At 68.5% G+C, this 55662-nt stretch carries 61 protein-coding genes and 1 pseudogene (2 of these 62 running past the window's edge); 31 read left to right on the forward strand and 31 right to left on the reverse strand.

Annotated features, from left to right (window positions below):
* On the forward strand, positions 1-788 hold the end of the coding sequence (locus QJS31_RS02655) for a serine/threonine-protein kinase (protein ID WP_306355864.1). The gene continues 1234 nt to the left of window position 1, outside the view; only the last 788 of its 2022 coding nucleotides appear in the window; the start codon falls outside the window, past its left edge; it ends in the stop codon at positions 786-788.
* Here the strand turns inward: QJS31_RS02655 and QJS31_RS02660 are convergent.
* Entirely contained in the window at positions 770-2725 is a 1956-nt protein-coding gene (locus QJS31_RS02660; RefSeq protein WP_282779457.1) for a cell wall metabolism sensor histidine kinase WalK, read from the reverse strand. The genes QJS31_RS02655 and QJS31_RS02660 overlap by 19 nt on opposite strands.
* Positions 2712-3404 (reverse strand): response regulator transcription factor, encoded by a 693-nt coding sequence (locus tag QJS31_RS02665; protein WP_282779455.1) that lies wholly within the window; start codon positions 3402-3404, stop codon positions 2712-2714. The genes QJS31_RS02660 and QJS31_RS02665 overlap by 14 nt, the downstream gene beginning before the upstream one ends.
* Positions 3405-3526: 122 nt before the next feature.
* Between QJS31_RS02665 and QJS31_RS02670 the strand changes: the two genes are divergently transcribed.
* Complete coding sequence (locus QJS31_RS02670; protein WP_306355865.1) at positions 3527-3883, forward strand: hypothetical protein; 357 nt, start codon at positions 3527-3529, stop codon at positions 3881-3883.
* Positions 3884-3938: 55 nt separating this feature from the next.
* Here the strand turns inward: QJS31_RS02670 and prcB are convergent, their stop codons facing one another.
* Both prcB and QJS31_RS02680 read right to left on the reverse strand, forming a co-directional pair.
* Positions 3939-4766 (reverse strand): proteasome subunit beta, encoded by an 828-nt coding sequence (prcB, locus tag QJS31_RS02675; protein ID WP_306355866.1) that lies wholly within the window; start codon positions 4764-4766, stop codon positions 3939-3941.
* A gap of 103 nt (positions 4767-4869) precedes the next feature.
* On the reverse strand, positions 4870-5838 hold the full coding sequence (locus QJS31_RS02680; protein WP_282778158.1) for a hypothetical protein: 969 nt from the start codon (positions 5836-5838) through the stop codon (positions 4870-4872).
* A gap of 249 nt (positions 5839-6087) precedes the next feature.
* Here QJS31_RS02680 and mptB point away from each other — a divergent pair, with 249 nt between their 5' ends.
* From mptB to QJS31_RS02695, 3 genes are read left to right on the forward strand one after another with little or no spacing between them, the layout of a single operon-like run.
* Positions 6088-7770 (forward strand): polyprenol phosphomannose-dependent alpha 1,6 mannosyltransferase MptB, encoded by a 1683-nt coding sequence (gene mptB, locus QJS31_RS02685; protein WP_282778160.1) that lies wholly within the window; start codon positions 6088-6090, stop codon positions 7768-7770.
* Positions 7764-8702: an ABC transporter ATP-binding protein gene (locus QJS31_RS02690; protein WP_372341527.1), complete on the forward strand. Its 939-nt coding sequence runs from the start codon at positions 7764-7766 to the stop codon at positions 8700-8702. The genes mptB and QJS31_RS02690 overlap by 7 nt, the downstream gene beginning before the upstream one ends.
* Positions 8699-9481 (forward strand): ABC transporter permease, encoded by a 783-nt coding sequence (locus QJS31_RS02695; protein WP_306355868.1) that lies wholly within the window; start codon positions 8699-8701, stop codon positions 9479-9481. Before QJS31_RS02690 ends, QJS31_RS02695 begins: the two co-directional genes overlap by 4 nt.
* A gap of 55 nt (positions 9482-9536) precedes the next feature.
* Here the strand turns inward: QJS31_RS02695 and QJS31_RS02700 are convergent, their stop codons facing one another.
* On the reverse strand, positions 9537-9953 hold the full coding sequence (locus tag QJS31_RS02700) for a VOC family protein (protein ID WP_306355869.1): 417 nt from the start codon (positions 9951-9953) through the stop codon (positions 9537-9539).
* A gap of 91 nt (positions 9954-10044) precedes the next feature.
* On the opposite strand from QJS31_RS02700, the gene QJS31_RS02705 reads away from it, so the two are divergent.
* Both QJS31_RS02705 and QJS31_RS02710 read left to right on the forward strand, forming a co-directional pair.
* Entirely contained in the window at positions 10045-10998 is a 954-nt protein-coding gene (locus QJS31_RS02705; protein WP_282778167.1) for a YafY family protein, read from the forward strand.
* Positions 10999-11056: 58 nt separating this feature from the next.
* Positions 11057-12031 carry a heme A synthase gene (locus QJS31_RS02710; RefSeq protein ID WP_306355870.1) on the forward strand — a complete coding sequence of 325 codons (975 nt, stop codon included), beginning with the start codon at positions 11057-11059 and terminating at the stop codon, positions 12029-12031.
* 3 nt (positions 12032-12034) lie between these two features.
* Here QJS31_RS02710 and QJS31_RS02715 read toward each other — a convergent pair whose 3' ends face one another.
* Both QJS31_RS02715 and QJS31_RS02720 read right to left on the reverse strand, forming a co-directional pair.
* Entirely contained in the window at positions 12035-12247 is a 213-nt protein-coding gene (locus tag QJS31_RS02715; protein ID WP_282778171.1) for a DUF397 domain-containing protein, read from the reverse strand.
* Positions 12244-13134, reverse strand: coding sequence for a helix-turn-helix transcriptional regulator (locus QJS31_RS02720; protein ID WP_282778173.1), 891 nt, complete (start codon positions 13132-13134; stop codon positions 12244-12246). Before QJS31_RS02720 ends, QJS31_RS02715 begins: the two co-directional genes overlap by 4 nt.
* Before the next feature lie 162 nt (positions 13135-13296).
* Between QJS31_RS02720 and QJS31_RS02725 the strand changes: the two genes are divergently transcribed.
* Positions 13297-13590 carry a hypothetical protein gene (locus tag QJS31_RS02725; protein ID WP_306355871.1) on the forward strand — a complete coding sequence of 98 codons (294 nt, stop codon included), beginning with the start codon at positions 13297-13299 and terminating at the stop codon, positions 13588-13590.
* Between the two features lie 933 nt (positions 13591-14523).
* Positions 14524-14958 carry an SMI1/KNR4 family protein gene (locus QJS31_RS02730; RefSeq protein WP_282778176.1) on the forward strand — a complete coding sequence of 145 codons (435 nt, stop codon included), beginning with the start codon at positions 14524-14526 and terminating at the stop codon, positions 14956-14958.
* A 388-nt stretch (positions 14959-15346) separates the two neighbouring features.
* Here the strand turns inward: QJS31_RS02730 and QJS31_RS02735 are convergent, their stop codons facing one another.
* Complete coding sequence (locus tag QJS31_RS02735; protein ID WP_282778178.1) at positions 15347-15754, reverse strand: PPOX class F420-dependent oxidoreductase; 408 nt, start codon at positions 15752-15754, stop codon at positions 15347-15349.
* Between the two features lie 109 nt (positions 15755-15863).
* On the opposite strand from QJS31_RS02735, the gene QJS31_RS02740 reads away from it, so the two are divergent.
* On the forward strand, positions 15864-16442 hold the full coding sequence (locus QJS31_RS02740; RefSeq protein WP_282778180.1) for a dihydrofolate reductase family protein: 579 nt from the start codon (positions 15864-15866) through the stop codon (positions 16440-16442).
* Between the two features lie 30 nt (positions 16443-16472).
* Here QJS31_RS02740 and QJS31_RS02745 read toward each other — a convergent pair whose 3' ends face one another.
* Positions 16473-17156 carry a hypothetical protein gene (locus QJS31_RS02745; protein ID WP_306355872.1) on the reverse strand — a complete coding sequence of 228 codons (684 nt, stop codon included), beginning with the start codon at positions 17154-17156 and terminating at the stop codon, positions 16473-16475.
* Between the two features lie 204 nt (positions 17157-17360).
* Here QJS31_RS02745 and QJS31_RS02750 point away from each other — a divergent pair, with 204 nt between their 5' ends.
* Positions 17361-18359: a methyltransferase gene (locus tag QJS31_RS02750; RefSeq protein ID WP_282778183.1), complete on the forward strand. Its 999-nt coding sequence runs from the start codon at positions 17361-17363 to the stop codon at positions 18357-18359.
* Between the two features lie 202 nt (positions 18360-18561).
* Positions 18562-19008, forward strand: coding sequence for a hypothetical protein (locus QJS31_RS02755; RefSeq protein WP_282778185.1), 447 nt, complete (start codon positions 18562-18564; stop codon positions 19006-19008).
* Positions 19009-19138: 130 nt separating this feature from the next.
* Here QJS31_RS02755 and QJS31_RS02760 read toward each other — a convergent pair whose 3' ends face one another.
* Positions 19139-19711, reverse strand: coding sequence for a GNAT family N-acetyltransferase (locus QJS31_RS02760; RefSeq protein WP_282778187.1), 573 nt, complete (start codon positions 19709-19711; stop codon positions 19139-19141).
* 176 nt (positions 19712-19887) lie between these two features.
* Between QJS31_RS02760 and QJS31_RS02765 the strand changes: the two genes are divergently transcribed.
* The 5 genes from QJS31_RS02765 (at position 19888) to QJS31_RS02785 (ending at position 24304) form a co-directional block, all read left to right on the forward strand.
* Entirely contained in the window at positions 19888-20631 is a 744-nt protein-coding gene (locus QJS31_RS02765) for a DUF222 domain-containing protein (protein WP_306355873.1), read from the forward strand.
* Positions 20618-21682 carry an HNH endonuclease signature motif containing protein gene (locus QJS31_RS02770; protein WP_306355874.1) on the forward strand — a complete coding sequence of 355 codons (1065 nt, stop codon included), beginning with the start codon at positions 20618-20620 and terminating at the stop codon, positions 21680-21682. The genes QJS31_RS02765 and QJS31_RS02770 overlap by 14 nt, the downstream gene beginning before the upstream one ends.
* Positions 21683-22084: 402 nt before the next feature.
* Entirely contained in the window at positions 22085-22612 is a 528-nt protein-coding gene (locus QJS31_RS02775) for a DUF1990 family protein (RefSeq protein ID WP_282785753.1), read from the forward strand.
* Between the two features lie 202 nt (positions 22613-22814).
* Complete coding sequence (locus QJS31_RS02780; protein ID WP_282785752.1) at positions 22815-23987, forward strand: hypothetical protein; 1173 nt, start codon at positions 22815-22817, stop codon at positions 23985-23987.
* Positions 23984-24304, forward strand: coding sequence for a hypothetical protein (locus QJS31_RS02785; RefSeq protein WP_282785751.1), 321 nt, complete (start codon positions 23984-23986; stop codon positions 24302-24304). The genes QJS31_RS02780 and QJS31_RS02785 overlap by 4 nt, the downstream gene beginning before the upstream one ends.
* Before the next feature lie 3 nt (positions 24305-24307).
* On the opposite strand, the gene QJS31_RS02790 is transcribed toward QJS31_RS02785, so the two are convergent.
* The 4 genes from QJS31_RS02790 to QJS31_RS02805 form a co-directional block, all read right to left on the reverse strand.
* The gene (locus QJS31_RS02790) at positions 24308-24865 is read right to left on the reverse strand and encodes a putative immunity protein (protein ID WP_282785750.1); all 558 of its coding nucleotides are present in this window, start codon (positions 24863-24865) and stop codon (positions 24308-24310) included.
* Positions 24866-25150: 285 nt separating this feature from the next.
* Positions 25151-25699: a hypothetical protein gene (locus QJS31_RS02795; protein ID WP_282785749.1), complete on the reverse strand. Its 549-nt coding sequence runs from the start codon at positions 25697-25699 to the stop codon at positions 25151-25153.
* 84 nt (positions 25700-25783) lie between these two features.
* Positions 25784-26704: an alpha/beta hydrolase gene (locus QJS31_RS02800; RefSeq protein ID WP_306355875.1), complete on the reverse strand. Its 921-nt coding sequence runs from the start codon at positions 26702-26704 to the stop codon at positions 25784-25786.
* Between the two features lie 528 nt (positions 26705-27232).
* Positions 27233-27856, reverse strand: a complete 624-nt coding sequence (locus QJS31_RS02805; RefSeq protein ID WP_282783444.1) for a TetR/AcrR family transcriptional regulator — start codon at positions 27854-27856, stop codon at positions 27233-27235.
* Positions 27857-28014: 158 nt separating this feature from the next.
* On the opposite strand from QJS31_RS02805, the gene QJS31_RS02810 reads away from it, so the two are divergent.
* The 3 genes from QJS31_RS02810 to QJS31_RS02820 all read left to right on the forward strand — a co-directional run bounded on the left by QJS31_RS02810 (position 28015) and on the right by QJS31_RS02820 (position 31049).
* Positions 28015-28947 carry a metal-dependent hydrolase gene (locus QJS31_RS02810; RefSeq protein ID WP_282783442.1) on the forward strand — a complete coding sequence of 311 codons (933 nt, stop codon included), beginning with the start codon at positions 28015-28017 and terminating at the stop codon, positions 28945-28947.
* A complete protein-coding gene (locus QJS31_RS02815) occupies positions 28947-30104 on the forward strand; it encodes a hypothetical protein (RefSeq protein WP_282783441.1) in 1158 nt (385 codons plus the stop codon). Before QJS31_RS02810 ends, QJS31_RS02815 begins: the two co-directional genes overlap by 1 nt.
* A gap of 177 nt (positions 30105-30281) precedes the next feature.
* Positions 30282-31049, forward strand: a complete 768-nt coding sequence (locus QJS31_RS02820) for a MerR family transcriptional regulator (protein WP_282783439.1) — start codon at positions 30282-30284, stop codon at positions 31047-31049.
* Between the two features lie 31 nt (positions 31050-31080).
* On the opposite strand, the gene QJS31_RS02825 is transcribed toward QJS31_RS02820, so the two are convergent.
* Positions 31081-31734, reverse strand: a complete 654-nt coding sequence (locus QJS31_RS02825; protein ID WP_282783437.1) for an alpha/beta fold hydrolase — start codon at positions 31732-31734, stop codon at positions 31081-31083.
* 52 nt (positions 31735-31786) lie between these two features.
* Positions 31787-32395, reverse strand: coding sequence for a DUF4126 domain-containing protein (locus tag QJS31_RS02830; RefSeq protein WP_282783435.1), 609 nt, complete (start codon positions 32393-32395; stop codon positions 31787-31789).
* Positions 32396-32579: 184 nt separating this feature from the next.
* Between QJS31_RS02830 and QJS31_RS02835 the strand changes: the two genes are divergently transcribed.
* Entirely contained in the window at positions 32580-32789 is a 210-nt protein-coding gene (locus QJS31_RS02835) for a hypothetical protein (RefSeq protein ID WP_282783433.1), read from the forward strand.
* Here QJS31_RS02835 and QJS31_RS02840 read toward each other — a convergent pair.
* From QJS31_RS02840 to QJS31_RS02850, 3 genes are all read right to left on the reverse strand, one after another.
* On the reverse strand, positions 32786-33112 hold the full coding sequence (locus QJS31_RS02840) for a hypothetical protein (RefSeq protein ID WP_282783431.1): 327 nt from the start codon (positions 33110-33112) through the stop codon (positions 32786-32788). The genes QJS31_RS02835 and QJS31_RS02840 overlap by 4 nt on opposite strands.
* A 9-nt stretch (positions 33113-33121) precedes the next feature.
* Positions 33122-33490: a hypothetical protein gene (locus QJS31_RS02845; RefSeq protein ID WP_221937991.1), complete on the reverse strand. Its 369-nt coding sequence runs from the start codon at positions 33488-33490 to the stop codon at positions 33122-33124.
* 62 nt (positions 33491-33552) lie between these two features.
* Positions 33553-34158 (reverse strand): TetR/AcrR family transcriptional regulator, encoded by a 606-nt coding sequence (locus QJS31_RS02850; RefSeq protein ID WP_282783429.1) that lies wholly within the window; start codon positions 34156-34158, stop codon positions 33553-33555.
* A gap of 127 nt (positions 34159-34285) precedes the next feature.
* On the opposite strand from QJS31_RS02850, the gene QJS31_RS02855 reads away from it, so the two are divergent.
* Positions 34286-35392, forward strand: coding sequence for an FAD-dependent monooxygenase (locus QJS31_RS02855; RefSeq protein ID WP_282783427.1), 1107 nt, complete (start codon positions 34286-34288; stop codon positions 35390-35392).
* A gap of 88 nt (positions 35393-35480) precedes the next feature.
* Positions 35481-36956 carry an MFS transporter gene (locus tag QJS31_RS02860; protein WP_282783425.1) on the forward strand — a complete coding sequence of 492 codons (1476 nt, stop codon included), beginning with the start codon at positions 35481-35483 and terminating at the stop codon, positions 36954-36956.
* 88 nt (positions 36957-37044) lie between these two features.
* Here the strand turns inward: QJS31_RS02860 and QJS31_RS02865 are convergent.
* Positions 37045-37563: pseudogene (locus tag QJS31_RS02865) on the reverse strand (DNA alkylation repair protein); the annotation flags it as partial.
* 113 nt (positions 37564-37676) lie between these two features.
* Here QJS31_RS02865 and QJS31_RS02870 point away from each other — a divergent pair.
* Complete coding sequence (locus QJS31_RS02870) at positions 37677-37919, forward strand: CsbD family protein (protein ID WP_143981434.1); 243 nt, start codon at positions 37677-37679, stop codon at positions 37917-37919.
* A 131-nt stretch (positions 37920-38050) separates the two neighbouring features.
* Here QJS31_RS02870 and QJS31_RS02875 read toward each other — a convergent pair whose 3' ends face one another.
* Entirely contained in the window at positions 38051-38899 is an 849-nt protein-coding gene (locus QJS31_RS02875) for a PHB depolymerase family esterase (RefSeq protein WP_282785813.1), read from the reverse strand.
* A 297-nt stretch (positions 38900-39196) separates the two neighbouring features.
* Here QJS31_RS02875 and mraY point away from each other — a divergent pair, with 297 nt between their 5' ends.
* Positions 39197-40267 carry a phospho-N-acetylmuramoyl-pentapeptide-transferase gene (mraY, locus tag QJS31_RS02880; protein ID WP_282785814.1) on the forward strand — a complete coding sequence of 357 codons (1071 nt, stop codon included), beginning with the start codon at positions 39197-39199 and terminating at the stop codon, positions 40265-40267.
* Positions 40268-40271: 4 nt separating this feature from the next.
* On the opposite strand, the gene nagB is transcribed toward mraY, so the two are convergent.
* The 5 genes from nagB to QJS31_RS02905 all read right to left on the reverse strand — a co-directional run bounded on the left by nagB (position 40272) and on the right by QJS31_RS02905 (position 45434).
* Positions 40272-41054: a glucosamine-6-phosphate deaminase gene (nagB, locus tag QJS31_RS02885; protein WP_282785815.1), complete on the reverse strand. Its 783-nt coding sequence runs from the start codon at positions 41052-41054 to the stop codon at positions 40272-40274.
* On the reverse strand, positions 41042-42208 hold the full coding sequence (locus tag QJS31_RS02890) for an N-acetylglucosamine-6-phosphate deacetylase (protein WP_282785816.1): 1167 nt from the start codon (positions 42206-42208) through the stop codon (positions 41042-41044). Before QJS31_RS02890 ends, nagB begins: the two co-directional genes overlap by 13 nt.
* 97 nt (positions 42209-42305) lie before the next feature.
* Positions 42306-43961 carry a phosphoenolpyruvate--protein phosphotransferase gene (ptsP, locus tag QJS31_RS02895; protein ID WP_306355876.1) on the reverse strand — a complete coding sequence of 552 codons (1656 nt, stop codon included), beginning with the start codon at positions 43959-43961 and terminating at the stop codon, positions 42306-42308.
* The gene (locus QJS31_RS02900) at positions 43951-44214 is read right to left on the reverse strand and encodes an HPr family phosphocarrier protein (protein WP_039814892.1); all 264 of its coding nucleotides are present in this window, start codon (positions 44212-44214) and stop codon (positions 43951-43953) included. The genes ptsP and QJS31_RS02900 overlap by 11 nt, the downstream gene beginning before the upstream one ends.
* Positions 44211-45434, reverse strand: a complete 1224-nt coding sequence (locus QJS31_RS02905) for a PTS transporter subunit EIIC (RefSeq protein WP_306355877.1) — start codon at positions 45432-45434, stop codon at positions 44211-44213. Before QJS31_RS02905 ends, QJS31_RS02900 begins: the two co-directional genes overlap by 4 nt.
* 119 nt (positions 45435-45553) lie before the next feature.
* Between QJS31_RS02905 and QJS31_RS02910 the strand changes: the two genes are divergently transcribed.
* Together QJS31_RS02910 and QJS31_RS02915 are read left to right on the forward strand one after the other, a co-directional pair.
* Positions 45554-45784 carry a glucose PTS transporter subunit EIIB gene (locus tag QJS31_RS02910; protein WP_039814894.1) on the forward strand — a complete coding sequence of 77 codons (231 nt, stop codon included), beginning with the start codon at positions 45554-45556 and terminating at the stop codon, positions 45782-45784.
* A gap of 5 nt (positions 45785-45789) precedes the next feature.
* A complete protein-coding gene (locus tag QJS31_RS02915) occupies positions 45790-46239 on the forward strand; it encodes a PTS glucose transporter subunit IIA (RefSeq protein WP_282786639.1) in 450 nt (149 codons plus the stop codon).
* Positions 46240-46357: 118 nt separating this feature from the next.
* On the opposite strand, the gene QJS31_RS02920 is transcribed toward QJS31_RS02915, so the two are convergent.
* Positions 46358-47086, reverse strand: a complete 729-nt coding sequence (locus QJS31_RS02920) for a GntR family transcriptional regulator (protein ID WP_282786447.1) — start codon at positions 47084-47086, stop codon at positions 46358-46360.
* Positions 47087-47130: 44 nt separating this feature from the next.
* Complete coding sequence (locus tag QJS31_RS02925) at positions 47131-47481, reverse strand: hypothetical protein (protein ID WP_039815106.1); 351 nt, start codon at positions 47479-47481, stop codon at positions 47131-47133.
* Between the two features lie 82 nt (positions 47482-47563).
* Between QJS31_RS02925 and QJS31_RS02930 the strand changes: the two genes are divergently transcribed.
* A complete protein-coding gene (locus QJS31_RS02930; protein WP_282786444.1) occupies positions 47564-48532 on the forward strand; it encodes a quinone oxidoreductase in 969 nt (322 codons plus the stop codon).
* 153 nt (positions 48533-48685) lie between these two features.
* On the opposite strand, the gene QJS31_RS02935 is transcribed toward QJS31_RS02930, so the two are convergent.
* Positions 48686-49288, reverse strand: coding sequence for a TetR/AcrR family transcriptional regulator (locus tag QJS31_RS02935; RefSeq protein ID WP_282786140.1), 603 nt, complete (start codon positions 49286-49288; stop codon positions 48686-48688).
* Positions 49289-49374: 86 nt separating this feature from the next.
* On the opposite strand from QJS31_RS02935, the gene QJS31_RS02940 reads away from it, so the two are divergent.
* Entirely contained in the window at positions 49375-50823 is a 1449-nt protein-coding gene (locus QJS31_RS02940; RefSeq protein ID WP_306355878.1) for an FAD-dependent monooxygenase, read from the forward strand.
* Positions 50824-51108: 285 nt separating this feature from the next.
* Complete coding sequence (locus tag QJS31_RS02945) at positions 51109-53415, forward strand: NERD domain-containing protein (protein WP_306355912.1); 2307 nt, start codon at positions 51109-51111, stop codon at positions 53413-53415.
* A gap of 16 nt (positions 53416-53431) precedes the next feature.
* On the opposite strand, the gene QJS31_RS02950 is transcribed toward QJS31_RS02945, so the two are convergent.
* Positions 53432-53695: a DUF2798 domain-containing protein gene (locus QJS31_RS02950; protein ID WP_043599029.1), complete on the reverse strand. Its 264-nt coding sequence runs from the start codon at positions 53693-53695 to the stop codon at positions 53432-53434.
* A 196-nt stretch (positions 53696-53891) separates the two neighbouring features.
* Positions 53892-54830, reverse strand: coding sequence for a heme o synthase (locus tag QJS31_RS02955; protein ID WP_372341740.1), 939 nt, complete (start codon positions 54828-54830; stop codon positions 53892-53894).
* A 422-nt stretch (positions 54831-55252) separates the two neighbouring features.
* Between QJS31_RS02955 and tkt the strand changes: the two genes are divergently transcribed.
* Positions 55253-55662 carry the start of a transketolase gene (tkt, locus tag QJS31_RS02960; RefSeq protein WP_282780255.1) on the forward strand. It continues 1735 nt past the right edge of the window, so the window shows 410 of its 2145 coding nt (coding positions 1-410); the start codon lies at positions 55253-55255; its stop codon lies off the right edge, out of view.

Consider the following 55662-nt stretch of genomic DNA (forward strand, 5'->3'; position numbering starts at 1 on the left):
CGAACCCGCCGTACTTCGCACGGGGAACGTTTCCCCGGCAACATCATTCGCCGCCGATCGCGCCCGGCCACGGCTCCCCTGCGGCCACAGCGGCCACGGGGACGACCACCCTCCAGACCAGCGGTACCGGCGCTGTCCCGGCACCTCGGCGCGGCGGCCGCTGGAGCCGGGTCGGCCTCGGGACGGCGGCGGTGGTCGCGCTCGTGATCGCCGCGCTCGTGGTGCGACCCGGATCTTCCACACCCGGCGCGGATGCCCCGGGTACGCCCGTACCTTCGATTCCCGCCACGGAACCGCTCACCACCGAACCGCAACCGTCGCAGCCGGGGCCGTCGGTGGACCTGCTGACCCCCGACGGCATTCGTCAGGCCATCGCCGCATTCGAACAGGCCAGCGGAGGAGAGGAATTCACCGAGGCCACCTTCTACCCGACCTACGCCAGCACCGGCATTCTGCTGGGCGACCAGTCCAGACGCTACGACGCCTACACCTACCGTGACGGCGTGGCCAGCCGTCAGGGGCCGGGCGGAACCCTCACCGGCACCGAGACCACGGTGCGGCTGAGTTCGATCAACTGGGACATCCTTCCGGATCTGCTGCGTGCCGCCGATGCGCAACTCGGTGTGGCCGACCCGACCTCGCGCTATCTGATCATCGATCCGGCCTGGACCTTCAACAGCGACCGCCCGACGATCATGGTCTATCTGAGCGACGACTACGGCGGCTCCGCCTATCTCGCCGCCGATCTGGACGGCACCGTCGTGAAGGTCTACCCGCGCGAGAACTGACCGCGCGGACCGGACGCCGGGTCCGGTGCAGACAAGGGCAGCCGGAGGCGGATGTGTGCGCCGCGTTCGGAGTCGGCGACGGTGAGGGTGCCGCCGTGCAGGGTGGCGATATCCCGTGCGAGGGCCAGGCCGAGGCCGGTGCCGCCGGCCGCTCGGGTGCGGGCGGTGTCGAGGCGGGCGAAGCGTTCGAATACGCGCTCGCGCTCGGCGGGCGGTATGCCGGGGCCGTCGTCGCGGACGTCGAGTACCGCGTGCCCATCGGTCGCGTGCAGGCGCAGGGTGGCGCTCGATGCTGCGTGGGCGTCGGCATTGTCGAGCAGGTTGGTGAGCAGTCGGGCGAGGTGGGTGCGATGGCCCGCCACCACGGTGTCGTCGTCGACCGCCACCGTCCAGGTGGTCGGGCCGGGTGGTCGACGCTCGGTGACCTCGCGGACGAGTTCACCGAGGTCCAGGGGCGTCAGTGGGAGCTCGGGGCCGGTGTCGAGCCGCGCCAGGGTGAGCAGATCGGTGATGAGCGCTTCCAGTCGATCCAGATCCTCGAGCGCCCCGGCCGCCACGTCGGGCCAGTCGGCGCGGTCCGGATAGCGGGCCGCCACCTCCAACGGCGTCCGCACATTGGCCAGCGGACTGCGCAGTTCGTGCGAGGCGTCGGCGACGAACTGCCGCTCCCGCCGGGTAGCCTGCTCGAGCCGACTCAGGGTGTCGTTGAGGGTGGCCGCGAGGCGCGCGATCTCGTCACCGGTCCGCGGCACCGGCACCCGGCGGCCGAGATTCTGCGCGGTGAGCCGCGCGAATTCCCCGCGAATGGCCTCGACGGGCCGCAGCGCCCGCCCGGTGGCGAACCAGGTCGACGCGGCCACCAGCAGTAACAGCAGCGGTGCGGCCACCAGCAGCAGCCGCGTGGTGGCGGTGGTCGCCTCCCGAATGGACTGCGTCGACGCGTCCGCGGTGACGGTGACGTCCCCTTCTCCGCGCATGGCGACGGTGGCCGACTGGGTGCGGGTCGCCAGCGGGGTCGGCCCGACGAAGACGATCCGGCGCACCCCCGCATCCCCGGTCGCCGGACCGTTCGGGAGGGCCGGAAACGGAACGGCTGGCGACATCGCCGGGACTGGCGCAGTCGGCGGGGCGGAGTAGGAAGCACCCGGTGAATTCGGCATCGAGGCAGCGGTGTCCGCCGGTCTCGGCGCGATAGCCGCCCCGCGCGGTCCCGAATCCGCCCCGTGCGGTACCGACTCCGCGCCAGGCGGTTCCGAACCGGCACCGTGCGGGACCGAATCCGCCGCACGCGGAGTCGGGCGCGGTGCGCTCGGATCGGCCGCGCCCGAAACGGGCGCACTCGGCTCGGCTACACCTGGTGCGGTCGCTCCCGGCGAGGTCGGGTCCGACGTTGCCGCACCCGATGCGGTCACACCCGGCTCGGACCGCGGCGGCTCGGAGCCGGGCGAGGTCGGCGAGGTCATGGCCGGGGCCGCCAGCACCTCCCCGTCCGGTGCGTCGACGCGGATGGTGACGGCCCGGTCCACCAGCGGTAGCGGGGCACCGTCGCGCAATGCCACGGCGGCCACCCCCAACTGGCGGTGCAGCATGTCGTCGACCCGGGCGGTGAGGCTGGTTTCCACGTAGTGCACGGTCGCCCAGCCCGCGGCCAGCAGGGCGATGGCCACCACCAGGGTCGCCGCCGCGGTGGTGCGGGCGCGTACCGATACCGGTCGCCAGCGCCACCTGCGGTCCTCCTCAGAGCCACGACCCAGCCCAGACCTACCGCCGCGCCCTGAAGCACGATCCATGACCGAGTCGCCGTCGGTCCCGGGGTCGCGGTCGGCCCCGGTATCGCGGACAGCCCTGGCGTTGCGGTCGGTCACGGAGTCACCGTCGGCCCCGGCATTGGGGTCGGCCCCGGAGTCAGGGCCGGGGGCGGCGTCACGGTCGATCATGGGTGCCGCCTTCCGCGACGAGTCGGTATCCGTGCCCGCGCACGGTGCGAATGCTGTTGCGCCCGAAGGGTGCGTCGATCTTGCGGCGCAGCGCGCTGATATGCACTTCGACCACGTTGGAATCGCCGTCGAAGGCGAAATCCCAGCCGCTGCTGAGCAGTTCACGCTTGGACACCAGCTGGCCGGGTCGGCGCGCCAGGATTTCCAGCACCGAGAATTCCTTGCTGGTGAGGGCGATATCGCTGCCCGCACGTGTACAGATGCGGGTGGCCGGGTCGAGGGTGAGGTCACCGACGAGCAGCAGTGTCGGCCGGGGTGCGGGGCGGCGGCGCACCAGGTTGCGCAGCCGGGCCAGCAGCACCACGAACGAGAACGGTTTGGTCACGTAGTCGTCCGCGCCGGAGTCCAGCGCTTCGGCCTCGTCGTGTTCACCGTCCTTGGCGGTGAGCATGAGGATGGGCGTCCAGTCCCCCGCTGCGCGCAGCAGCGCGCACACGCGGTAGCCGTTGAGTTCCGGCAGCATGATGTCGAGCACGATCACGTCGTAGTCGGCGGTCTGGGCCATCTCCAGCCCCACCCGGCCGTCCCCGGCCAGATCGACCGCCCACCCCTCGGCCTCCAGCCCGGAGCGCAGGGCTCCGGCCAGTCGCGTCTCGTCCTCCACCACCAGTACTCGCACGCGGCGATCCTGACAGGCCAACCTGAAGACGTCTTCAGCTTCCTTCAGGAAGTCCTCAGCCGTACCCGGCCAGAGTCGTCAACGTTCCGGATGGTCCGGAGCGACGATTCGAGGGAGACGATATGCGTTCCAAGCTTTCCACCCGTGCGGCCGCCGTGGCGGTAGGTGCGGCGACCCTGCTCACAGCCGGTCTGGGCGGTATGGCGGTGGCCGCCGCGCATCCGGCCGAGCTGTCCCCCGGGCCGAACGTCACCGTGCAGCGCGACGGCGAGCGGGTGGTGATCGACCGCGAGGGCAATCGCGTTCCGCTGCCCCTCGATGGAGAGGGCGTCATCGTGCAGCGCGACGGCGACAAGGTGATCATCAAGCGTCAGGGTGCGCCGGATGTCGTCGGCGTCCCGGCCCTGCCCGCCGTACCGGGGATGGTCGCCCCGACCGCGCCCCTGGCCACCGCGCCCAGCACCGGTTCGGCGGGCTGACATCGCCGCGTGCGTCCGTCGCCCGCGGCGATGGACGCACGCCGTCACCGACCCCTCAGCCCCCGTTGGCGGCGACCCGCTCGTCCACCAGATCGCGGGCGATGCCCATCAGCCGATCCTCGGAGATCTCCCGCGCCCCTTCGGCATTCACGACGACCGAGGTGGGATAGATGCCGCGCACCACATCCGGTCCGCCGGTCGCGGTATCGTCATCGGCGGCGTCGAACAGCGCCTCCACGGCGATGCGCAACGCCCGGTCCTCGTCCAGTCCGGCACGGTAGGTCTTCTTGAGCGAGGATTTCGCGAAGACCGAGCCCGATCCGACGGCGGCGTACCCGAACCGCTCCTCACTGCGCCCGCCCGCCAGGTCGTAGGACACGATGCGCCCGGCCCGGTCCGGGTCGGTGATCGACGGGTCGTAGCCGACCAGCACCGGCACCACCGCCAGATCCTGGAGGGCGGCGGGCAGGTTGTCGCGCACCATCTTCGACAGTTTGGTGGCCTTGCCGTCGAAGGTCAGGGCCACGGTCTCGATCTTCTCGTAGTGCTCCAATTCGACCGCGAACAGTCGAATCATCTCCAAGGCCACCCCGACCGTGCCCGCGAATCCGGCGGCCGAATAGGTGTCGGTGATGAAGACCTTCTCCATATCCCGGGTGGCCAGCAGATTTCCCATGGTGCCGCGCCGGTCCCCGGCGATCAGCACCCCGCCGTGGAACGACACGGCCACGATCGTCGTCCCGTGCACGGCGATCTCCCGCCCGAGCGGCTCGCCGCCGAAACCGTTGCCGGGCAGCAACTCCGGTGCGTGTCTGCGCAGATAGTCGGAGAAGGACGACCGGTTGTACCCGGTGTCGAGCGGCAGGCTGTCCGCGGCGGTCATCGGGCCTCCTCGGGAACGGCGTACGTCGGTATTCGTCCCTCGACGCTACCGCCTCGCAGCACGGGCCGCCGCGTGCCGCCCGAAATCGCACGGGATGGCGCGGTCAGTCGCGCACCCACCCCCGCTCGACGAACAGCGGCACGAACTCGACCGGAACGAACAGTCGGTCCTCCGCGAACGGGATCTCGTGATAGCGCGCGGGCGCGAGCAGCCGATCGTCTCCGGCACGCAGGTCGATGACCCAGCGATCCGGGCCGGGCCGGGACAACCCCGTCGGCCCCACCACGCTGCGGCCCAGGAACCGCAGCTCGGATGGCAAGAGCGCCAACGGATCCGCCTCCTGGAATATCCCGATCCGTGCCGCGCGTGCGGCGGCCACCGCCTGCCGCGCCCGGTCCAGGCTCGGATCCGTGATCGGCTGTCCCGGCACGGGCACCGCCGCGACCGTGCTCGGCTGCTTCCGGAAGGGATTGATATTGGGCCAGATGAAGTACGGCACCGCCCAGCCGCCCGCGAGCATGCGCTCGTTGTAGCTCGGCGGGCGCGGCGGATTCGGCACATCCATATTGAGGTAGGTGAGGAACCGTCCGTACCGGTCGAAGATGTCCGCGGCGAAGGCGAGGAAGAATCGGAAGTCCGCCGTGCTCGCCGCGCTGGCGGTGCGGTCGGTCTCGATGAAGCCCTCCAGCGCCTTGGTGGCGGCGCGGGCGTGCCGAATGTGGTTGGCGGCGCAGTCCGGTCCGGTGCGCGCCCGCAATCCGGCCTCCAGCGCCGCGGGCAGCGGTGGATCGAAGGGCGGCAGTCCGGCCGCGAGCGGATCGGTGAGAAACCCCTCCCACGCGGGCGACCCGATGGAATGGAACCGATCCGGATCGGCGGGCAGCGTGAAGCTGACCTCCGGGGTGTCCATCCCGAGGAACCGCGTACTGATATTGCCCTTGGGGTGCACGGTGACGGTGTCACCGTCGTGCACGGCCCGCGCCACGCTCATCGCGGTGCCGTCGGACCCCAAGCCGAGACCGGCGTGGGCGATGATGAACCCGGCCCTGGTCTGCTCCACTGCTTTCGCCATGACGCCCTCCGACAAACGCTGTCGACGCGACCCCCGCGCCGCCCCGACCGGTAACCGTCCGTCGATCATCACCCGGCGCGCGGCGTCCGGCACGAGTAGCGCGCTACCTGATCCGGGGATTCACCTCGTGTTCGGCGAGTGGCAACCGATTCCGCGCGGCGGCGGGGAGGCTCGCGCGCCACACCGCCGGGCACGGCACGCATATGCCCGTGGCGGTGGACGGCGGCACGGCGAATTAGGCTACCGATCGTGGCGGTATCGGAAAGCGCGCGGCGCAGGATCATCGAGTGGGGACGCCGGGCACTGGGCCTGGACGTCCCGCCGTCGGACCACACCGCCGCCGCGCTGCACTCCGTCGAAACCGATGTGCCGGGTCTGGACAAGCGGGAGACGCTGCAGCTGGCCCGCATCCGGCTGCTCGGTGCCACCGGCGCGGTCATCATGGCCATTTCGGCGCTGGGGGTGGGCGCGCAGCCGGTGCGCCAGAATCCCACCTCCGGCCTGCGCATCATCGGCTTCTTCGCTCGCGCGCACACCTCCACCCTCGCCATGTGCATGATCGGCACGGTGCTGGTGGTGATGGCGTGGCTGCTGCTCGGCCGCTTCGCCATCGGCGGCTGGGGCGGCAATCCGCGGCATCGGCTCAGCCGCTCGCAGATGGATCGCACGCTGCTGCTGTGGATCATCCCGCTCAGTGTCGCGCCGCCCATGTTCAGCAATGACGTGTACTCGTATCTGGCGCAGAGCGAGATCGCGGTACGGGGCCTGGATCCGTACGAGGTGGGTCCGGCCGACGGGCTCGGGCTCAACAATGTGCTCACCAACAATGTCCCGAACATCTGGCGGGAGACGCCGGCGCCGTACGGGCCGCTGTTCCTGTGGATGGGCAAGGGTATCGCGGTCGTCACCGGGGACAACATCATCGCCGGGGTATGGCTGCACCGATTGCTGGTGCTGGGGGCGCTGGCCCTGATCGTGTGGGCGCTGCCGCGGCTGGCCCGCCGCTGCGGGGTGGCGGCGGTGAGCGCGCTCTGGTTGGGTGCGGCCAATCCGCTCGTGCTGCTGCATCTGGTCGGCGGCGTGCACAATGACGCGCTCATGCTCGGGCTCATGCTGGCCGGTCTGGAGATCTGCCTGCGCGCCATCGAGGACGCGTATCCGTTCGATCAGCGGGGCTGGGCGATACTGCTGGGCGGGGCGGGGCTGATCGCGCTGTCGTCCACGATCAAGATCGTCTCGCTGCTGGCGCTGGGTTTCGTCGGCATGGCGCTGGCCCGCAGGCTGGGCGGCGGCTTCCGGATGGTCGTCAAGGTCGGGTTGATATTGGGTGTGGTCGCCGGTGTGACCATCCTGTTCGTCACCACCGCCAGCGGACTCGGATTCGGCTGGCTGTACACGCTGAACACCGCCAGCGCCGTACGCAGCTACCTGTCGCTGCCGACCGCCATCGGTATCGCCACCGGTTTCGGCGGGGTCCTGCTCGGGTTGGGCGATCACACCACCGCGGTGCTCAGCATCACCCGGCCCATCGCGGCCACGCTGGCAGCCGTCGTGATCGTGCGCATGCTCTTCGCGACCTGGACCGGCCGCCTGCACGCGGTCGGCGCGCTCGGCGTTTCCCTCGGCGCGCTGGTGCTGCTGTTCCCGGTGGTGCAGCCGTGGTATCTGCTGTGGGCCATCGTGCCGCTGGCCGCCTGGGCGAACCGACCGGCCTTCCGGGTGCCCGCCATCGCCCTCTCGGTCGTGGTGAGCCTGCTCGTCATGCCGCGCGGCGCGGACTTCTATGTCTTCCAGATCGTGCAGTCCGCCATCGCCACCGTCATCGTGGGGCTGGCGTTCATCTTCCTCACCCGCAACGCGCTGCCGTGGCGCAATCAGCCGGGGGTGTCGGCTCCGTCACAGGAGGCCACGGCATACGGTGTCAGATCGTGACCGCAGCCCCCTCCGGACCCGCCGTGCGCGTCGACGGCGTCGTGAAGCGCTACGGCGACACCACCGCGGTCGACGGCATCAGCTTCGAGCTCGAACGGGCGCAGGTGCTGGCGCTGCTCGGACCCAACGGCGCGGGCAAGACCACGACCACCGAGATGTGCGAGGGCTTCGTCGTCCCCGACGCCGGACGGGTGCGGGTGCTGGGCCTGGACCCCATCGCCGACTCCGACCGGCTGCGCCCGCGCATCGGCGTCATGCTCCAGGGCGGCGGCGCGTATCCGGGTTCGCGAGCCGGGGAGATGCTGGACCTGGTGGCCTCCTATTCCGCCGATCCGCTCGATCCGGACTGGCTGCTGCGCACCCTCGGCCTCCAGGACGCGCGGCGCACGCCCTACCGGCGACTGTCCGGCGGTCAGCAGCAACGGCTTTCGCTGGCGTGCGCGCTGGTCGGGCGTCCCGAGATCGTCTTCCTCGACGAGCCCACCGCCGGCTTGGACGCGCAGGCGCGACATCTGGTGTGGGAGCTCATCGACGCGCTGCGCCGCGACGGGGTGAGCGTGCTGCTCACCACCCATCTCATGGACGAGGCCGAACAGCTCGCCGATCAGCTGGTCATCATCGACCACGGCCGCATCGTCGCCCAGGGCACCCCGAGCGAGGTCACCTCGCACGGGGCCGAGGGCCGCCTGTGCTTCACCGCCCCACCGAATCTCGATCTGCGCCTGCTGGAAACCGCCCTGCCCGAAGGCTTCTCGCCGCGCGAGATGTCCCCCGGCTCCTATCTGCTCCAGGGCGACATCACCCCGCAGGTGCTGGCCACGCTGACCGCCTGGTGCGCCCGTATCGACGTGCTGCCCACCGATATCCGCATCGACCAGCGCCGCCTGGAAGACGTATTCCTCGAACTGACCGGACGGGACCTACGGGGATGATCGACACCGCCAATCGTTTCGCGCCCGGGACCTTCGCGCCCGCCCCCAGGCCCACCACCCGGGGCGCCATGCTGGCGGCGCAGACCCGGCTCGAGCTGATCCTGTTGCTGCGCAACGGCGAACAGCTGTTGCTGACCATGTTCATTCCGATCACGCTGCTGATCGGATTGACGCTGCTGCCGCTCAACGGTCTGGGCGACACCCGGGTCGACCGCGTGGTGCCCGCCGTCATGATGGTGGCGGTCATGTCCACCGCCTTCACCGGGCAGGCCATCGCCGTCGGCTTCGACCGGCGCTACGGTGCGCTGAAACGCCTCGGCGCGACGCCGTTACCGCGCTGGGGCATCGTGGCGGGCAAGTGCGCGGCGGTGCTCATCGTGGTGGTGTTGCAGTCGATTCTGCTGGGGGCCATCGGATTCGCGCTGGGCTGGCGGCCCACGCCGCTCGGCCTGCTCCTGGGCGCGCTCGTCATCGGCCTCGGCACGGCGACCTTCGGCGCGCTGGGACTGTTGCTCGGCGGCACCCTCAAGGCCGAGATCGTGCTGGCCCTGGCCAATATCCTCTGGTTCGTCATGCTCGGCATCGCGAGCCTGGTGCTCATGTCCGACGATCTGCCGTCGGCGGTGAACCTGCTGGCGCGCGCGGTGCCCTCGGGCGCGCTGTCGGAGTCCCTGACGCGTGCCCTGGCGGGCGGGATCGACTGGTACGGGGTCGCGGTGCTGGCGGTGTGGGGTGGCGTGAGCGGCTGGCTCGCCACCCGGTACTTCCGCTTCGACTGAGTCGGCACCCCCGCGCGGTCGCGGCCTGCCCGCTGACACCGGGGCGTGCCGCCGCTCACTCCCCCTTGATCCGGCTCACCGTATCCAGGTAGTGCTGGTTGAACATCACGCCGAGCACATTGCCGAACGGGTCGACCACCGAGGCGGTGACGAAGCCGGGGCCGTGTTCGGTGGGCTTGGCGTGTTCGGTCGCGCCGAGGGCGAGCAGCCGCGCGAACGCGTCCTCCACATTGTCGACGGCCCAGTACGTCATGGTGCCCGACGGCGTCTCCGACATGGGGTGCGGGGCGTACCGGCTGTCGAGGATGCCGAATTCGTGCTGGTAGTCGCCGATACGGAATTCGACGTAGGCCAGCTGCCCGCCGAAGTCCTTCTCGAAGTAGGGCTGCACGCCGAATACCTCGGTGTACCAGCGCACGGCGGCCGGCACATCGGCGGCGAAGTGATTGACGGTGGTGAGTCCACGCAACATGGGGGTTGTTCCTTCTCTCGGTGAGTGATGAGACCAAGTCTTCCCCGTAAAGTGCTCACCGATTGAGCACTTTTTCTGGGAATCTGAATTCATGCGCGCCGACCGACTCGTAGCCACTCTCCTGCTCATGCAAGCGCGGGGCCGGGTGACCGCCGCCGAACTCGCCGAGGAGCTGGAGGTGTCGGTGGCCACGGCCCGGCGTGATCTGGAGGCTCTCTCGACCGCGGGCATCCCGGTGTATCCGCAGGCCGGGCGGGGCGGCGGCTGGTCGCTGCTGGGTGGTGCGCGCACCGATCTCAGCGGCCTGTCGGCCACCGAGGCACAGGCGCTGTTCCTGCTGGTCGGTCCGGCCGCCGCGGTCTCCGGCGAGGCGAAAGCCGCGCTGCGCAAACTGGTTCGGGCGCTCCCCCAGACCTTCCGGGCGGAGGCGCAGGCCGCCGCCGACGCCACCCTCATCGACTCCGCGCGCTGGGGCGAACCGATCCGGCGGCGTCCGGAGATGGTGGATCGGCTGCAAACCCGCGTGGTGCGCCGCCAGACGGTGCTGCTCACGTATGCGAGCGCCACCGGACGGCGATCCGTGCGCGCGGTGGATCCGTGGGGTCTGGTCGATAAGGACGACACCTGGTATCTCATCGCGGGAACCACGAAGGGGCAGCGCACCTTTCGCGTCGACCGCATCGTGGCGGCCGATCCGACCGGCGAAATCTTCGAACGCCCCGACGATTTCACTCTCGCCGCCGCCTGGGACGAGGTCGTCGGCGAGATGGAACGCATCCGCTCCCGCACCTGGGCGACCCTGCTCGTGGACACGCGGCTGGTGTACGTGCTGCGCGACAACTTCGGGCGGCACTGCGAGACCGAGGCCGACCTCGACGACGGCCGCAGCCGTGTCCGGGTGGGCGCGCCCACCCCCTTGGACATCGCGCGTCATCTCGCCGGATGGGGTGCCGACGTCGAGGTGCTCGGGCCACCGGAGGTGTGCGCCGAACTGGCGCGCATCGGTGCCGAACTCACCGCACGCTACGACCCCCGCACCGCTTAACGACAATTCGTAGTAGACCGGTTGACGGGCCGGAATCCGCTCCCGCTACCATCGGTGCGTGCTCCCACGCGCATTCCAGCGACTAGCCGACCTGTTCCCGCTGCCCTCCCTGCGAGTGCAGCGCATCATCGCCTTCGCGGTGATCCTCTCCCAGGCCGGCATCTCCGTCACCGGAGCCATTGTCCGCGTCACCGCCTCCGGTCTCGGCTGCCCCACCTGGCCGCAGTGCTTCCCCGGCAGCTTCGTGCCGGTCACCGTGGCCGAGGTGCCGGTGATCCACCAGGCGGTGGAGTTCGGCAACCGGCTGCTCACCTTCGTGGTGTGCCTGTTCGCGGGCGCGGTGGTGCTGGCCGTGACGCGCGCCCGGCGGCGGCGTGAGGTGCTGGCGTACGCGTGGCTCATGCCCGCGGGCACGGTCGTACAGGCCGTCATCGGCGGCGTCACGGTGCTGACCGGTCTGCTGTGGTGGACGGTGGCGGTGCATCTACTGGCGTCCATGGTCATGGTGTGGCTCGCGGTGCTGCTGTACGCGAAGATCGGTGAACCCGACGAGGGTGTTCCGACTGTCCAGGCCCCACGTCCGATTCGAATGCTGACGGCACTCAGTGCCGTGGCCATGTCCGGCACCCTGGTCGCCGGGACCCTGGTGACCGGCGCGGGGCCGCACGCCGGTGACAAGAGCCTGGAACGCCCGGTCGAACGCCTGGAGGTGGAGATCGTCCCCCTGGTCCACCTGCATTCGGAACTTCTGGTCACCTACCTCGCCCTGCTGGTGGGCCTCGGCTTCGCGCTGGCGGCGGTGGGCATGACCCGCGCCATCCGCCTGCGCCTCACGGTGGTGATCGCCATCGTCTGCGCCCAGGCCCTGGTCGGAGTCGTCCAATACCTCACGGATGTCCCCGCTGCTCTGGTCGCCCTGCACGTCGGCGGCGCGGCCGCGTCGGTGGCCGCCACCGCCGCCCTCTGGGCCGCCATGCGCACCCGCGAACCGGTCCCCGCCGAACGCCGCGAAACCGCCGCCACCCCGGCCTGATCCCTACCGCCCGGGCAGGTCGAACCTTCCGGCCCGCAGCGCGGCGGTGAAGGCGTCCCACGCGGTCCCGCCGAACACCAGCGCGGGACCGGACGGGTGCTTGGAATCACGCACGCCGACGCGTCCGTGCGGAAGGTGCGCGGCCTCCACGCATTCGCCGCTCGGCTGGCTGTAGCTGCTCTTCAACCAACTAGCACCGGATAGGGCGACGCTCACGCTTGCATCTCCTTCGCGAGATCGAGAACCAGTTGCCTGCTGGCAGATTCGTCCAATGCTACGCGGCCGATGTCCGCAATCGCCGCCCGATAACGCTCGATCACGGCGGCCTCTTCCAGGAACAGCGAGCCTTCGCGCAACTCGACGAAGACGATGGGCGGCTCGATCAGGCCCCGCTGCTGCAACGGCGGAAACTCCAGCAAGATAAAGGATTGCGCGATCAGTCCGAGGTAGCTGCCCACACTGTGCGGCACGACTCGAATAGACACGTTCGGGAGCTGTCCGACGTCGGCCAGATGCGCGAGCTGCGCACCCATGACTGCACTACCGCCGACCTGGTGCCGCAGCACCGATTCCGAGAGCAGCACATTCATCGTGAATCCGCTGTCTTCCGTAATCTTGGCCTGCCGCCGTGCCGCCAACTCGATTCGTCGTTCCACATCCACCGCGGACCTGTCCGGATCTTCGGTCAGCAGCATCGACCGGCGGTAGGCCGAGGTTTGCAGCATGCCCGGCACCAACACGATCTGAAACGTGGTCAGCCGGTCGCATTCCTGTTCGAGATGCATGTAGTGATCGAAATGGCTGGACACCAGATCCGAGTACGCCCGCCACCACCCGCCTTTGGGATCACCCTTCGCGGCCTTCGCCTCCGCGAGCAACCCGAGCACCCGTTCCCGCTCGGCCGGGTCCGCCCCGTACAGGTCCAGCAGCGCGTGAAACTGCGGCGTGCTGATCTTGACCGGCCGTCCCGCCTCGAGCCGGTTGATACTCGGCGGCGACATATCGATCGCCAATCCCGCTGCCAATTGCGACTTCTTGGCCCTGAGTCGAAGCTCGCGGAGGAGTCGGCCCAGCGCTCGTCGGGGAAGGGTGGAGCCAGCCATATCGTTAGCCTCGCTACCCGGGTACGTGTCTCGCTGAAATGGATCACGCTGAACGTTCAGTGTATTCCGTATCGATTTCTGTGTGAACGTTTCAGCGCACCGAGATCCGGTGTCTACTGGTCTCATTCGACTTCCGGAACACCAGACCGACCGGAGATACCGATGAGCATCGTCAATGCGCAACCCGATCACCACGCAGCGGATGTTCTCCCCACATGGGTGCGGGTGGACCACCCCGTCGTCGAACTGTCCGCGACGAGCGGAATCGTCCTGACCCACACCAAGATCCGCCGCATCACCCCCACTCATATCGAACTCTGGTGCGGCAAAACCTACCTCCGCGATTCCATGCGCCCCGCCGCCGACCCCCACCGGGTGACCTTCACCCGCCCCAACTCCTACCTGCCCGGCGTGCGAGTCCGACTCGCCAGCCCCGCCCACCCCGAGGCCCGATAACCATGACCGAATACATTCCCCCGCGTACCCTGCAACTGGCAGCCTGCGACTACACCGGCCCCATGAACCCCCTCGACGCCCGCGAAGCCCAAGCCCTGCACCGCGATTGCGATCCCACAACCTGCACCACGGCACGCCGCGTTGCCGAGAACTGTACCGCTCCCCCACCATTCCGCCCCAGGTGACAGCACGATCCGCGTCACCGACGTGCGCGGCGGACACGCTCGATCTGGAGCAAGAACGTCTGCACATGCCGCGTACAGGTCGGTCCGAACCGCCGGCCCGGTGCAGCTGAAGATCAACGCCCGTGATCATGCCGGGACGTTCGTGCGTCCAGGAATGTCAGCTACTCCCGAAGGCCGAACCCTCGGAAGGGTCTGTCGCTACGATCCGGTCATGGAATTCGAAACCTGGTTCGATGGAAACATCCAGGCGACGGCGGTCGACCCTACACAGCCCATCAGCGCCAGGGACTACTCGAATATCACGTTCGTCAGAAACGGACCACCCATCGCCCACGCGGTGGCCGCAGGAAGCAGTCAACCCGAATGCGGCGCAGACGTGCGTGTGCTACCCCACGGATTCCCGTGGATACATCCCGTACCCGACTGGTGGGAACGCTGCCCGGAGTGCGTTGCCCGCCACCCGCTCTGAATCCCGTTGCCAGTCTCCCGCCCATGCCGCATATGGATTGCCCCAGCGCGAGCACACCGCAGTAGCCAGGCAGCTAACGCACTGAACTGCCGATGAGCGCGCGACGTCGTATCAGCCGTGTTCACGGTAGTCTTCGAACTCCCACATGCCGATCCGACCAATTTTGGCGGATGGCCACTGCGAGCGCGAGCGGCTCGATCCGCCCTACACTCACGCCGCGACAACCATCCGTTCAGGCCGCACGGCGCGCTCTCCGGATCGCCGTGAGAGGATCCGTGCATGTGGAAAGAGCTGATCGGCCAGCTGTATCCCTGGGCGGAGTTCGGCGCGCCGGCTTCCGATGCTGAGATCGACCAGATCGAGGAGCGACTCGGCTATCCGGTGCCCGACGAGCTGCGCGACCTGCTTCGGCAAGCGAACGGTGTGGAAACCGGAGACGATCTGGTGTGGCCGATCCAGCAGATCATCACCGATAATCTCGAGTTCCGCAGCAATGCTGACTTCGCCGAACTCTACAAGCGCTTCGATCATCTTATGTTCATCGGCAGCAACGGAGGCGGTGACCAGTTTGCCTATCTTCGAGGATCTGAAGGTTGGGCCGACGGGATCTATGTATGGGACCACGAAACTGACGAACGCGAGAGTGTCTCTGGTTCGCTGAGCAATTACGTGCGATGGCGTTCGGGCGCCGAGGGCGACTCACGCTACCGGTGACAATTCCATTGCTCCGAGATCGAACCTGAATATCACCAGCGCGTACGAAGGTCAGCAACGCGCGTGCAGACCTGCCCGTATTCTGAATCCGGAGCATAGTGGGAGGGACCCGGGCAAGGACGTCACATTCAGGTCGAGCGCTTTACCAGTATCGATGTCACCGCCCAGACCGCCGTCGCCGACACCGAACTGCGGATTTCGACAATGGCTGGCCTCCAGGACGTGGGTTTCATGCTCGAACACAGCGCTGACAGCTGGCGAATGTGTTCGACTGATCGACCGATCCCCTGACGAACAACGAAGCCGAGTTGATCGTCACGGTTTCGTGACGGCTTTCCTGCAATAGCGCGCCTGAGAGCGCTTCCCGAGAGATGGGTGCCATCGTCCGTCAGTGCCAGGTGTGGTGCGTCTCGTACCACTGCTCACCCACCTGCTCACCCGCCAGGTTCCAGCTCCACGATTGGCTGGGTGTGATCCTCAGATAATGCCCCGGGCCCACGTGACCAACCCGTTCCACCGGCGGCTCGGCGCGACCGTACACGCGTATCCCGCGCGCGACGAAGGGATCCAGCGAGACGAGATCGTCCACGACGAGGGCGATCTCGGCGTTGCCCGCGGCCACGTTCCGCGCCTTGCGCGTCGCAGGGAAGGTCGCGCCGCCGCCGACCCAGAAATAGGTGCCGTCGTACTCGAACGCCACCGGCACCACATCCGGTTGGCCGTCGGCCGCGAGCGTGGCGAGCCGGGCGAGCGGCTGGGACCGGAGATAGGCGAGTTCGGCGTCGTCGAAGGTCATCTCCGGATTGTCGTACACCGGATCGCCACGGTCGACAGCGATGAATTTCGCCGTACTCCCCCGTCTGCACCAACGCACCCCGACGAAACCAACCCACGAGGAGAGCAGCATGACCGCCACCTACACCTGGGACGTCTTCGCCACCTTGGACGGCTACGGCTCCTATTCCGAGGACGGTCACTGGGGCGGCTATTGGGGCAAGCAGGGCCCCGAACTGCTGAAGCACCGTGCCGCCCTGTTCGCCACCGAGCAGCGGATGGTCTTCGGGGCCAACACTTTCCGGGAGACCGCCGAGATCATGTCCGCGGGCGTCGACCCCAACACGCTCGACGAGTGGAATGTCCGGACCATGCGGATGCCCGCCATCGTGGTCTCCTCCACCTTGACCGACACACTCGGCTGGCCGGACGCGACGATCGTCAGCGGCGATGCCGTGGAGATCGTCACCCGGCTCAAGCAGGAATCGGATGTGCCGCTGCGCTCACAGGCCAGCCTGTCGCTGAACCGGGCACTGATGGCGGCCGGTCTCGTCGACCGCCTCCAGCTGACCATCTTCCCCGTCATCTCCGGACGGACCGGGACCAGCCCCGTCCTCGCGGGGGCGAGCGACTTCGACCTCGAACTGCTCGAGAGCCGGACGCTCGACGGCCGCACGCAAGAACTCGTCTACCGCCCCACCCCACGCTGACGGCGCTCCCTCCCGGACGCTGCGTCAGCGTCATATCGCCGTACCTCGCGGTCGCGGCGGCGGCCAGCACGGTCGCCGCGGCGGCGAGCGCAACGGTCGCGGCCCAGCCGAACCAGCCGACGGCGGCGGCCCCGAAGGCCGTCCCGAGGCTGCCGCCGATGAAGTAGACGACCATATAGGCACTGTTGAACCGCGCGGGCGCATCCGGTTCGATATCCAGCACCGTGCTCTGATTGGCCACCTGGGCGGCGAACAGCCCGGCGCCGAAATACCGGCCGTCACGATCCCGAGTACGGTGGCCCGCCGCTGCGCCGCCGCGAAACGCCCTGCCACCGAACTCAATTGCGCCCCCACCGCCGAACCGGCCCCGATCACCCCGATCACCGGACCGAGCAGCCACGCCGACCCCACCACCGCATTTCCCGCCAACGCGACCGCCAGCGCACCGAATTGCGCCGACACCACCGTGCGCGGCGCGAACTGATCCACCAGCGGCACCAGCAACGCCAAGCCCACCAGGTAGCCGATCGGCCCGCAGGCCAATGCCGTACCGACAAGTGCCACCGAGGTCCGCAAGGACCCGGCCACGTCCGCGATGGCCGGTTGCAGCGGATACATGGTCGCGGTGCCGAGTGCCGCCGCGACGGCCATGAACAACACGACAGGTGTGCGCAGCACCGCGACGCGCGTATTCGAAACAAGGTCGATTTCCATGCCCCCGACGCTAGAAAGCGCGGCCCGACATATCCGGCGGAAATCGGCCCCCATAGCGGCCCGATGTCGGGCAGCGCGGCACGCGCCGGATCTCCCCCGCATGGCCGACGATCGACTACATCATCCCCACGGTCACTGATTCCCGCCGCCGAGCATGAGACCCGCTCTCGGCGTCCGCCGTATGCCAGGGCACAGTGGATCCTCGTGGGACACAACGACAGTACGGATTCTCTGCGCCGGCTGGCCGGTCTGGGCACCCCGATGGCGCTGCGGGTCGCGGTGACCTTGGGACTGCCCGATCGGCTCTCGGGCGAGGGTGCGTCCGTCGCCGAACTCGCGGTCGACCTCTCCGTATCCCCGATCGCGCTCGAGCTCCTGATCGCTCACCTCGCAACCCTCGGTATCGTCGAGCGCACAACCACCGGTTACCGCACCACCGCCTACGGGGCGCACCTCTGCACGACCGCCGACAACGGCCTCATCGATCTCCTCCACCTCGACTCCGCCGGCGGACGCGCCGAATTGGCCTTCGTCGAACTCGCCCACAGCATCACGACCGGCCGGGCCGCCTATCCCCGCCGTTACGGCCGGGACTTCTGGACCGATCTGGCCGACCATCCACCGCTGCGTGCGTCCTTCGACCGCCAGATGATCCATCGCCTGCACGCGCAAATCCCGCGCATGGTCACAGGTTTCGAGTGGTCGCGCTTTACCACCATCATCGATGTCGGCGGCGGCGCCGGCACGCTGCTGGCGGCCATCCTCACCGCGCACCCCTACATCAACGGCCACCTGATCGATCTCGAACCGACCGCCGCGCAGGCGCGCCGCACCTTCGCCGAACGCGGCCTCGCGCACCGCGCCCAGGTGACTGCCGCCAGCTTCTTCGAACCGCTGCCCACCGGCGGTGACGCCTACCTCCTGGTGGACATCCTGCACGACTGGGATGACGAACACGCCCACCACATCCTGGCCCGATGCGTCGAAGCCGCCGGCCCGGACAGCCGCGTACTCATCATCGAACCGGTCGGGGACCGCCGGGCCAGCACCGAATTCAATCTCGCCATGCTCGCGATATTCGGCAGCCGTGAACGACGCATCGACGAATTCCGTTCTCTCGCAGCGGCACATGACCTGGTACTCGAGGCGGTCCGCGATCTCACCGAGCAGCGCTGTCTGCTCGAGTTCCGGGTGGACCGATGAGGGTGTGCGAAACTACGCGTTCCGTTCTGAACAATCAGCTCGACGATGCGTTCAGGAGGCCCGGTAAGCGCACCCAGCGGCGAGCGAATCGCGGAACGAAGCTCTCTGTTCATGTAACCCGGGTTGCACACCCAGCTTTGCCCAAACCGCAACGAACGTCCGAACTTTGTCGCTTCAGCCCATCCCACCTACGGTATCCCCCATGGCAACGCTCGCAATCGACGATCTGCCCGCCCCGGCCGCGAATGTCCTGCGCCGACGAGCTCGAGCGGCCGGCCAGCCCCTCCCCGACTACCTCCGCGCGGAGCTGACCCGCCTCGCCGGAACCCGCGTGCCGGTAGACGCCATCGTCGATTTCCTCGAATCGGACAATCCCCCCAGCGATTCCGCCGAATTCGATGCCACCACAACAGCATTGAGCCACGAATACGACCTCCCCCCGGAAACCGTGCGGGTACTCACCCGCCGAGCGAACGCCACCGGAATCCCCCTCCCCGACTACATCCACCGAGAACTCCTCACCCTCGCCCGCCGCACCTCGATCGACGACGTGGTCCTCGAACTGCGCGAGGTCCAACAACAGAACCCCGAACTCCAGATCGACATGGAAGCGGTGATTTCCGCCGTCCGCTACGCCCGCGCCGATTAGACCCGCCCGCCCGAACGGACCGAGGGAGCAGCGGCCGGTCGCCGACTGCTGCGACGCCGGTGGCCTGACGCGCGTGACCTCACGCCCCACGACGCGCGAACGACCTCGCGGGCGAAACCGACACGGCGCATCACCGACTGCCTTCGGCAGTCGACCGACGGCGCGAACCGGGCCGCTCGAGGCGGAAGAATCGGCTACGCCGCACGCTGCCATCCCGACGGACGAACGTGTCCGGGTGCACGCCGAGGTCCGTCGCTCCGAGCTTGCCGATCGCGGCCGCCGATCGAGCGTTTCTTTCGTCGGTTCGAAACGTTACCCACTCTGCCCCCTGGTCGAATACCGCCGTGATCAGCATCCGCTTTGCTCGCATATTGACTCCGGTCCCCCACACCACGGGGCTGAGCTGAGTTCCCCCGATCTCGACGCCATCGGGCGCGGAAGGGTCCCAGATCAACGAACTCCTGCCGACCACGACCCCGGCGGCTCGAATGGCGTACGTGATCCATCGCCCCTCGGCCATTCGCGCCAGGATATCCGCGTTCACCTCGTCGGAATCGCGGGGCATACTCCGCGGAATGTGCTCCCACACGCGCTCATCGTTCAACGCCTCGAACAGCTCAGAGGCACAAGTGGGGTTGTACCGTCGCAGCGAGACTTCACCGTCTTCGAGGCAGTCGGCGGATTGATGTACGGGCCAGATCACGGTGAATATCCTTGCAGCGGTGAGGCTGACGCGCTACGGGACCGCTTGGCGATTCCCGTTGCTGCCGTGCGCGATCAACGAATTAACGGGATGAATCCGACACAGGCTAACTGAAGATTCTCGATTCACATTCCTTTATGGTTCTGCCGCAACGTATTTGGCGGTAGAATGGCTGTATGAATTCGGAGGGGGAAATCCAGCAGCGTGATCCCGCGCTCGCCATGTTGGTGACCGCGATCGACACGCTGTTGGCCGAGGACCTGACCGGATTCACCGACACCGCATTCGCTGCCCGCGTGCAAGGACTGGAAGCGTGTCGCCGCCGGTTGGAGGCGGTGGGGCATCGGCACGTGGTCGAGATCAACGACCGACAGTTGTGGACCACGACCGGATCGGTGGGGTTGTACCGGTACCTGGTGGAAACCCTGCGCCTGGCCAAAGCCGACGCCGTCGCCCGCGTGAAGACCGCCGCGCAACTGGGAATCATGACCAGCGCCTACGGCGAGCCGTGCGAACCCCGTCTGCCCGCCACGGCGGCCGCGCAGGCCGCGGGGGATCACGCGCGGGCGGTGATGCGGGTGATGGACCGCATCCCCGACACGGTCGACACCGAACACCGCGCCATCGCCGAGGAACACCTCGCCGACGCCGCCCGCACCGGCACCCCGGAGATGGTGGGCAAAGTCGGTGACCGCATCCTGGGCTACCTCGACCCCGACGGGACACTCACCACCGCCAAGGACCGCGCCCGCCTGCGGGCAGCCACCTTCGGGGAACAACGCCTGGACGGGATGAGCCCGTTCCACGGGTGTTTCGATCCCGAACTGCGCGCCATGGTCGATACCGTGTTCGCGAAATGGGCACGCCCGGGGATGTGCATGCCCGACGACCCCGACAGCCCCCCAGTTGGGGACGCATGACCCCGACGGGTTCGACCCGAACCGGTTGGCGGCCGCTGTCGGGCGTGATGTGCGCACTCCGGCGCAGCGGCGCCACAACGCGTTGACAGCGTTCCTGTCCGCCAGCGGGCCGGACAGGCTGGGCGCGCATCGTGGCCTGCCGGTCTCGATCGTGCTCACGATGTCGGTCACCGACCTGCTGCGCGGTGCGGGGGTGGCGCGGGCGGCGTCGGGGACGACGATCCCGGTGCGGGAAGCGTGGCGGATGGCGCAGGGCTCGATCCCGCTGCTGCTGCTCTTCGACGAAACTCAAGGCAAGCCCCTGTATTTGAGGGAGGGTGCGCGGATCGCGTCGTCGTGGCAGCGGTTGGCCGCCATCGCCCGCGACCGTGGCTGCACCCACCCCGACTGCTCCGCACCGGCGACGATGTGCGCGATGCATCACCTGATCCCGTGGGCCGCGCACGGTCCGACCGATATCGACAATCTCACTTTGGTGTGCGATGCCCATCATGCGCAGATCACCGCCGACCCGGAGGATCCGAGCGGGTGGGCCACCCACCGTGTCCCGGCTGGTGGCGTGGATGCGGGGCGGACGGCGTTCTGTCCACCGGTCTCGGTGGATCCGCGACGGCGACCGCGGGTGAATCGGTTCCATCACCCCGAACAGGTACTCGCCGTGAGCGTGAACCGCCGCCGCGCCCGGCTACTGGCCGACCGCACAGCCGAATCCCGGCGCAGCACCGATCGCATAGGCGAATCCCGGCGCAGCACCGCTCGAACGAGCGAATCCCGGCACGGCACCGCTCTAACCGGCGAATCCCGCCACGGCCAAGAGTCCTGTGACGGCCAGGATCTCCGCCACGCGCAGGAGTCCCACCACAGCGAGGCTCCCCAGCACGATCGGTCTCGCCACGGATACGAGTCCGGCCACACCAGCGAGGGCAATCCTGGCGAGTCCCGCTCCGGCCGTGCGCGTCAGCGCCGCGACTCGCACAATCACCCGGACGCCCACCTAGACGGATCCCGTCATGGATATCGCCCTCGGGAACCCCACCGCGCGCGCGAATAGTGCAGCGGTGCTGGACGCCGGGCGCATCCTCGCCGAGGGGCACCGCCGCTGAACTGCTTCGAAAACCCCCGCACACCCCTGCGGCGAAGTACCCGTCCTGCGGGGAGCCGGCGTGTCCCGGAGCCATCCCGGGCGTCTGCTCGACCATCGGAATCGCGAACACCTCGCCTAACTCAACCAACTCGTTCTCGCGCCTGGCCCGTACGCCACTCATCGGCACTCAGCAACGCGACCGTTCTCAATGGACGACAGTCCAGTCAGCCAGCGCGACCGGGAAACCGTCGCCCCAGCGCCAGCGAGGCGTCAAGATGTAGCGCTACGGTAAGGTTCGGCACGCCGTGTTGGCGGCGAGCGCTCAGCATCCCACGCTGTACCCGGCCGCAACCACTCTTCAGCGAGGTCTTGATGACTACCGCCGTCACCTACCAGCCGGTTGGAGCGACCCGCCCCACCGATCCACACTGGCAGGAGCACCCGGCTGGGTTTCGGTGGTTCGCGAAGACCGTCGCCATCGGACACGGCGACGAGTTCTGGGAGGACGTATCCAAGGATCTGTTGCGCTGGGGAGTCAAGCGGCGCAGTGGGTTCCGAGTCAGCCCGTGCGACAGTGCCGCCGATCGTGTCGCCGAGGGAGCGGAGTACCGGATCTCGGTCGGGCTCGGACCGGCATCGGTGCATGAGCCGGTGCGGGTGGTAGAGGTAGTCGACCTACCCGACCGACGCGGATTCGCCTACGGCACCCTCCCCGGGCACCCCGTATCGGGTGAGGAGGCGTTCATCGTCCACCGGGGACCGAACGGCACGGTTCATCTCACGCTGCGATCACTGACACGACCCGCACCCGCGGGGGTCTGGCGACCGGCCTTCCCCGTTCTCCTCCTCGCCCAGCGCTTCTACCGCCGTCGCTATCTGCGAGTGCTGATGGACTGACTGCGAGTGCTGATGGGCTGACAGCTTGTCGACGCGAACTGGCGGGCCGGGCCACGACCAACGAGATGGCCGAGCTCGACTCGCTACTCGAGGCATTGTGCGGGCTCTGCATTCCTGTATATCGAAAGGTTCGGCGAGCTTCTCCGATGCGGACCGCTCAGGGGCCACGCTGTTGCCGTTGGGCGGACGGTAGGTTCGGGTCATGGGGAGACCGATCTCAATCCTGCGTCTGCCGAACAGGTTCCACCGTCCACTCGCGATCGCGGTCGGCCTCGTGGTGGCGGTGGCCGTCGCGGGCGTGCTGCCGAGTTGGTGGTGTGGGCGGGATGCCGACGAGTGGTATCGCGGGGATGTGGGGCGGGTGCGTGGGCTCGCCGAGGAGCTGGTGGCTTTCGAGGCCGATGACGATGCGGGGCGGGCCGCCGGGTTGGCGGGGCTCGCCGAGATGTGGGGGTTGCTCGTTCATCAGATGACCGCGTTGGGGCTGGCACAGGTGTGTCTGGAGTATCCGGAGTGGCGGGAACGCTACGCGCCCATAGTGACTCGCGCGGCGGCCAAGAGTCTGCTGCCCGAGATGCGCGCGGAGTTCACCGCGGCCTGGCACGGCCGGGACGGGATGGCCGAGCTCGACAGCGCGGACGGGCACGCCTACCTGTCCTATCCCGCTCTCGCGCTCGGTATGGCGCGCGTGGTCGATCCGGCGTTCCCGGCCGACCTCGCGGTCCGACACGACGCGGTGGTCGCCGCGCTCGCGCGCCGGCTGCTCGCCTCCCCTACCGGCCTACTGGATACGTTTCCCGGTGAGGCGTACCCCACCGACGTGGCCGCAGTGGCCGCCGCGATCGCGGTGCACGGGCGTGCGACCGGTACCGACCACACCGCGGTGCTGTCGCATTGGGCGCAGCGGGTACGCGAGGTGCAGATCGATCGCGCCACCGGCCTGATCGTTCAGCGCATGGGGGTCGACGGCCGGGCCCATGACGCCCCGCGCGCATCCGGGACCGGTTTGGCGGCCTACTTCGCCGGATTCGCGGACCGAGCACTCGCCGCGGAACTGACAACGGCGCTGTTCCGCCAGGAGCGAACCGTCCTGGGCTTCAGTGCAATCGACGAGTACGGCGACGGCTACGACGGTCCAGGCGATATGGACAGCGGCCCCCTGATCCTCGGAACCTCCATCTCGGCAACCGGTTTCGCGCTCGCCCCGGCCCGCGCGTTCGGCCACCGCGATACCTTCACCCGCCTGTACCGCACCGCGAACCTCTTCGGCCTGCCGCTGCGCAGCGGCTCCCGCCTGCGCTTCGCCACCGGCGGCGCGATCGGCAATGCCCTCCTGCTGGCCTTCCTCACCTCCGGCCCGGAGCTCGCGTCATGAGCGCCCCCGACAGTTCGCGACTCCGCGCCGTATGGAAACCGCTGCGCATACCGCTGATCCTGATCGCGCTGTACCTCGCCCTGCATCCGATCGCGGCGGCATTGTCGGCACGACACGGATTCGGCTCACCCGATGGCATCGGCATCGCCTATCCGACCGTCACCAGCATGCTGGTGTGCTTGCGCATGGTCCTGCTGGTCGTCGTCCCGGCGATCCTGGCCTACCGCCTCGCCGCGCACCTGGCGAAGCGCGCGCTGCTCCGTATCCCCACCGATCCCACCCCGAAGCCACCCGATCCCGCCCTGTCCACGAACTGAATCTCACTCGTTCGCCGCCGACCGCCGCAGCGACACGTCCAGCTCCCGCCACAATTCGCCGACGCGCCCACGCCCGCTCGGGGCGGGCGGATACCGTCGCAGCACCCTGACCACGGTCGGACCCGCCAGCGCTACCGCCTCGGCTACGTGGGCGGCACCGACGGCGTGATCGTCACCGGCGTCGAGTTCCGAGGCATGAGCTGCGCAGGCGGCCGACATGAGGACGTGCCCACCCTGGGTCGCCTTCGCCAACGGGTGCAGATACGCGGCACCACCTGCATGGGCGGCCGCGCGCGCCGCCTCGGCCGCGGCACGCAACCCCCCGGCGTCTCGCGCGGCCCGGTGAGCGTCGAGAGCGGCCACGCGCAACGCCTGTGTGCGCCGACCGCCGTCGACGAAACGACGCGCCTCGTCGAGAACGATCCGCGGACGTCTATCGTCCGGGCGATCCCGCTCGAAGATCGCCTGCACGCGCTCCGCGCAGGCCACCGCATAGGCCGTGACCTCGCGAAGCTCGGCCATGGTGAGTTCGATCATCAGATCGCTGTCCGTCGTAGCCATAGCATTCAACCGTATCGTTGAACACGCCGTGGAGACTTTTCCGCAAAGAATCGAACTCAGCACGACAGAACCTTCGAACGAAGGTGCGGGGACATCACAGGGGATTCGAGGTCCGCTCGGCACTGGTGTCGGTGCGATTCTCTTCGGTTCGCCGCAGCCATTCCAGCAGCAGTGCCCGTTCGCTGTCGGTGCATGTTCCGGGCGGCACGCCGCGGTGAATTCGCCACTACCGCGGGCGTTCTCGCATCCCTGCCGCGCCGGTCCACCACTCCGGTCGGCGCGGTACTATCGACACTCCTCAGTCGACCGCGGTAATGACTTGCGCCCTGCGTGCGGTATGGCCTCGATCCCACCGAACCACGTGTACTCCGCCATGCAGAGGATCGTCATCAGCGGAAAGATCACCAACGGCGTCGCGAACACGACGTGCGGTGGCGTTGAGTACCGGAACGCATCGATCGGGATCCCCGCGAGTATCGCCGCGAATATCTGCCCGAGAACCACCACCACGGCGCCGGTCAGCACCAAGGGCACTCCAGTCCCCATGCCACGCAATAGAAGTACCGAACCGCTGCCCAACAGTCCCGCGACGAGGAGAGATGCCCAGGACAGCAGAGTGAGCAGACTGTCCGCGGTGATCGTCGAATCACCGAGCGCCAGGTACTCGGCGCCTTGCCACTTGCCTTCCTGCGACTGCATCCAGGCAGCGAATGCCATCAGCGCCCACACGAGCGCACCGGACAGGGCGAGCCAGGCAGCGATCCGGTAGCGAACGTGCCTGACTCGAATCCAACCCCGGAATGCCCGCGACACCACCGATCGGCCCACATCCATCGAATCCCCCTCCCTACCGAGCGTTTCCGTCGGGAGTGACATTAGCCGGGGGATGTGGAGAGATGGTGAGCGTTCACCACCTGTCTAGTCTTGACTCAACCGCTTCGTGAGCCAGGCTCCCACATGCTCGATCGCCTTGGCCGCCATGGTCGTCGGCGATGATGTGAAGCCGTGCACGGATTCGGGGTACACGCGCACGTCGAGGTCGTTGCCGGCGGCGCAGAGGCGGGCCGCCAGGGCCAGGTTGTCTTCGAGCAGGATGTCCGAGGCTCCGACGACCAGCAGGGTCGGCGGCAGGTCGCGGAGGTCGCCGAACAGCGGTGAGATGTCGGGGTTGGTTCGATCGGTGACGTGGCCGACGTATGCCGGGATGAAGTACTCGTCGGCGTACAGGCGGCCACCGGGAGTCTGCCCGCTGAGATCGTAGGCTCCGAATTGCAGTGCGGCACCGGCGAAGCGGTTAACGAGACCGCTGTCGCGCAGCCGGAGCAGGGTCGCCATGGCCAGGTTCGCGCCTGCCGACGCTCCACCCAGCGTCAGATTGCTTGTTCCGAACACTGTTTCGGCTTGCTCGACGAGCCAGCGGGCGGCGGTTTCGCAGTCGTCGGGAGCTGCCGGCCACGGATGTTCCGGGGCCAGACGGTAATCGACGCTCACCACGACGGCCCCGAGCGCATCGGCCAAACGCTCGTTGCGCATATCGTCCCCGGCCGCCGAACCCATGTAGAACCCGCCGGCGTGGATGTCGAGATGGGCACCACGAAGCGTGGTCGCCCGCGGAGCGATGATCCGTACGGGCACACTGCGCCCGCCCGCCTCGGCGAGTCGCTCGACCGCACGAGCACTCGACGGTGTCTGCGAATCAGCCTGCCGGTCACGCGCTTGCCGCAGCTCGTCGAAATCGGCTGGGCCGGAGGCGGCGGGCCGGGCGGCATTGTGCTGTCGACTCTCCTCCGCATAGGCGGTCAGCTCCGCATCGATCAGCGTCTCGAGCCCGAACCTCATGATCCTCCTCGTGGTTTCGCTTCCCGCCGACCCACGCCAGGGTCGGCGAACCACTCGGATTGTCTCTTGCCGTTGATCTTCCGAAGCAACCGGGCACAGCTATGACCGGAAGGAACCGCGAGCGACCATGCTCTGAATGCGCTAGGTCCGATACCGGCGACGGTCGTCCCTGGCGCGCAGGCGATCGGCATCGGCGGAGTCCGCCCACCAGCGTTCACAGAGCAGGATGTGCGGGTGATCCAGCAAAACAGGTGATAGCAGCGATTCCGCGATGGCTGCGGAAGTTCGTGCGGCGCTTGCCGATGCCACTGCTGCGAATACCACGACACTCCTCCTGTCAGCGTGGACACATCCCCGGCCACGCTTCAGGACTCCAGGGGGAACACCGACAACGATACGTGCTCACGCGCGGACAGTCGAACAGTCCGCAAACTCCGGCACAGCCGACACGACCCGGTTTCCGCCCTGTTTGCCGCTCGAGCCCGCCGAGCGATTCCACGGCGGCACACGTCTCACGATGTCAGTGCGTCAGAGTCCGCGCTGCGCGTATTCGCTCTGGGCGGCGATCGCGGAGCCCATCCACCGGCGCAGGTAAGCGCGCAACTGCCCCTCGGTACGCGGCGGACTCCCCGGGGACACGAAGAACGAGTGCATGGTGCGCAGGACGTACTCGACCAGTTCCAGCAACGCCGCGTCGTCGTAGCCGTACTTCTCCCAGTCCACGTCGAAGCGTCGGATCATCGACATGCCGAAGGCTTTGGCCTGTTCGGAGGTGAGGCTGTCGGGGTCGATGTTGGAGTAGGAGTTGGACAGCAGAATGCCCAGGTGCGGGGTGCGGCGGACCTCGGCGAGGGTGTAGACAACGCCCTCGGTCATGGCTTCGACGGGATCGACGAGCCCGGCGACGTGCGCGGTCAACCGGTCCAGAAAACTGTCGACCGAAGCGATGGCCGCCGCCGTCATCAATGCGTCGGCGCTGGGAAAGTACCGGTACACGGTCTGCCGGATGACGCCGAGCGCCTCCGCGACATCGGCGATGGTGATCGCCGCGCCGGTCTCCCCGATCAATTCGACCGCGGTGGCGACGATACGACTATGCGCCTCTTGGTCATTCGCGGGCGGACTCCCGCCCCATCCGCGTCTACGCGCCACCGGGCGGACAGTATCACAGCGGGCACACCACATCCGCGCAGGTGTAGCGGATTCCGACAAAGTGATCATACAGTTAGACGAGTAATTGTATGTTTGTCGCATCGCGCCACCCGGGCGCGACACCCGATCGACCCATTTCCCGAGGCGAGGTACGCCCTGTGACCCATGTGCAACCCCGAAAAATGGATTTCGGCTTCGAAGACGCCGACGTCCCCTTCCTGTGGAATCCGCAGAACCCGGCCTGGTCGAGCATGTCCAACGCGGTCTCGTTCCTGGCCGTCGGCTTCGAGAAGATGATCGTGAAGCTGATCATGCAGCTCAAGCCGGTACTCACCGATCCGGAAGTGGCCGCCGAGGCCAACGCGTTCATGCGACAGGAAGGCCACCACTCGACCGCGCACCGGCAGCACGTCAAGGCGCTCATCAAGCGGTATCCCGGGCTGCAGAACACCCTCGACGCGGTGATCGGCGAATTCGATCTGCTCACCGAGGCCACCTCGCACAACTACCGACTGGCCTACACCGCCGACCTGGAGGCGACCTTCACGCCGGTGTTCAAGCTCATGCTCGACAACGAGGACACACTGTTCCGGCCGGGTGACGACCGGGTCGCCTCGCTGTTCATCTGGCATTTCGTGGAGGAGGTCGAACATCGCAGCTCCGCGCTGATCCTGTTCAACGCCCTCGTCGGCGACGAGCTCTATCGGATGCGGATGGCGCCGTCGATCTTCGCGCATGTGATGAAGGTGATCCGGATCGCGTGCGCCGGATTCAACCAGCACGTCCCGCTGGCCGACCGGCAGGTCGACTCGCTGTCCATGTTCGCCCGGCACCGCGCCAAGCAGCGGGTGCTGGAGTACTTCGCGCCGTACCTGACCAAGGGTCCGATGCCGCGCGCCTTCGACGGGCTGTCGCGGCGGGAGCAGCTCACCGCCCTCGCCGGTGTGGTCCGCAGCCAGCTGCCCAAACATGATCCGGCACACGAGAAGCTGCCCGAGCTGGCCGACCGCTGGTTCGAGCGCTACGACGCCGGGTACGACTGCACCCGCTGGTACACCGCCGACGCGCTGACCGCTTCGGAGGCGAACTGATGGCAGACCTGTGCACGCCCACCTTCGCCGATCTCGCCGCGCGCATGGGCTTCTCCTGCGACGAGACCGGCGGGCTGGTCGAATTCCGCAATCCCGCCGCACTGGAGAACTGGACGCTGCCGGTGCTCGAGCTGACCGTCGTGCTCGGCTCGGTACTCGCGCTCGTGTACGCGATCGTCCGGCTACGCAGGCACGGTGACCCCACCAACCTGGCGCTCTGGTTCGGTGCGACCGCCTACCTGTTCATCATCGAACCGCCGCTGTACTTCCCGTCGGCCTTCGGCATCGCCGAACACGTCGATACCATGTTCGCGCACAACCTGTTCACGGTGGAATTCCTGTGGGGGCGGCTGCCGCTCTACATCATCGCGATCTATCCGCTGATGGCCACGCTCGCCTACGAAACCGTCAGAATGCTGGGCGTTTTCCGGCGCTACGGGGTTTTCCTCGGCGCGGCCTGCGTGGGATTCGTCCACCATGCCTACTACGAGATCTTCGATCAGATCGGCCCGCAGCTGCGCTGGTGGGAGTGGGCGGTCGACAATCCGATCAACCAGCCGATGTTCGATTCGGTGCCGCTGCCCAGTGTGGTCGTCTTCGCGGCGCTGTGGCCGATGTCGCTGGCACTGTGCGTGCACTACTTCGTCGGCCGCCACGTCGACTCCGGGAAGCACTTCAGCGGCCCGCAATTGGTCTGGCGCACAGTGGTTATCGGCCTGCTGGCGTCGGTCGGCACCTTCGTCCTGCCGCTGCCCGCGACGATCTTCGGCATGGGCAGCGACACTGTGCGCGGATTCCTCTACGCCGCAGAGCTTTTCGTGCTGTCGGTGGTGGCGGTGGCACTACTGGCCCGACAGTGGTTCGCGCTGCGCAACGGCACCGCCACCCCACCCGGCTACCGAAACCGCTTCGTGCAGTGGTATGCCGTGATCTATCTGGCCGTCATGGCGCTGCTCTGGATCACCGCCCTCCCCGACTTCCTCGCCGCGGAGGACGGTCTCACCGCCAACGGCGACCCCATCGGCAACCTCTGGTACACGATCGCCTGCTTCGTGATCGCCATCGCGGCCGCCGTCGCCATTTTCACCGTGCCGCAAGTTGACTCACGCGACGATCGACCGGAAGAGGCCGAACCCATCGCCACCGAGGCGAGTTAGCGCGGCCGCGACCGGGACACCGGACACCGGTCACCGATCCTTCCGTGTCGCCGGCGATAAGGGCTGCCGGTAGCTCGGCAGCCCATTCCAGGAACACAGGCTTTGACGTTGACGCTGTGTGAACGTTTAGCGTCCGAGTACCGGAGATACCGGTGGAGTTCTCTGGAGGTGCGAGGCGTGGCCTGGTCGATCGCGGAGGTAGCGCGCATGTCGGGAGTAACGACGCGAATGCTGCGCCATTACGACGATATCGGGCTGCTCGCGCCCGCGGGCATTCGCGGCAACGGCTACCGCTACTACGAGCAGCCGCAACTGCTGCGACTCCAGCAGATCCTCATCCTGCGGGAGCTGGATCTCGGGCTGAGCGATATCGCCGCGATTCTCGACGGGCAGACCGACCGGGTACGGACACTGCGAGACCACCATGCGCGACTGCTACGCGAACGCGATCGGCTGGCGCGGGTGGCGCATACGGTCGCTCGCACCATCGCCGAACTCGAAGCGCAGGAAGGATCATCCGACATGGTCGAAATCAACAGGCCGGAGAACCTTTTCGAAGGTCTGGACCCGAGCCGCTACGACGCCGAGGTTCTGGAACGCTGGCCCGACCAGGAAACCGCGTGGGAGCGGTCGAAGCAGTGGGCCGATTCGTTGTCCGCCGAGGAAACCGAGCGGATGCAGCGGGAAACCACTGCCGCGATGGTACGCATGGCTGAGTTCATGGCATCCGGCACGCCGGTCGACGCACCTGCGGTACAGGCCGAGATCGACGCCGCCTATCGGCTCGTCGAAACAAACTGGAGCCCGAACGCCGACACCCTCCGGACACTGGCCCGGTCCTATCTCGACCCGGCCTACAGTGCGCACTTCGACCGGATCGCGGCGGGGCTCGCCCGGTACTACCACGACGCGATGCTCGCTTTCGCCGAGACGCGGCTCGGCTAGGTTCGCGTCGGCCGGCCTCGCCGACCCCCTGTTACCTCGCCGGGAGGTAGCTGTCGAGCAGGTCGGCCAGTTCGGTGGGGCGGGCCAGGGCGGCGTAGTGGCCTGCCGTGAGTTCGTCCGGGGTGATGGCCAGTCTGTCGGCTACCACGCGGCGCTGGAAATCGGCTGGGAACAAACGGTCTTCGGTGCACAGGACGAACTTCGTGGGGATATCCGGCCAGTTCGGCAGGGGCCAGGGTGTCGCACCGGCCGCGGTGGAGGGGTGGTTGCGTTCGCGGCGGCGCGCCTCGGCGGCTAGTTCGTGGGGTACGTCGTGGTAGTAGATCGCGTCGTCGTCGACGTACTCCGTGCTGGATCGGTAACCGGTGGCATCCCACCATTCGTCCGGCCGCTCCCCCGGCTTCGGGACCATCCCCGCGACCAGGATCAGCAGATCTGCCGAGAGTCGGGCGGCCGCGAGGGGCGCGGTGAACGCCCCGAAGGAATGACCGACCACCACCAGGTCCGTGCGATCGCCGACCGCCTCCACCACGACCTCGGTGTACCGATCCAACCCCACCGCATCGTCGTCGGCCGGGAGATCGGGAGCGACGACATCATGCCCGCGGCGTCGCAATTCCGCCGCCACCAGATGCCAACTCCAACCGCCGTCCCCGGCCCCGTGCACCAGAACGAATGTGCTCACAGGTCCATCCTCTTCCGCCGCCTCGCCATCGCAGACTACCGGGAGAGCGGCATCATCGCCGCTCTCCACCCGGCCCGGGCCGCTCCCTCCTGCGCCCCCGGCGAAGCCACCGACCGGCCCGCACGGCCAGCCAGCCCAGACCGATCAGCAGCACCACCGCGATGAACGCCACGACCGGGACGGCCAACGCCAGAATGGTGAGCGCCAGCGAAGTGCCGTCCTCGGCGGTGGAGACGACCGGATTGCCCACACCCGCGGTCGTCCCCGTGACGAACGGTCGCGCCGCCGTACGACCGGCGTGCACACTGCCCGCGGTGATCGCGCCGAGCACGGCGGCGACCGCGGGCGGCAGGTTCGAGGACAGGCTGGTCTCGGCGGCGAAGAGGATCGCCCCGGACGCCGGAGCCACGAGCACCCCGATACCGTGCACCACCGAATCGATCGCCGGAATCTTGTCGCCGACGAGATCGAGAACGAACACCACCGCGATCCCGATCAGCACGGGCGTCGAGGACAACCACCCGTACGAGCTGCCCAGATCGATCCACCCCATCCGATCGGCGACACCCACGGCCAACAGGGGCAACCACGCGTTCAGCCCCGCCGCCCCCGACAGCCCGAACGCACCGAGCACCGCCGCGACGGCCGCTGTGATCTCCATGCCACAAGTCTGCCGCCACCGACCGACAGGGGCCGATATTTGCCCGGCGAGACACTGCGGGTGTCCCGCCGGTTCCGGCCATGCCCCGCTCACGGAGAGCATGAACCGGCTCGACAGCTCGGACATCGGATCCCCATCGGGTCGGCAGAGCGCACATGTCGACGCCGTGAATTACTGTGGCTCCGTGGGATTCAGCGAATACGCACCGGGTGATGTCGTGTGGTTTCCGGAAGGTCCGTTCAGTGGGATCTGCACGGTGGTGCGGGAGGTGGACGCACGGAATGCCAAGCTGCATATCGACTTCGGTGAGGGGATGGCGCGGCGTGCGGGCAATGTGTTGCGTGAACGGCGGCATGGGCTGACCGTGAGCTTCGAGGAAGTCGAATTGGCTTAGCGGTTCATCTGCTGTTCGACCCTGCGCGCCAGGGTGCGCATGACGACCTCCCCCAAAGGGGCGTCCCGATGCTTGCGCCATCGCATGTTCAACCACTTCGACCGCTTACCGCGAAGTTCGACTTCGGCCCGCTCAGCGGCGTCCACCGAGACCGGGCCGAGCGCCGAAGCCATCACCTGCCGCTCGCGATGTCGGTCCGCGCGGTTGGGGACTCGCTTATTGCGCGGAATGTTCTTCCGGGAGCTTTTGTCGTTCTCTCCGTAGTCGTTTCGCCGGTCCTTGGCGTAGCTGAGGGCCTTCTTCTCCTGGGGGCTGCGCCGCATCACGAACTGCTACACCCGCACATCGAGCCGCGATCCCGCGATGACTGTCGGATCGGCCGTGGCCAGGGCCTCAGCGAGCGGCATGCCCGTGCGTTCGGCGAGGAGTATCCGTTCGCGTACCTCGCGGGGTGTGCGTGGGCGGTAGCCGGGGCCGGTGCCGCAGCAGCCGCCGTGGAAGGTGAGGCCGGAGTCGAGAACTGCTGTCAGGGTGCGCCAACCGGCCTTGTCCAGCTTTCTGGGTACCGCGAGGTGCGGGCCCGCGTCGATGAGATCCGCCCGGCAGTGCGGGCACGGGACGGGGCCGTGCTTGGTCGGGTATTTGAAGGACACCCGGCAGCGCAGGCACACCAGATGTGTCCGGTTCGGGTAGATGCACATGAGAGCAGCGTAGATTCGCGATCGCATCGGAGCGAGTGAATTCCGTTGCCGCCGCTGAGGAGTCAGCTGGGCGGGGCCGTGGTTCGGAGACCGGCGAGCACGACGCCGACGATGCGTTCGGCGTCCGTGCGGGTGAACGGGCGTATGCCACGGTCGACGATGAGATGGACGGGGCCCGAGATCATCTCGCCGAGGAAGGCGCTGTCGATCGGGGGGAGTTCACCGCGGGCGACGGCGGTGTCGACCCGTCGCCGCAGGGCGGCGACGCGCTGGTCGAGCACCTTGGTCAGCATCTGGACGGTGTGGTGGTGACGGGCGGGCTGAATGGTGTGGGCGAGAGTGCGACCGAACGGCGTGTCCAGGGCAGCGGCGAGTGCCAGCAGATAGTCCACCAGGTCTCGGTGGATGTCGCCGGTGTCGGCGACCGACGCGAGATCCTCGGCGTAGCGGAGCACCGCTTCGACCACCAGTTCTTCGCGGTCGGGCCAGTTGCGGTAGACGCTGGTCTTGTTCACGCCGGCGAGTTCGGCGACCTCCTCGTAGCGGAAGCCCGCGATGCCGTCCCGTGCGACGAGTTCGGCGGTCGCGGCAAGGATCTGGGCGCGCACCCGTGCGTTGCGGCCGCCGGGTCGCCGTGCGGGCGGCCGATCCGCGGTCCCGTCGGTCATTGCGTGCTCACCTCCTGCTCCGGGTGCCGATTCTCGTCAGCCGCGACGTTGCGGCGCAAACCAGCCACCAGTATGCTCCACAAAAGCAACAGATAGTTGCTTTTATTCGCTAGCTGGGAGCACACGCGTGCAGGTCCTCATCTCCGGAGCCGGTATCGCCGGACTCGCCTCCGCCCTCGAACTCGGCCGCCGTGGCCACGCGGTGACCGTTGTCGAATACGCCCGCCAGCTGCGGCTCGCCGGCACCCCCATCGATATCCGGGGTGACGCGATCGCGGCCGTGGACGGGATGGGACTGCTCCCGCGGATCCGTCGGCACCGCGTCCGGATGTCCGAACTCACCCAGTTCGTCGACAGTGCGGGCGAGCCGGTGGCCCGAATCCCATTGGCGGAGGTCGGCGATTCCGACGACGACATCGAACTCCTCCGCGCGGACCTCGTGCGCATCCTCGCCGAGGCGCTTCCGGATTCCACGGTGGTCCGCTTCGCCGACTCGATCGCGGCTCTGACCGGCGACGACACCGGCGTCGACGTGCGATTCAGCTCGGGCCGCGCCGATCGGTACGACCTGGTGATCGGGGCCGACGGAGAACATTCCGCGGTACGCGGACTGTTGTTCGGTCCCGAGGAGCGTTACGCACGACACCTAGGGGTCTATTTCGCCCTGGCCGAACTCCCCGACACGGTTGTGCCGGACATCAACTCGATCTACAACCTCCCCGATCGGATGGCGGGCATCTTTCGGTTCGGCGGCAAAACCGTCGCCAACTTCCAGTTCCGTTCGGCGGCCATCGATTACGACCACCGGAACCTGGACGCGCAGAAGCGGATACTCGTCGACGCGTTCGCGGGCTACCGATCGTGGCGTATTCCGGAACTCCTCGACGCGGCCCGCGCCGATCCCGACTTCTACTTCACCGCGGCGCGCCAGATTCGGCTTCCCTCCTGGCACCGCGGTCGAGTCGTCCTGGTCGGCGACGCGGGCTACTGCCCCGCCTACCTGTCCGGGCGGGGCACCTCGCTCGCACTCACCGGCGCCCGTTTCCTCGCCGAGGCACTCGAGCGGCACGGTGCCCGAGCCGAGACGTTCGCGGAATACGAGGCCCGGCAACGCCCCTACGTGACTTTCGCACAGGGCCGTGCCATCGGCGGTCTCGACCGCATCGTGCCGCGCACCTGGGCCGACATCGCCACCCGCAACGCCGCACTGCGATCGCCTGACACCGTGCGCTGAAGCCGTGCGCCACCATCATCCGCCACACCGGCGCGGCCGGACCTTCGCACCTCGCGCCGAAATCCCTACGCGCTGAAGAGAATGCACAGTGACACACAGGCTGGAAGAACACTCCCCCATCGTCCGGGAGTACCGCTGGAGCAGTCGGCTCGTCCTCTGGGCGGCCGTCCTCACCCTCGCCAATGTCCTGGCCGATGTCGTCATCGGCTCGCCCATGATGGTCCTGCCCCAACTGCTGGACCATTTCGACACCGACCAGGCAGCCTGGCTCAATGCGAGCGCGATGCTGGCCGGAGCCATCTGGTCACCATTGCTCGCGAAGAGCTCCGATATCTTCGGCAAGCGCCGGATCCTCATCGGCACCCTGCTGCTCGCCTGCGCCGGGGCGCTGGTCTGCCTGCTCGCCCCGAGCCTCTGGATCTTCCTGGTGGGCCGCTTCTTTCAGGGCGCCGCCTTCGCCGCGGTCTTCCTCACGGTCGCGCTCACTCGCCAGATCGCCACGCCCACAGTGGCGATGGCGGTGGTCGGGCTGGTCACGTCCGGGTCGTCGGTGGTCGGCATCGTCGAACCGTTCCTGATGAAACCGATCATCGATCTGTTCGGCTATCGCAGCGTGTTCGTGGCGGCGGCGCTGCTCGCGGCGGCGGCCGCGCTCTGCGTACGGGCATTCATTCCGGAGTCGCCTGTTCTCGGCCACGGTCGTATCGACGTCGGCGGTGCACTCCTGCTCGGCGGCGGCCTGGGTGCGGTGCTCGCCTACATCAGTCTCGGCAGGAATCTCGGGTGGGGATCCGGGGAGATGCTCGTGCTGGTGACGGCCGGTGTCACCGCGCTTGCCGGTTGGGCACTCGGCGCGCTGCGGATGGACGAACCCGTCATCGATATCCGGGCGCTGCGTCGCCCGATCCTGTTGACGCTGCTGGCGCTGGTGCTGGCGGCGGGCTCCTTCCGGAGCATGCTGCAACTGACGAGCATCGTCGCCCAGGTGCCGCCCGAACTGGGGCTCGGGTACGGGCTGGGTGACGGCGAGGCGATCGCGGTGCTGCTCGCGGCGCCCAATCTCGGGATTGTGGTCGGCGGCGTGTGCGCCGGATGGATCGCGGGACGGTTCGGTCCCGCGGTACCCCTGCTCGGCGGCATCGCGGTCGGCGTCGTGGCGAGCTTCGCGATGCTGGCGGGGGTATCGACACTGCCGCTGGCCATCGCCTGCGGCGCCCTGGTCGGAATGGCGGCCGGTGCGATCGGGGCGTCCGGATACAACCTCGCGACCGGTCTCGAAGCTCCCGAACGGCAGGGCACCATCGCCGGTCTGGTCTCGGTCGTGCTCGCCCTCGGCTCGGTCATCGTCAACGTCGCCGGGGGCGAAATACTCAAAGCGACGCGGATACCCGGAACCTTCGCCGACGGCGCACCGGTGAGCACGTCGACCGGCGTGTACCTCTACATCGCGATGGCGGGAGCGCTCTTCCTCCTCGCCGCCGTGCCCGCGATCATATTGGTACGCAACCGGACAGCCGCCGCATCCGGTGCGACGATGCGTCCGGTCGTTCGCCGACGTCGATGAGTCCTCCACGCCACGCCTCCTGGGCATGTAGACCGGCGCCCACGAGTGTCGCGACTCGCTCGAACTCCTGGTCGCGGGGACGAGCCCCCTATCCGCCCTGCTGTCGACGGACCATTTCGGTGATCCAGGTGGGTGCGTAGGGCGAGGTGCAGCCGGGTGGGGTCGGGTAGTCCTCGAGGACCCCGAGGCGTTCGCCGATGTCGAGGGCGCGGGCGCGGTGGGTGACGTGTTCGATGCCGATCTGCGCCAAGCAGTGGTTCATCGCCCATTGCAGACGGTCCGGGGCGGCCTTCATCTCCGACTCGATGGCGTCGAGCAGGCCGGGGAGGTCGAGGCCGTCGGGTCGCTTCGCTACGCGCTCGGTGGTCAGCGCCCAGCCGGCGCTCGCCACCACCGGATCGGGGTCTGCCATCCAGGCGGTGCGGAGATCCTCGGCGTGGGATCCCTTCCGCACCACGTAGTTCACCAGCCAGTCGTGTGCCTTGGGAATGCGTGCCGTACGCAGGATGCGGTCGAGCTCGCCACGATCGAACGCCTTGGGCCCACAGATCAGCGTTGCCAGCAGCTTCGCCGCCGTGTCGTCGGTCTCCCAGAGCTGTCGTGCCAGAGCTCAGCCTGCCATGAATGTGACTCTCGTCATGACAGCGACCTGGCCGGATTCAGTCGGACGGTGCCGGGTATGTCGGCAGCAGTGAGCCCAAACGACTACGGGAGGTACTCATGTCCGACAAGGAAGAAAGCGCGCGCCAGGGTATCGAGGGCGTCATCGAGGACGCCAAGGGTAAGGCCAAGGAGGTCGCGGGTGTGATCACCGGGGATGAGGACCTCAAGGGTGAAGGCCGTGCCCAGCAGGACAAGGCCGAGGCGCAGCGGGAGGTGGCCACCAAGGAGGCGGCCGCGGAGAAGGCTCGTGCCGAGGCCGAGGTCGCGAAGGCGCGTGAGTCCGGATATCAGGACAAGTAGTTCGCGAACAGGTATCGCGAATCGGTGGGCGGCTCGAACGGGCCGCCCACCGATCGCTTCTGCCGGTGTGCTGGGCCGTATCCGAAGCGGCGGAATCCGGGTTCGACAGCGACCGGGTCGTATCGGCTCCGCTATGGGCGCGGGTACGCCTGGAACAGCTGCCACATCCGGTTCTGGATCTCGGTGCGGCGGGCGCCGGTCGGCCACGAATGGCTACCGCCGTTGTACACCCGCCACACCACCTGCGTGCCGGAGGCGCAGTCCCAGCGCTTGGAATCCTTCACATCCGTACCACCGTCGGGGCGCTCGTTCTGACACGGGCGGTTCTCCCAGCTCCAGTACATGACATGGCTGTAGGCGATGGGCTCGGGCACCGTGGTGTCGTTGGCGGACGCGAAGACCGCCCAGGAGATCGCGCGAGCCGGGTCGCAGCCCGCCGGAGGGGGCGCGGGAGCGTATACAGCCCCGGAGGCGTAGAAGGTCGAATCCACGCATCCGACCCGGGATGCCATCTGCCCTCCGTTGGAGTGGCCCAACAGGTGGATGCGTTTCGGGTTCACACACCACTGCGCGCGCACGTTCGCGACCACACTACGGATATGGTTGAGGTCCACGGGGTTGTCACCGGCTTCCCAGCCCCACCCCGATCCCTCCGGTTTGCTACCGCGTGGATAGACGACAATGGATTTGGTCCGATCGGCGACCGCGTTCCAGCCCGATCCACCTTCCATACTCTCGGGCGTGCCCCGGCCGCCGTGCAGTGCGACCACCAACGGCGCCCCGCCGCTGGGGATTCCGGCCGGAACATGGACGCGGTAGTACCTTCCGCCGAAGTCGACCCGTTTGGTGGTCGGCGTCGTGGAACACGCGACGGCCAGCCCGTCGGGATCCTCGTACAGTTCTTCGTCGGCATCGGCGGCACCCGCGGTGGAAACCACGAGCGATAATGCCGTGCAGCACGCGCCGATCACGGCGGCCACACGCTGGGAAACAGAGATCGCTACAGAAACTCCTTGTGTGCGAACGAAATTGCGAAGCGCACCCTACCCAGATTGCCGTAGCCTTCGTGGCGGGCTCCGCGATGACGGATGCCCGCAGAACTGCGGTCTTGCCGCAGCGGTACGCGGCTCGGACGGGCCGCCCACCGGTCCGCGGCGGGTGTTTCCGGACCGTGTCCGAGGGCAGCGGAATCGGGTCATGTTGACTAGCATCTGAGCTTGGTGTGTCGCGCCGGAACAGCAAGTCGGGCCGGACGAATTCGGTGAAGTGGGGGCGTTGTGCGGCAGATTCTCGTGGCGGCGTTGATCGCGCTGGTGGTGTCGATCTCGCTGACACCGGTGTTGATCAAGGTCTTCTCGCGGCGGCACTGGGGGCAGGAGATCCGGGTCGAGGGTCCGGCCAGCCATCAGCAGAAGCGGGGCACGCCGACCATGGGCGGAATCGCCATTCTGGTCGGGATGTGGACGGGATATCTGGGATCCCATCTGATCGGCATCGGGTATGGGGCCGAAGGCGTTTCGGCCTCGGCGCTGCTGGTGCTCGGATTGGCCACCGCCCTCGGCGTGGTGGGCTTCCTCGACGACTACATCAAGTTGCGGCAGCGGCGGAACCTGGGCTTGACGGCGACCGGGAAGTACATCGGTCAGCTCACCGCCGCGATCATCTTCGGGGTGCTGGTACTGCGATTTCCGAACAGCACCGGGTTGACGCCGGGCAGCCGGGCGCTGTCCTATGTGCGCGATACGTCGATCATCACCCTGGGCACCGTCTTCTTCCTGGTCTGGGTCTGTTTTCTCGTGGTGGCCTGGTCCAATGCCGTGAACTTCACCGACGGCCTGGACGGGTTGGCGGCGGGCGCGATGAGTTGGGCGCTGGGCGCGTACATGCTGATCACGTTCTGGCAGTACTCGAACGCGTGCACGCCGCGCCCCAGCGCGGGCTGCTACCACGTGCGCGACCCGCTGGACCTGGCGCTGGTGTGCGCCGCCGGAGCCGCCGCCTGTATCGGCTTCCTGTGGTGGAATGCCGCCCCCGCCAAGATATTCATGGGCGACACCGGCTCCATGACACTGGGCGGCCTGCTCGCCGGACTCGCCGTCACCACCCGCACCGAACTGCTCATGGTCGTCGTCGGCGCGCTGTTCTTCGTGGAGATCCTGTCGGTGCTGCTACAGATCGTCGTGTTCAAGACGACCCGCCAACGCCTGTTCAAGATGGCTCCGTTCCACCACCACTTCGAACTCGCCGGATGGGCCGAGACCACCGTCATCATCCGATTCTGGTTGCTGGGCGGCATATCCGCCGCCATCGGACTGATGCTGTTCTACGCCGAATACCTGACGGCGTGAACGGTCAGAAGCGCTGCCACGACGGCTTGTTCTCCACGGCGAACCGGTAGTAGTCCACGGCCTTCAGGTTGACGGCCGCGGCCGGGTCGACGATGACCGTGACGTGCGGGTGCATCTGGAGGATGGAGGCCGGGCAGAAGGCCGACACCGGACCCTCCACGGCGGCGGCCACGGCATCGGCCTTACCCTCGCCGGTGGCGATCATGACGAGATGGTCAGCGTCACTGATGGTTCCGAGCCCCTGGGTGAGCACATGGGTGGGCACCTGCGACAGGTCACCATCGAAGAACCGAGCGTTGTCCTCGCGGGTCTTCGGCGTCAGCGTCTTCACGCGGGTGCGGGAGCGCAGCGAGGAGCCGGGCTCGTTGAACCCCAGGTGCCCGTTCGCGCCGATACCGAGAATCTGCACCGAAACCGGTCCGCTCAGCGCGATCATGCGCTCGTAATCGGCCGCGGCGGCCGGAATGTCGTCGGCACGGCCGTCGGGGCTGTGCACATCGGCGTCCGCGAAATCCACCTGCGCGGTGAACTCGTCCCGAATGAACTGAGCGTAGGACTGCGGGTGCCCGGCGGGCAGCCCGATGTACTCGTCGAGCAGAAACGCCTGCACCCCGGCGAAACTCAGGCCCTCCTCCCGATGCTGGCGAATGAGCTCCTGATAGGCGCCGAGCGGCGAGGAGCCGGTGGCCAGACCGATGGCGCGCGCACCGCGCCGCACATGGTCGGCCATGATGCGGCCGGCGAGCACACCGGCGTCGGTCGCGTTGTCGGTGATCACGAGTTCCATGGCAGTCCGTCCTTGTACACGGTCACAGGGGTCAGTTGGCTATCGGTGACGAGCACGTCGGCGCGCATACCCGCGCGCAGCGCGCCGACGCGATCGTCGATGCCGAGCAGGCGGGCCGGGGTGGCGCAGGCGGCGGTGGCGGCGCTGGTGAGATCCACACCGGCGTGGAAGACGGTGCGCCGCAGCACATCCGAGGCGCAGGCGGTGCCGCCCGCGATGGTGCCCGGCCCGTGCGGGTCGTAGAGCCGCGACACCCCGTCCGCCACGATCACGTCCAGAATGCCGAGGTGGTAGCGACCGTCCGGCATTCCGGCCGCCGCCATGGCGTCGGTGATGAGCGCGAGATTGTCCGCGCCGAGGGTGTCGAACACCATGCGCACGGTCCCGTCGGCCAGATGCACACCATCGGCGATGAGTTCGGCCACCACGTCACCGCGCCCGGCCGCCGCCATCGCCGCCGTCAGGAAATTGGCGTCGCGGTGTGCCAGTGCGGGCATGGCGTTGAACAGATGGGTGATGGACACCCGGTCACCGCGGCGCATGGCCCGCACCGAGCGCTCATAGTCGGCCACGGTGTGCCCGAGCGACAGCAGCACGCCCGCCTCGTTCAGCAGATCCGCGAGTTCGTCGAAGTGCGCGGTCTCCGGGGCGACGGTGACCGAGACGATGCGCCCGTCGCCGTGCCGCAGCAGCCGCCGCAGCATGGCCGGGTCACCGGGCACGATGCGCGCCGGATCGTGTGCACCGCAGCGGTGTTCGCTGATGAACGGCCCCTCGAGGTGAATGCCCGCGAGCAGTCCGGCATCGACGGCCTTGCCGAGCAGGTCGATCCGCTCCAGCAGTTCGGCCTCGGTGGCCGAGACCAGGGAGGCGACCAGCGTCGTCGTGCCGCGGCCGCGGTGGAAGCCGACGGCGTTCACGATGCCGTCGAAATCCGTTTCCGGGAAACCGAATCCGCCGCCGCCGTGGCAGTGCACATCGATGAGACCCGGCAGCACGATCGGCGGCTCACCCGCGAGTGTGGGCAGCTCACCGTCGAATTCGGCCGCCGGGCCGACGTAGTCGAGGAGCGGACCGTCGAACGACACCACGCCGTCGGCGAGTTCGCCCGCCTCGGTGAGGGTGACGACCCGCCCGCGCAGTGTCGTCCTCAACCCGCCCGCCCCCGTACCGATCCGGTGCAATGGGCAAGTACGCGACAGCGGCCGGGCGCCGTCCGGCGACCGCACGCCGCACGGAGAACCACCCGGCTCATCGGTCCCCTCGCAAAACCTGCCGCGCTGCCCGCGCAGCCTCCTCGGCGGTGGCGGCATCGAGCACCGCCGCAGCCGCCCGCGCACACCGCTCCCGCGTGACCGCCGCCAGCGCGGCCCGCACCCCGGCCAGCGACCGCGGTGCCATCGACAGCGTCTCCACACCCAAACCCACCAGCACACAGGCGAATTCGGGATGAGAAGCGGCTTCGCCGCACACCCCGACCGCCACCTCGTGCCGCCGCGCGCCCGCGACCACGGCCGCGATCGTCGCCGCCAGCGCGGGCTGCCACGGATTGTGCAACTCCGCCAGCGCCGAGGACATGCGATCGGCCCCGAACAGATACTGCGACAGGTCGTTGGTGCCGATGGAGAAGAAATCCACCTCCGCGCCGAGCCGCTCGGCGCGCAAGGCGGCGGCCGGAACCTCCACCATGATGCCGCGGCTGGTCACGCCCAGTTCCCGGGCGCGAGCGGCGAAGGCCCGCGCCTCCTCCACGGTGGCCACCATGGGGGCCATCACCTTCACCGGCGTTCCGGTGGCGGCGCGGGCGGCCTCGATGGCGGTGAGCTGGTCGTCCAATGTCCCCTCATCGACACTGGCCAACCGGATACCGCGCACGCCGAGAGCCGGATTCTCCTCCTCGGACAGCTTCAGAAACGGCAGCGGCTTGTCCGATCCGGCGTCCAGGGTGCGCACGGTGACCGGACGCTCCCCCAGGATCTCGAAGATCTCCCGGTACTGGGCCGTCTGCTCGTCGATGGTCGGTGCGGAGTGCCGTCCCAGGAACAGGAATTCGGTGCGGAAGAGTCCGACACCCTCGGCGCCGAGTTCCACCGCGAGCCGGGCGTCGGCCGCGCTGCCCACATTCGCCAGCAGCGGTACCGCGTACCCGTCGGCCGTGCGCCCCGGCCCGGTCGGCGCGTCCTGCTGCCGCGCCCGAGCCACCAGCACCTCCGTGCGCCGTCCCGGTGCGGGCGCGATCTCGACCGTGCCCGCGGTCCCGTCGACGACCACCTCGGTGCCCTCGGCGATCTCGACCGCGCCCGGGCAGGCGACCACGGCCGGAATACCCAGCGCCTTGGCCAGAATCGCGGTGTGCGACGTCGGTCCACCGGCCACCGTGAGCAGCCCGACCACCGTGTTCGGATCGAGTGTCGCGGTATCGGCGGGCGCGAGGTCGCGCGCCGCGAGAATGAACGGCACCGCGCTGTCCGGAATGCCGGGCGGGTCGACGCCGAGCAGTTCGGCGACGACGCGCTGCCCCACATCACGCAGGTCGGCGGCGCGCTCGGCCATCATGCCGCCAAGCGCGGTCAGCTGCTCGGCGAAGTGGTCGACCGCCTCGGTCACCGCATGCGCGGTGGGGCCGCCCGCTCGGATCCCGGCACGCACCTGATCCAGCAGCGCCGGATCGGCGGCCAGCGCCGCCGTCATGGTCAAGATGTCTGCCGCCGTGCCCCGAGCCGTCTCCGCCTGGGCGGCGTAGCGCGCGGCGACGGTGTCGAAAGCGGCCTCCATCCGCGCGATTTCGGCATCGACGTCCGCGCCGGGGGCGTCGGCGGCGCTGGTGGCCGGCGCGGACGCCAACCACAGCACCGGCCCGACGGCCACCCCCGGCGCGGCCGCGACACCGCGAACCTCACGCGTCAAGATCGGTCTCCAGCAGCTCGACGAGCGCGTCCAGACTCGTCTCGGCTCCATCCTCGGCGCTCAGGACCACGGTGTCACCCTGTTTCACGCCCAGGGTCATGACCTGGAGCATGGAGGCCGCGGCCACCGGGGCCTTGCCGTCCACCGAGATCATCACCGGCACCGCGGATTCCGCGGCGGCCTTGACGAAAAGGGCGGCCGGACGGGCGTGTAAACCGGACTTCGACGCAACGACGGCGGTGCGGTTGATCATTGGGCGGTGTTCTCCTTCTCGATGTCTGCCTCGTCGGGTTCGCGTCCGGGGGTCGGCAGGTTCCAGCGCCGGATGATGAAGCTGAAGGTGACGTAGTACAGCACCGCGTAGCCGAGACCGATCGGAATCAGCAGCAGCGGATGGGTCGCCTTGCCGAAGTTGAGCAGGTAGTCGATGGCTCCCGCCGAGAAGGTGAAGCCGTCGTGGATACCGAGCGCATTGGTCAGTGCCAGCGCCGAACCGGTGAACAGCGCGTGGATGAGCAGCAGCGGCCACGCCACGAAAATGAACGCGAACTCCAGCGGTTCGGTGATGCCGGTGACGAAGGCGGTCAGACCGGTCGAGAGCATGATGCCGCCGACCATCTTGCGGTTCTCGGGCTTGGCATTGCGCCAGATGGCCAGCGCGGCGGCGGGCAGGCCGAACATCATGATCGGGAAGAAGCCGGTCATGAAGGTGCCCGCGGTCGGGTCACCGGCCAGGAAGCGTGGGATGTCGCCGTGTGCGCCGTCGTAGTCGCCGATCACGAACCACACCACCGAGTTCAGGATGTGGTGCAGGCCCAGCGGGATCAGCAGCCGGTTGAAGAAGCCGAAGATGCCGCCACCGGCGACGTCGTTGTCCGCGACCGCCTCACCGAGCCAGGTCAGGCCCGCGTTGAACGCCGGATAGATGAACGACATGGCCACGCCGATGAGCACGGCGGCACAGGCGGTGAGGATCGGCACCAGTCGGCGGCCGGAGAAGAAGCCGAGGTAGTCGGGCAGTTGGGTGCGGTGGTAGCGCTGCCACAGCACGGCGGCGGTGATGCCCATGACGATGCCGCCGAGGACACCGAAGTTCACCAGTGCCTGATCCCCGTCGGCAGTGGTCTTACCCTCCAGCACGACCGGAGACATGGCCTTCTCCACACCCTGGAAGGCCAGATAGCCGACAACGCCCGCGAGTGCGGTCGAGCCGTCGGCCTTCTTGGCCCAGCCGATGGCGATACCGACCGCGAACAGCAGCGGGAGATTGTCGAGCAGCGCGCCGCCCGCCCCCGCGAGGACGGCCGCCACCGATTCCAGTGGCGAGAAGCGGCCGAGCATGTCGTCTTGGCCGAGCCGCAGCAGCAGGCCCGCCGCGGGAAGGGTGGCGATCGGCAGCATCAAGCTCCGACCCAGTTTCTGCAGGCCGGATAGATCCAGCTTCTTACGCTCGCTTGCGGCGACGTCGGCCATAGCGGGGTCCTTCAGTCCGTGAATCGAGTCACACGCGTGTATGGTGACGGTGACTGGTTATAACCAGAGATATACTGGTTATAACCAGTTTTGTCCACCCCGACACGCACGGAGGAAGAATGTCCAAGGCCGATCAGATCGTCGCCGGGCTAGGCGGCACCGACAACATCGTCGAGGTCGAAGGCTGCATCACGCGGTTGCGCGTCGAGATCAAGGACGCCACCAAGGTCGACGAGAAGGCGCTCAAGGCCGCCGGCGCGCACGGTGTCGTGAAGGCGGGCGCCGCGGTTCAGGTCGTGGTCGGACCCACCGCCGACGCCCTGGCCGAAGACATCAACGATCTGCTCTGAGTCACATGAGCACCCAGATCCTCTCGCCCCTCGCGGGCACCGCCATACCGCTGTCCGAGGTCCCCGACCCGGTGTTCTCCGCCGAGATGGTGGGAGCCGGGGTGGCGGTGGAACCCCTCGACACCGATGAGCCGACCACCGTGGTCGCACCCGTCTCCGGCACCCTGGTGAAACTGCACCCGCATGCCGCGGTCATCGTCTCCGACTCGGGCGCGGGCGTGCTGCTGCACGTCGGCATCGATACCGTCGGCAAGGCCGACCTGTTCCAGGTGCACGTCGAGGAGGGCGCGGCGGTGAACCAGGGTGATGCCCTGATCACCTTCTCCCCCAATGCCATCCGCCGCCTGGACCTGAGCGCCGCCGTCCCCGTGGTGGTGATGGATACCGCCCCGGGCTCCGCGCTCGAACCGGCCAGCGGTCCGATCGCGGCGGGCGCGGTGCTGTTCTCCATCTGAGCGGGCGCTCTCCGACAACGGCCCGCGGAGAGCGCGATTCACCAGCGAGTGAGTCGCGCTTTCCGCCGTTCGACCGTGGGCACCCGACACCGGGTGCCCACGACGTGCTCTCCGACCGTCAGCCCGACGTCTGATTCCCGTTGTCCTCGGCCGACACCGTCATATAGACCTGGTACCGATCGGCGCGATACCAGGACTGCGCATGCTCCACACAGCGATCCCGCGAGTAGGACATGCGGTCGAAAGCCAGTAGCGGAGAACCGAGTTCGGTGCCGAGCCAGCCCGCGTGCCGCTCATCGGCGGCCACCGCGCGCACGCTCTGCTCGGCGCGGTCGATCGGGCAGTCGTACTCCTTGGCCAGCAGCGCGTACAGCGACTGGGTGAGGTCGTGCTCCAGCAGGCCGGGCAGCAGATCGGCGCGGTACCAGCCGTCGTCGATGGACATGGGCAGCCCGTCGGCCAACCGCAACCGCACCAGATGGAACGCCTTCGCGGTGGCGGTCAGCCCCAGTGCCGTGACGGAGGCGGGCGGCGGCGCCGCGTAATCGCTGTGCAGCACCACCGTGCTCGGGGTGCGGCCGAGGCGGCGCATATCGTCGCTGAACGAGGCCATGTGCAGCCGCGAGCGCGCCACCCGTTCGGCGACGAAGGTGCCCTTGCCGGGGATGCGGGTGATGACGCCCTCGGATTCGAGCTGGCTCAACACCTCTCGCACCGTCATCCGGCTCACGCGATAGTCGTCGCACAGCTGCCGCTCACTGGGCAGCATCTCGCCCGGGCGCAGCGTCGCGCACAGGGTGGTCAGCGCGGACCGCAGCTGGGCCTGTTTGGTTACGCGCCCGGCCACGTGGTCCCCGGGTGCGCCTGGTCCGCCGGGCTCATGCGCTCCTCTTACTTCTCGTTGCGGGCCTTGGGGAATCGCTTCTGCTTGGCGACCCAGCCCGCCATGCGCGCCCAGTGCCCCTTGGCCGGGGTCACCTTGGCGACGAGCTCACGCTCCCACTCCTGCGCCTCCGACAATCCGTTGACGGCCTCGACGAGCGCCTTGGCGGCGGCCATATCGGGCACCACGCGGTCACCGAGCACGCCCTCGTCACCTACCAGGGTGACACGGACGCCGATGCGCCCGAGCGGCTGCAACACCGCCGTGGCGGAGCCGCCGTTGTCGGCGACGAATCCCTTCACCGAATCGACGACGGACGGCGACAGTTTGACGGAAGCCGGGGCGGCGGTAGCGCTCATGCCGAGCAGTTTACCCATCGGTAAGACCGAGTTGATGTGCCACTGCCCACTGCACGGCCGCGCGGGTGTACAACTGGTAACCATGCGCGCCATCCAGGTTTCCGAGCACGGGGGTCCCGAGGTCCTGCGGTACGCGGAGGTGCCGGACCCGGTCATCGGGCCGAAACAGCTGCTGGTCGACACCGAGGCCATCGGGATCAACTTCATCGACACCTACATTCGCACCGGGCGGTATCCGCAGAACGTGCCGTACGTTCCGGGTGCGGAGGGCACCGGCGTGGTGGCGGCGGTGGGGGCCGAGGTCACCGAGTTCCAGGCCGGTGACCGCGTGGCGTGGGCGGCCGCCCCGGGCAGCTACGCCGAACGGGTCGCGGTGGACGAGGCGGTGGCGATTCCGGTGCCCGAGGGCATCGACGCGCCGGTCGCGGCCTCGGCGCTGTTGCAGGGCATGACGGCGCACTACCTGGTCGAGTCGATCTACAAGCCCGAACCGGGCGAGGCGGTGCTCGTGCACGCCGGGGCGGGCGGCGTCGGGCTGATCATCACCCAGCTGCTGGCCAAGCGCGGGGTGCGGGTCATCACCACCGTCTCCTCCGACGAGAAGGAGAAGCTCTCGCGCGAGGCCGGTGCCGCCGAGGTGCTGCGCTACGGCGACGAATTGGCCTCACGAGTACGGGAACTCACCGGCGGCGTGGGCGTGGCCGCGGTGTACGACGGGGTCGGCGCGAGCACGTTCGAGGCCAGTCTGGCCTCGCTGCGAGTGCGCGGCATGCTCGCGCTGTTCGGCGCGGCCAGCGGGCCGGTGCCACCGTTCGACCTACAACGCCTCAACGCGCTCGGCTCCCTGTTCGTCACCCGGCCGACGCTGGCCCACTACACCCGTGACCGGGCCGAACTGCTCTGGCGCGCCCGCGATGTCATGAACGCCATCGCCGACGGCTCGCTGCGCATCCGCGTCGGCGCGACCTATCCGCTGGCCGAGGCGGAGCAAGCCCACCGAGATCTGGAGGGGCGCAAGACAACCGGCTCCATCGTGCTGCTGCCGCGCTGAGGCGGAACCGAAAGGCGGCGCTGACGCCGACGCGACGGCGGCGCGGGAGCCGCCGCCGTCGCGTCGGCACACGACAGGGCGAGCGCTCCATGGTCACGAGCGCTCGGTCTCTCCGATCGCTCGATCCTTCCGTCGCTCGACAGCCCCGGCCGGTCAGTAGTCGCGGCCGGTGAGACCCCGGTAGACGAAACGGGTGACGCCCTCCACCGCCTGCTCGTCGGTGAGGTCGACCGTGCCGTCCTCCACCGCCTGGAGCAGCCCGGAGGCCACCAGGAACATCATGGTGAGGCTGGCGTCGGGGGTGCTGGGCAGGCGCAGGCCCGCGGCGGGGAAGCCGTCGAGGTGATCGAGCACGTCCTCGCGCTGTTCGGCGGAGAAGCGACCCATCATGCGGGCGAAGTCCTCGTTCACCAGGGCGGCCTGACTCACGGCCCGGAAGACCGGCCAATGCTCGCGCGCGGCGGTCCAGTAGCCCCGAATGTGGTAACGCACCGCCTCCGGGTCGGTGAAGTCCGGCTTGTGGTCCGGACTCTCCGCGCGTGAATCACCTTCGTCGGCAAGGTCTTTCAGCAAGGACTGGAGCAGTTCCTCCTTGCTGGCGAAGTGGTTGTAGAACGAGCCCGCCGCGCGTCCGGCCACCGCGGTGATGTCGGTGATCTTGGTGTTGAGATAGCCGCGCTCGGCGAAGAGTTTGCGGGCGGCGGCCTTGAGCGCCTGTTCGGTCTCGGCCGCCTTCTCCTGGCGTTTGCCACCCATTCGCACCACCTCCTTGACAGCGGAACGTACCAGGATTAATACTGAATTCACATTCAGTGAATCTCAGTTCATTATACGGAGTCAGCATGTCAGCACAGGTATTGATCGCCGGAGCCGGTCCGACCGGCCTCACCCTCGCCATCGACCTGGCCCGGCGCGGCATCGCCGTGCGGGTGGTCGAGCAGGCCGAACGGTTCTTCGCCGGTTCCCGTGGCGACGGCATCCAGCCGCGCACCCTCGAGGTGTTCGACGACCTCGGCGTCCTGGACGCCGTCCTCGCCGCCGGGATGCCGCAGCCGCTCGTGCGCGCCTATTTCGGCGGGGAGTTGGTGGCAGAGCGGCGGATGAGCGAGTGGCGGGAGCCGAGTTCCGCTGTGCCCTACCCGAATCCGTGGGTGCTCGGGCAGTCCGATACCGAGGGCATCCTGCGGGACCGGCTGGCGCGGCTCGGGGTGACGGTCGAACCGTCCACGGCGCTGGTCGAATTCACCCAGGACGGAGACGGCGTGACCGCCACGCTGTCGACCCCGGCCGGGACCGAAACCGTGCGGGTGGACTATCTGGCCGGCGCGGACGGCGGACGCAGCACGGTACGCAAGCGACTCGGCATCCCCTTCGAGGGCAGCACCGACGAATCGGTTCGCATGCTGCTCGGCGACGTGCGCGCCGATGCCCTCGACCACGACTTCGGCTACTGGTTCGCCGAGGCGGACGCGCCCATGGACGGAATCGTGCTGTCCCCCTTGCCCGGTGGGCGGCACTTCCAGTTCGGGACTCGGCTGCACGGTGACACCGCACCGAGCCTGGAGATCTTGCAGGGCTACGTCGACCGACTCGCCCACCGGCCCGAGGTGGTGCTGAGCGACCTCGCCTGGTCGACGGTGTGGCGGCCGAATATCCGTCTCGCCCAGCGGTTCCGGGAGGGACGGGTGTTCCTCGCGGGCGATGCCGCCCACGTGCACCCGCCGACCGGTGGGCAGGGGTTGAACACCGGCGTCCAGGACGCCTACAACCTGGGCTGGAAGCTCGCGGCGGCGCTGCGCGGTCCGGGTGCCGAGGCGGAGGCGTTGCTGGACAGCTACCAGACCGAGCGGCGCGCGGTGGCGGCGCGGGTGCTGGGGGTGAGCACCGAACTGCTCGACAAGACCATGGACGGGGCCGCGGACGCCATGAACCGCGGCGAGGAAACCCATCAGCTCGATATCTCCTATCGAGACCTGATGGCGCACAACTCGACCGATCGCGCACTGCGGGCGGGCGATCGCGCGCCCGACGCTCGGCTGGTGGACGCGGCGCGGCAACGGGTTCGGCTGTTCGAACTCTTCCGCGGTCCGCACTCGACGCTGCTGCTGTTCGGCGCGGACCGGGCTCCGGCCGCCGAGGCGGGGGTGCGGGTCGTGCCCATCGTGCGCGAGCACGGGGTCGGCGACGCGCTCGGCGATCCCGACGGGGCCGCGTTCCGCGCGTACGATGCCGTGGATGGGACGCGGGTGCTCGTCCGTCCGGACGGGTATGTCGCCGAACGCGTGGGGTGAACGCTGCGCGCACGCCTCGGCGACCGTGCCCTCGACCGACCGGTTCGTCCGAGATGCCGCCTCGGCCACTCCCTTCCGCGGCCACCTCCCGAGCCGGACATACCGGGCGGTTCGCCCGTGATCACCTCCCGCGGGCGACAAGGCCGTCGACATGCTGGATGATCTTGCTGCCGCACAAGACGATTCGCCGCGACCATTCGGACGAGCCCGTATGGTGGGTCACGGCGACCGTGGGTGCGGCCGACACGGGATGAGGCATCGGTCAGAGGTGAGTCTGCATTGTTGGTGAAGGTCCGGAACGACGACCCGTCGCGCCTTTCGAGCACCGAACGGACCGTCGTCAACTGGCTCAAATCGTGGAGCGGGCCGCATGCCGTACCCGGGATCGCGGTGGTGCAGTGCCAGGACGCCGACGTGGTGGTATGGACGCCGCAGACCTGTGTGGTGATCGCGGTGCACGGGTTCACCGAACGCGTGAACGGCACCCTGCACTGCGCCGAGGACGAACCGTGGACGGTGGACGAGAATCCCGCACCGGTCGACGGTGACGGCAATCCCCTGGAACGGGTGCGACGGCAGACCACCGAACTGGCGCGCCAGCTGCGCGCCGCCCCCGGGCGCGAACACGTGCCGGTGAGCGGGCTGGTGCTGCTGGTGCCCCAGCTGGGCAGCCGCCTGAAACTGACCAAGGGCGCCATGCCGCCCGGTATCGACGTACTGCTCGGTGACGGCCCGTCCTCGCTGCGCGCCTACTTCACCGGCCTGGCCGACGGCGCGGACCCGGCCTGGGATGCCGCCCAGGTCGGGCAGGCCCTGGGCGCGCTCGGTTTCGCCGCCGCGGCCACCCACTCGGACCTGGTCCTCGAGGGCTTCGATCCCCCGGCCGCCAACCGCACCCCGCCACCACCCAACTCGGTACCCGCCCGCTCCGTGCCATCCGTGCCCGTCGCCGCGCCCGAACCCCCGGAGCCACCACACGGCGAAGGCACCACGACCGGAGTCGTACCCGGCCCGGCGGCCGTACCGGTGCGCAACCCCGTCCCCGGCACCGCAGCGGGCGGACAGCAACCCGCCCCCGGCACCACGCCGGGCAGACAGCAACCTGTCCCCGGTACCACGCCGGGCGGACAACACCCCATCCCCGGCACCGCATCGAGCGGACAGCAGGGCTCGCGGCAGGACTCCGGCACCGTGGGCATGCCGGGAGGTCGCCCGGGGCCGCACGGCGCATCCAGTGCGACCGGCATGGCTCCGGAAGGACGCGGCGGCGCACAGCGCGAATCCGGCTCGGCGGGCGATGCGCCGGACAGTGAACGCGGTCGGGGGCATGCACCCGGCGCGGCAGGCACCACGCCGGCGGACCACGGGGACCCTCGACGCGAATCCGGCACCGCGAGGGAGGCCGCGGAAGGGCAGCAGGGTCCGCGCCGCGGATCCGGCTCCGGCAAGAAGGGGAAGATCGCGAGCGGTGCCGCCGCGGCGGCCGCCGCCGCCGGAGCGGCCGCCGCCGCGCTGCGCGGCTCGCGCGACCGGGGAAACGACGCGGACACGGCCGGTGCGGGACCACGGGGGTCGAGCACCGCCCCAGGCGATTCCACCGCGGGCGCGTCGAGTCCGGACGCGGGAGCCGAAACATACGGCCGGACGGGAACTTCCCAGCCACCCGGCCACACCGGAAGTGGCCCATACGGGTCCGGGGGCAGTCTGGGATCTTCCACCGAATCCTCCGCCTACGGGCGGTACGAGACAGCCGCCCACGGTGCCGAGTCCATGGGTGGACGATCGGCGGCGGGCGATCCCGGCCGATCCGGGCAGGGCCGCTCGGCCACCGGAGACCTGGATCGCGGCCCGGCAGGAACCACAGGCCACGAGCCCAGCGGATACCACCAATCCGGTGGCGCTGCACCAGGTTTCGATCAACCAGGCAAGGCCGCCCAAGGCTTCGACCACCCCGGCGGCACCACCTCGGGCTCCGGCCACGCCGGTGGTACCGCCGCGGGCTCCGGCTACCCCGGCGGTACCGCTGCGGGCTCCGGCCAACCCGGTACCGCCTCTGGCTCCGGCCACCCCGGCGGCACCGCTGCGGGTTCCGGCCAAGCCGGTGGTGGCGCGTCAGGGTCGGGCCGATCCGGCACCGCACCGATGGGTGCGGCGGGGGCGCTGCTGACCGGTGCGGCGGGTGCCGCCGCCGCGGGCCGGGGCCGAGCGGGACAGACGTCGAGCCCTGGCGGGCAACCGCCGCCGGGCAGCCCGATGCCGGTGGGCGCGCAGGGCGCGCGTTCCGGGGAGCCCGGTCGCACACCCTCCGGTCCCCCGCCCTCGGGCCAGGGCTTCCCGCTGTGGGAGACCTCGCAGCCCACGGCATCGCGCCGACGCCGACGAGACCTCCCCACGGTGGCCGCCCTGGTCCTGGTCTTCCTGATCCTGTCCGTGGCCGTCATGTGCACGGGCAGCATCGGCAGCAGCACCGGCGAGGACCGCACCCCCGAACGGACGACCACGGTCCGCACCACCACCCCGACCAGCACCGATCCGACCATCCCGGCGACCACCGTCGGACCGGCCTGCTTCCCGTTCCAGCCCGGCTGCTGACAGCGCGACCGCGCTGTCAGCCCATATGCACCACGGCGGCCGTGACGCGGCGGACCAGTGGTAGCACCAGCAGCAGCGTAGGGAAGGCGATCAACCACGACACGCCCCAGGCGCGCAGCCAGATGCCGAGGAAACCGGCGTCGAAGCCGCGGCCGTTCACGGTGCTGATGAACGACACCACCAGCGTCATCAGGATCGACAGCAGAAGCGGCAAGACGAGCGACGCGTAGCGTGCGGGGAGTTTGCGGGATGTGGTGTGCGATGCCGAAGAATTCATCATGTCCTCCGAAAGCGTAGGAATACCAATAGCGGTCGCTCCGCATGGGACGGAGCGGGTGCGTTGATTGGCGTTAACGCTTACGGCGATGAGGATCGCGTCGTGATAGTAGAACAGGGCGCGGCGGCGGGGCAATTCCGACCGGGAACGAGACGAGCCCGCCGCTCGCGCGACGGGCTCGGGACGTTCGGAATCCGGCTCAGCCGAACAGGGTCTCACCGAGGGTGGTCCACCCCAGTACCGAGTCCACCGCCAGCCCGCAGAACACCACGGCCAGATAGTTGTTGGACTGCAGGAACAGTCGCAGCGGTTTGACCGATTCCCCGCGCCGCACACCGGAATACAGCTGATGCGCCATGAGCAGGAACCACGCGCCCGCCACCAGCGCGGTCGCGGCGTAGATCACACCGGCGGCGGGCGCCAGCGCGAAGGTGGCCAGCACCGTGAGCCAGGTGTAGACGACGATCTGCTTGGTGACCGCCTGCTCGGTGGCCACCACCGGCAGCATCGGCACCCCGGCCGCCCGGTAGTCCTCCTTGTAGCGCATGGCCAGCGCCCAGGTGTGCGGCGGCGTCCAGAAGAAGATCACCGCGAACAGCACGATGGCGGGCCAGCCGACATTGCCGGTGACCGCCGACCAGCCGACCAGGGCGGGCATGCACCCGGCCGCGCCGCCCCACACCACGTTCTGCGAGGTGCGGCGCTTGAGGCCGAGGGTGTAGACGAAGACGTAGAACAGGATCGTCGCCACCACCAGCGCGCCGCTGAGCAGGTTCGCCTGCCACCACAACCAGGCGAAGGACGCCAGCCCCAGCGTGATGCCGAAGATCGCGGCATTGCGGGTGGGTACCGCCTCGCGCGCCAGTGGCCGCTTGGAGGTCCGCTTCATCACCTTGTCGATATCGGCGTCGGCGACGCAGTTCAGCGTGTTCGCGCTCGCCGCACCCATCCAGCCACCGAACAGCGTGGCCAGAATGAGGCGGATGTCGACGTGACCGCGGTCGGCCAGCAGCATGGTGGGAATGGTGGCGACGAGCAGCAGCTCGATCACGCGCGGCTTGGTCAGCGCGATATAGGCGAGTACACGCCGCGCCGCCGCCGACAGCGGGCCACTGCCCGTCACGCGGTCGGCCAGCACCGTGCCGGAGGAGCCGTGCGCCCCACCCGGTTGTTGCCCAATCCGCACTGTTTCTCCTCGCACAACGTGCATGTTGATCCGGTCGTGGAACTAGCAGCGCGCTCGAACATCGACGACGACTGGAGCCCAGTGCGGCGCGGCCACTACTACACAGCATGGTAGACCGTGGGCGACAGCACTCTCGCCCAGGTATGGGCGTGGGTTGCCCGAGACCGCATCGCGACTCGGGTTCCGAGCGGTCACGAACGGGTCCGCGCGAAGCAACGAACATACGACACGGCGGCCGGTGAACGCGGGTTCTTGTACGGCGCCGAAACGGTCACCCTTAGGGTGGTGGGTGTCGGTGCGGAGCTTCGCACCGCAGCACCCCGCAGCGAACCCACAACCGCATCGTTGACGAAAAGGTCAGGAGAACCTCGGTCGTGTCAGTCACAGACGACATCCGCGCCCTCACCCAGCCCCGCCACCCCGCCGACTGGACCGACGTCGACACCAGGGCCGTCGACACCGCCCGGGTCCTCGCCGCCGACGCGGTGCAGAACGCGGGCAACGGCCACCCCGGCACCGCGATGAGCCTCGCCCCGCTGGCGTACACGCTGTTCCAGCGTGTGATGCGGCACGATCCGAGCGATCCGAAGTGGGTGGGGCGCGACCGTTTCGTCCTGTCCTGCGGACACTCCAGCCTGACCCTCTACATCCAGCTGTACCTGGCCGGTTTCGGCCTGGAGCTGGACGATCTGGTCAACCTGCGCAAGTGGGGTTCGCTCACCCCGGGCCACCCGGAGTACCGGCACACCGACGGTGTCGAGATCACCACCGGCCCGCTCGGCCA

The sequence above is a fragment of the Nocardia sp. CC213A genome (genome assembly GCF_030766805.1).
Lineage (GTDB): Bacteria > Actinomycetota > Actinomycetes > Mycobacteriales > Mycobacteriaceae > Nocardia > Nocardia otitidiscaviarum.

Bases quoted from the DNA above. Each gene is read 5' to 3' on its own strand.
- QJS31_RS02660 (WP_282779457.1), bottom strand. From the start codon at position 2,725: ATGATCGACCGTGACGCCGCCCCCGGCCCTGACTCCGGGGCCGACCCC.
- QJS31_RS02670 (WP_306355865.1), top strand. From the start codon at position 3,527: ATGCGTTCCAAGCTTTCCACCCGTGCGGCCGCCGTGGCGGTAGGTGCG.
- prcB (WP_306355866.1), bottom strand. From the start codon at position 4,766: ATGACCGCCGCGGACAGCCTGCCGCTCGACACCGGGTACAACCGGTCG.
- QJS31_RS02680 (WP_282778158.1), bottom strand. From the start codon at position 5,838: ATGGCGAAAGCAGTGGAGCAGACCAGGGCCGGGTTCATCATCGCCCAC.
- QJS31_RS02695 (WP_306355868.1), top strand. From the start codon at position 8,699: ATGATCGACACCGCCAATCGTTTCGCGCCCGGGACCTTCGCGCCCGCC.
- QJS31_RS02700 (WP_306355869.1), bottom strand. From the start codon at position 9,953: ATGTTGCGTGGACTCACCACCGTCAATCACTTCGCCGCCGATGTGCCG.
- QJS31_RS02705 (WP_282778167.1), top strand. From the start codon at position 10,045: ATGCGCGCCGACCGACTCGTAGCCACTCTCCTGCTCATGCAAGCGCGG.
- QJS31_RS02720 (WP_282778173.1), bottom strand. From the start codon at position 13,134: ATGGCTGGCTCCACCCTTCCCCGACGAGCGCTGGGCCGACTCCTCCGC.
- QJS31_RS02725 (WP_306355871.1), top strand. From the start codon at position 13,297: ATGAGCATCGTCAATGCGCAACCCGATCACCACGCAGCGGATGTTCTC.
- QJS31_RS02730 (WP_282778176.1), top strand. From the start codon at position 14,524: ATGTGGAAAGAGCTGATCGGCCAGCTGTATCCCTGGGCGGAGTTCGGC.
- QJS31_RS02735 (WP_282778178.1), bottom strand. From the start codon at position 15,754: ATGACCTTCGACGACGCCGAACTCGCCTATCTCCGGTCCCAGCCGCTC.
- QJS31_RS02740 (WP_282778180.1), top strand. From the start codon at position 15,864: ATGACCGCCACCTACACCTGGGACGTCTTCGCCACCTTGGACGGCTAC.
- QJS31_RS02745 (WP_306355872.1), bottom strand. From the start codon at position 17,156: ATGGAAATCGACCTTGTTTCGAATACGCGCGTCGCGGTGCTGCGCACA.
- QJS31_RS02755 (WP_282778185.1), top strand. From the start codon at position 18,562: ATGGCAACGCTCGCAATCGACGATCTGCCCGCCCCGGCCGCGAATGTC.
- QJS31_RS02765 (WP_306355873.1), top strand. From the start codon at position 19,888: ATGAATTCGGAGGGGGAAATCCAGCAGCGTGATCCCGCGCTCGCCATG.
- QJS31_RS02780 (WP_282785752.1), top strand. From the start codon at position 22,815: ATGGGGAGACCGATCTCAATCCTGCGTCTGCCGAACAGGTTCCACCGT.
- QJS31_RS02785 (WP_282785751.1), top strand. From the start codon at position 23,984: ATGAGCGCCCCCGACAGTTCGCGACTCCGCGCCGTATGGAAACCGCTG.
- QJS31_RS02790 (WP_282785750.1), bottom strand. From the start codon at position 24,865: ATGGCTACGACGGACAGCGATCTGATGATCGAACTCACCATGGCCGAG.
- QJS31_RS02795 (WP_282785749.1), bottom strand. From the start codon at position 25,699: ATGGATGTGGGCCGATCGGTGGTGTCGCGGGCATTCCGGGGTTGGATT.
- QJS31_RS02800 (WP_306355875.1), bottom strand. From the start codon at position 26,704: ATGAGGTTCGGGCTCGAGACGCTGATCGATGCGGAGCTGACCGCCTAT.
- QJS31_RS02815 (WP_282783441.1), top strand. From the start codon at position 28,947: ATGGCAGACCTGTGCACGCCCACCTTCGCCGATCTCGCCGCGCGCATG.
- QJS31_RS02830 (WP_282783435.1), bottom strand. From the start codon at position 32,395: ATGGAGATCACAGCGGCCGTCGCGGCGGTGCTCGGTGCGTTCGGGCTG.
- QJS31_RS02840 (WP_282783431.1), bottom strand. From the start codon at position 33,112: ATGCGGCGCAGCCCCCAGGAGAAGAAGGCCCTCAGCTACGCCAAGGAC.
- QJS31_RS02845 (WP_221937991.1), bottom strand. From the start codon at position 33,490: ATGTGCATCTACCCGAACCGGACACATCTGGTGTGCCTGCGCTGCCGG.
- QJS31_RS02850 (WP_282783429.1), bottom strand. From the start codon at position 34,158: ATGACCGACGGGACCGCGGATCGGCCGCCCGCACGGCGACCCGGCGGC.
- QJS31_RS02870 (WP_143981434.1), top strand. From the start codon at position 37,677: ATGTCCGACAAGGAAGAAAGCGCGCGCCAGGGTATCGAGGGCGTCATC.
- nagB (WP_282785815.1), bottom strand. From the start codon at position 41,054: ATGGAACTCGTGATCACCGACAACGCGACCGACGCCGGTGTGCTCGCC.
- QJS31_RS02900 (WP_039814892.1), bottom strand. From the start codon at position 44,214: ATGATCAACCGCACCGCCGTCGTTGCGTCGAAGTCCGGTTTACACGCC.
- QJS31_RS02905 (WP_306355877.1), bottom strand. From the start codon at position 45,434: ATGGCCGACGTCGCCGCAAGCGAGCGTAAGAAGCTGGATCTATCCGGC.
- QJS31_RS02910 (WP_039814894.1), top strand. From the start codon at position 45,554: ATGTCCAAGGCCGATCAGATCGTCGCCGGGCTAGGCGGCACCGACAAC.
- QJS31_RS02915 (WP_282786639.1), top strand. From the start codon at position 45,790: ATGAGCACCCAGATCCTCTCGCCCCTCGCGGGCACCGCCATACCGCTG.
- QJS31_RS02925 (WP_039815106.1), bottom strand. From the start codon at position 47,481: ATGAGCGCTACCGCCGCCCCGGCTTCCGTCAAACTGTCGCCGTCCGTC.
- QJS31_RS02930 (WP_282786444.1), top strand. From the start codon at position 47,564: ATGCGCGCCATCCAGGTTTCCGAGCACGGGGGTCCCGAGGTCCTGCGG.
- QJS31_RS02935 (WP_282786140.1), bottom strand. From the start codon at position 49,288: ATGGGTGGCAAACGCCAGGAGAAGGCGGCCGAGACCGAACAGGCGCTC.
- QJS31_RS02940 (WP_306355878.1), top strand. From the start codon at position 49,375: ATGTCAGCACAGGTATTGATCGCCGGAGCCGGTCCGACCGGCCTCACC.
- QJS31_RS02950 (WP_043599029.1), bottom strand. From the start codon at position 53,695: ATGATGAATTCTTCGGCATCGCACACCACATCCCGCAAACTCCCCGCA.